At 41.6% G+C, this 57671-nt stretch carries 49 protein-coding genes and 1 other annotated feature (2 of these 50 cut by a window edge); of the genes, 11 read left to right on the top strand and 38 right to left on the bottom strand.

From position 1 onward, the window contains the following. From F0342_RS17590 to F0342_RS17575, 4 genes are all read right to left on the bottom strand, one after another. A protein-coding gene (locus tag F0342_RS17590) for a hypothetical protein (RefSeq protein ID WP_149157150.1) crosses the window boundary here: on the bottom strand, positions 1–469 show its 5' portion. 59 nt of this gene lie to the left of the window's left edge; only the first 469 of its 528 coding nucleotides appear in the window; the start codon lies at positions 467–469; the stop codon falls past the left edge of the window. Then, complete coding sequence (locus F0342_RS17585) at positions 462–947, bottom strand: hypothetical protein (RefSeq protein WP_149157149.1); 486 nt, start codon at positions 945–947, stop codon at positions 462–464. The genes F0342_RS17590 and F0342_RS17585 overlap by 8 nt, the downstream gene beginning before the upstream one ends. 152 nt (positions 948–1099) lie before the next feature. Next, on the bottom strand, positions 1100–1930 hold the full coding sequence (locus tag F0342_RS17580) for a sugar nucleotide-binding protein (protein WP_149157148.1): 831 nt from the start codon (positions 1928–1930) through the stop codon (positions 1100–1102). Between the two features lie 554 nt (positions 1931–2484). Continuing rightward, a complete protein-coding gene (locus F0342_RS17575; protein ID WP_149157147.1) occupies positions 2485–3156 on the bottom strand; it encodes an HAD family hydrolase in 672 nt (223 codons plus the stop codon). Between the two features lie 178 nt (positions 3157–3334). Between F0342_RS17575 and F0342_RS17570 the strand changes: the two genes are divergently transcribed. Then, complete coding sequence (locus F0342_RS17570; RefSeq protein ID WP_149157146.1) at positions 3335–3691, top strand: hypothetical protein; 357 nt, start codon at positions 3335–3337, stop codon at positions 3689–3691. 348 nt (positions 3692–4039) lie between these two features. Here F0342_RS17570 and F0342_RS17565 read toward each other — a convergent pair whose 3' ends face one another. From F0342_RS17565 to F0342_RS17545, 5 genes are all read right to left on the bottom strand, one after another. Further along, on the bottom strand, positions 4040–4630 hold the full coding sequence (locus tag F0342_RS17565; protein ID WP_149157145.1) for a YdeI/OmpD-associated family protein: 591 nt from the start codon (positions 4628–4630) through the stop codon (positions 4040–4042). Between the two features lie 38 nt (positions 4631–4668). Further along, a complete protein-coding gene (locus F0342_RS17560) occupies positions 4669–5040 on the bottom strand; it encodes an iron chaperone (protein WP_149157144.1) in 372 nt (123 codons plus the stop codon). Positions 5041–5139: 99 nt separating this feature from the next. Beyond that, positions 5140–5679 carry a GNAT family N-acetyltransferase gene (locus tag F0342_RS17555; RefSeq protein ID WP_149157143.1) on the bottom strand — a complete coding sequence of 180 codons (540 nt, stop codon included), beginning with the start codon at positions 5677–5679 and terminating at the stop codon, positions 5140–5142. A gap of 210 nt (positions 5680–5889) precedes the next feature. Further along, complete coding sequence (locus F0342_RS17550) at positions 5890–7680, bottom strand: YhgE/Pip domain-containing protein (RefSeq protein ID WP_316252624.1); 1791 nt, start codon at positions 7678–7680, stop codon at positions 5890–5892. Between the two features lie 2 nt (positions 7681–7682). Next, positions 7683–9740: an efflux RND transporter permease subunit gene (locus F0342_RS17545; protein ID WP_149157141.1), complete on the bottom strand. Its 2058-nt coding sequence runs from the start codon at positions 9738–9740 to the stop codon at positions 7683–7685. Positions 9741–9911: 171 nt separating this feature from the next. On the opposite strand from F0342_RS17545, the gene F0342_RS17540 reads away from it, so the two are divergent. Then, positions 9912–10466, top strand: a complete 555-nt coding sequence (locus F0342_RS17540) for a TetR/AcrR family transcriptional regulator (protein ID WP_262481788.1) — start codon at positions 9912–9914, stop codon at positions 10464–10466. 276 nt (positions 10467–10742) lie between these two features. Here F0342_RS17540 and F0342_RS17535 read toward each other — a convergent pair whose 3' ends face one another. The 7 genes from F0342_RS17535 to F0342_RS24990 all read right to left on the bottom strand — a co-directional run bounded on the left by F0342_RS17535 (position 10743) and on the right by F0342_RS24990 (position 20200). Continuing rightward, positions 10743–11714 carry an agmatinase family protein gene (locus F0342_RS17535; RefSeq protein WP_149157139.1) on the bottom strand — a complete coding sequence of 324 codons (972 nt, stop codon included), beginning with the start codon at positions 11712–11714 and terminating at the stop codon, positions 10743–10745. Positions 11715–11717: 3 nt separating this feature from the next. Beyond that, positions 11718–12977, bottom strand: a complete 1260-nt coding sequence (hutI, locus tag F0342_RS17530) for an imidazolonepropionase (RefSeq protein ID WP_149157138.1) — start codon at positions 12975–12977, stop codon at positions 11718–11720. A gap of 1 nt (position 12978) precedes the next feature. Beyond that, entirely contained in the window at positions 12979–14652 is a 1674-nt protein-coding gene (gene hutU / locus F0342_RS17525; protein WP_149157137.1) for a urocanate hydratase, read from the bottom strand. 54 nt (positions 14653–14706) lie between these two features. Next, entirely contained in the window at positions 14707–16242 is a 1536-nt protein-coding gene (locus tag F0342_RS17520) for an HAL/PAL/TAL family ammonia-lyase (RefSeq protein ID WP_223145728.1), read from the bottom strand. A gap of 26 nt (positions 16243–16268) precedes the next feature. Then, positions 16269–17846, bottom strand: coding sequence for a BCCT family transporter (locus F0342_RS17515; protein ID WP_262481787.1), 1578 nt, complete (start codon positions 17844–17846; stop codon positions 16269–16271). A gap of 273 nt (positions 17847–18119) precedes the next feature. Beyond that, a complete protein-coding gene (locus F0342_RS17510; protein WP_149157135.1) occupies positions 18120–19610 on the bottom strand; it encodes a helix-turn-helix domain-containing protein in 1491 nt (496 codons plus the stop codon). Between the two features lie 440 nt (positions 19611–20050). After that, positions 20051–20200, bottom strand: a complete 150-nt coding sequence (locus F0342_RS24990; RefSeq protein WP_188048589.1) for a hypothetical protein — start codon at positions 20198–20200, stop codon at positions 20051–20053. A 108-nt stretch (positions 20201–20308) separates the two neighbouring features. Here F0342_RS24990 and F0342_RS17505 point away from each other — a divergent pair, with 108 nt between their 5' ends. Continuing rightward, positions 20309–20761 (top strand): universal stress protein, encoded by a 453-nt coding sequence (locus F0342_RS17505; RefSeq protein WP_149157134.1) that lies wholly within the window; start codon positions 20309–20311, stop codon positions 20759–20761. A 174-nt stretch (positions 20762–20935) separates the two neighbouring features. On the opposite strand, the gene argH is transcribed toward F0342_RS17505, so the two are convergent. Next, positions 20936–22330, bottom strand: a complete 1395-nt coding sequence (gene argH / locus F0342_RS17500; protein ID WP_149157133.1) for an argininosuccinate lyase — start codon at positions 22328–22330, stop codon at positions 20936–20938. After that, on the bottom strand, positions 22327–23538 hold the full coding sequence (locus tag F0342_RS17495) for an argininosuccinate synthase (protein ID WP_149157132.1): 1212 nt from the start codon (positions 23536–23538) through the stop codon (positions 22327–22329). Before F0342_RS17495 ends, argH begins: the two co-directional genes overlap by 4 nt. Positions 23539–23748: 210 nt before the next feature. Here F0342_RS17495 and F0342_RS17490 point away from each other — a divergent pair, with 210 nt between their 5' ends. Continuing rightward, positions 23749–24066: a hypothetical protein gene (locus tag F0342_RS17490; protein ID WP_149157131.1), complete on the top strand. Its 318-nt coding sequence runs from the start codon at positions 23749–23751 to the stop codon at positions 24064–24066. Between the two features lie 26 nt (positions 24067–24092). Here the strand turns inward: F0342_RS17490 and F0342_RS17485 are convergent, their stop codons facing one another. The 8 genes from F0342_RS17485 to sppA form a co-directional block, all read right to left on the bottom strand. Next, positions 24093–24932 (bottom strand): EcsC family protein, encoded by an 840-nt coding sequence (locus F0342_RS17485; protein ID WP_149157130.1) that lies wholly within the window; start codon positions 24930–24932, stop codon positions 24093–24095. Between the two features lie 451 nt (positions 24933–25383). Next, positions 25384–26577, bottom strand: coding sequence for an acetate kinase (locus tag F0342_RS17480; RefSeq protein ID WP_149157129.1), 1194 nt, complete (start codon positions 26575–26577; stop codon positions 25384–25386). A 410-nt stretch (positions 26578–26987) separates the two neighbouring features. After that, positions 26988–27974, bottom strand: coding sequence for a class I SAM-dependent methyltransferase (locus tag F0342_RS17475; RefSeq protein WP_149157249.1), 987 nt, complete (start codon positions 27972–27974; stop codon positions 26988–26990). 132 nt (positions 27975–28106) lie between these two features. Next, the gene (tpx, locus tag F0342_RS17470) at positions 28107–28607 is read right to left on the bottom strand and encodes a thiol peroxidase (protein WP_149157128.1); all 501 of its coding nucleotides are present in this window, start codon (positions 28605–28607) and stop codon (positions 28107–28109) included. Between the two features lie 128 nt (positions 28608–28735). Then, positions 28736–29203 carry a GerW family sporulation protein gene (gene ytfJ / locus F0342_RS17465; RefSeq protein WP_149157127.1) on the bottom strand — a complete coding sequence of 156 codons (468 nt, stop codon included), beginning with the start codon at positions 29201–29203 and terminating at the stop codon, positions 28736–28738. Between the two features lie 15 nt (positions 29204–29218). Beyond that, positions 29219–29929: a DUF2953 domain-containing protein gene (locus F0342_RS17460; RefSeq protein WP_149157126.1), complete on the bottom strand. Its 711-nt coding sequence runs from the start codon at positions 29927–29929 to the stop codon at positions 29219–29221. A 348-nt stretch (positions 29930–30277) separates the two neighbouring features. After that, positions 30278–30730, bottom strand: a complete 453-nt coding sequence (locus F0342_RS17455; protein ID WP_149157248.1) for an RDD family protein — start codon at positions 30728–30730, stop codon at positions 30278–30280. A gap of 104 nt (positions 30731–30834) precedes the next feature. Then, positions 30835–31845, bottom strand: coding sequence for a signal peptide peptidase SppA (gene sppA / locus F0342_RS17450; RefSeq protein WP_149157125.1), 1011 nt, complete (start codon positions 31843–31845; stop codon positions 30835–30837). A gap of 156 nt (positions 31846–32001) precedes the next feature. Here sppA and F0342_RS17445 point away from each other — a divergent pair, with 156 nt between their 5' ends. Next, the gene (locus F0342_RS17445; RefSeq protein ID WP_149157124.1) at positions 32002–32802 is read left to right on the top strand and encodes an NAD kinase; all 801 of its coding nucleotides are present in this window, start codon (positions 32002–32004) and stop codon (positions 32800–32802) included. Between the two features lie 200 nt (positions 32803–33002). Here F0342_RS17445 and rarD read toward each other — a convergent pair whose 3' ends face one another. The 3 genes from rarD to mbcS all read right to left on the bottom strand — a co-directional run bounded on the left by rarD (position 33003) and on the right by mbcS (position 38011). Then, positions 33003–33920: an EamA family transporter RarD gene (gene rarD / locus F0342_RS17440; protein ID WP_149157123.1), complete on the bottom strand. Its 918-nt coding sequence runs from the start codon at positions 33918–33920 to the stop codon at positions 33003–33005. A 73-nt stretch (positions 33921–33993) separates the two neighbouring features. Then, a complete protein-coding gene (locus F0342_RS17435; RefSeq protein ID WP_149157122.1) occupies positions 33994–35595 on the bottom strand; it encodes an amidohydrolase in 1602 nt (533 codons plus the stop codon). An 832-nt stretch (positions 35596–36427) separates the two neighbouring features. Then, the gene (gene mbcS / locus F0342_RS17430; RefSeq protein WP_149157121.1) at positions 36428–38011 is read right to left on the bottom strand and encodes an acyl-CoA synthetase MbcS; all 1584 of its coding nucleotides are present in this window, start codon (positions 38009–38011) and stop codon (positions 36428–36430) included. An 863-nt stretch (positions 38012–38874) separates the two neighbouring features. Here mbcS and F0342_RS25500 point away from each other — a divergent pair. Next, on the top strand, positions 38875–39081 hold the full coding sequence (locus F0342_RS25500; RefSeq protein ID WP_149157247.1) for a hypothetical protein: 207 nt from the start codon (positions 38875–38877) through the stop codon (positions 39079–39081). 73 nt (positions 39082–39154) lie between these two features. Here the strand turns inward: F0342_RS25500 and F0342_RS17420 are convergent, their stop codons facing one another. The 3 genes from F0342_RS17420 to F0342_RS17410 form a co-directional block, all read right to left on the bottom strand. Further along, the gene (locus tag F0342_RS17420; RefSeq protein WP_149157120.1) at positions 39155–39358 is read right to left on the bottom strand and encodes an alpha/beta-type small acid-soluble spore protein; all 204 of its coding nucleotides are present in this window, start codon (positions 39356–39358) and stop codon (positions 39155–39157) included. 85 nt (positions 39359–39443) lie between these two features. After that, a complete protein-coding gene (thiI, locus tag F0342_RS17415) occupies positions 39444–40655 on the bottom strand; it encodes a tRNA uracil 4-sulfurtransferase ThiI (protein WP_149157119.1) in 1212 nt (403 codons plus the stop codon). Next, positions 40652–41803, bottom strand: coding sequence for a cysteine desulfurase family protein (locus F0342_RS17410; protein ID WP_149157118.1), 1152 nt, complete (start codon positions 41801–41803; stop codon positions 40652–40654). Before F0342_RS17410 ends, thiI begins: the two co-directional genes overlap by 4 nt. Positions 41804–42144: 341 nt before the next feature. Between F0342_RS17410 and brnQ the strand changes: the two genes are divergently transcribed. Then, a complete protein-coding gene (gene brnQ, locus F0342_RS17405) occupies positions 42145–43485 on the top strand; it encodes a branched-chain amino acid transport system II carrier protein (protein ID WP_149157117.1) in 1341 nt (446 codons plus the stop codon). Between the two features lie 65 nt (positions 43486–43550). On the opposite strand, the gene ezrA is transcribed toward brnQ, so the two are convergent. Then, positions 43551–45245: a septation ring formation regulator EzrA gene (ezrA, locus tag F0342_RS17400; protein ID WP_149157116.1), complete on the bottom strand. Its 1695-nt coding sequence runs from the start codon at positions 45243–45245 to the stop codon at positions 43551–43553. 213 nt (positions 45246–45458) lie between these two features. On the opposite strand from ezrA, the gene hisJ reads away from it, so the two are divergent. Beyond that, positions 45459–46250 (top strand): histidinol-phosphatase HisJ, encoded by a 792-nt coding sequence (gene hisJ, locus F0342_RS17395; RefSeq protein WP_149157115.1) that lies wholly within the window; start codon positions 45459–45461, stop codon positions 46248–46250. Between the two features lie 57 nt (positions 46251–46307). Here hisJ and refZ read toward each other — a convergent pair whose 3' ends face one another. Next, positions 46308–46961, bottom strand: coding sequence for a forespore capture DNA-binding protein RefZ (gene refZ, locus F0342_RS17390; RefSeq protein WP_149157114.1), 654 nt, complete (start codon positions 46959–46961; stop codon positions 46308–46310). Positions 46962–47245: 284 nt separating this feature from the next. Between refZ and F0342_RS17385 the strand changes: the two genes are divergently transcribed. Then, positions 47246–47731: a GAF domain-containing protein gene (locus F0342_RS17385; RefSeq protein WP_149157113.1), complete on the top strand. Its 486-nt coding sequence runs from the start codon at positions 47246–47248 to the stop codon at positions 47729–47731. 233 nt (positions 47732–47964) lie between these two features. On the opposite strand, the gene megL is transcribed toward F0342_RS17385, so the two are convergent. The 3 genes from megL to F0342_RS17370 form a co-directional block, all read right to left on the bottom strand. Continuing rightward, complete coding sequence (gene megL / locus F0342_RS17380; RefSeq protein WP_149157112.1) at positions 47965–49146, bottom strand: methionine gamma-lyase; 1182 nt, start codon at positions 49144–49146, stop codon at positions 47965–47967. A gap of 167 nt (positions 49147–49313) precedes the next feature. Further along, complete coding sequence (locus F0342_RS17375; RefSeq protein WP_149157111.1) at positions 49314–51146, bottom strand: sensor domain-containing diguanylate cyclase; 1833 nt, start codon at positions 51144–51146, stop codon at positions 49314–49316. Between the two features lie 41 nt (positions 51147–51187). After that, complete coding sequence (locus F0342_RS17370; RefSeq protein ID WP_149157110.1) at positions 51188–51796, bottom strand: hypothetical protein; 609 nt, start codon at positions 51794–51796, stop codon at positions 51188–51190. Between the two features lie 347 nt (positions 51797–52143). On the opposite strand from F0342_RS17370, the gene rpsD reads away from it, so the two are divergent. Beyond that, complete coding sequence (rpsD, locus tag F0342_RS17365) at positions 52144–52746, top strand: 30S ribosomal protein S4 (protein WP_034765742.1); 603 nt, start codon at positions 52144–52146, stop codon at positions 52744–52746. A 296-nt stretch (positions 52747–53042) separates the two neighbouring features. Here rpsD and tyrS read toward each other — a convergent pair whose 3' ends face one another. Continuing rightward, complete coding sequence (tyrS, locus tag F0342_RS17360; RefSeq protein ID WP_149157109.1) at positions 53043–54305, bottom strand: tyrosine--tRNA ligase; 1263 nt, start codon at positions 54303–54305, stop codon at positions 53043–53045. Positions 54306–54358: 53 nt separating this feature from the next. Beyond that, positions 54359–54567: a binding site (T-box leader), on the bottom strand. 187 nt (positions 54568–54754) lie between these two features. Between tyrS and F0342_RS17355 the strand changes: the two genes are divergently transcribed. After that, positions 54755–57671, top strand: the 5' portion of a protein-coding gene (locus tag F0342_RS17355) for a transglycosylase domain-containing protein (protein ID WP_149157108.1). The gene runs 14 nt beyond the window's last position; only the first 2917 of its 2931 coding nucleotides appear in the window; it begins with the start codon at positions 54755–54757; its stop codon lies beyond the right edge, outside the window.

Genomic DNA, 57671 nt, shown 5'->3' with positions numbered 1-57671 from the left:
TTAAGACACAACAATAGAAAACATAAGAATAGGATGTCTTCCACGTTTTAAATTGAAAAACGTCAAAGTACTTAGCTGAAATCCATTCGAGCACAACAAGAAAGAAGCCATACAATATAATATAAACAACCTTACTCGGCTTCCATTTTCGATAGAAGTGAATGAAAAGGATGATCGGGATGGGGTATACCACTATTTGCAGTATGGAGTCAAAAAATTCCCCATGCCCATAATCGAGTGTGTCGTAAAAATCCAGTGGTGGTTCTGCCAGGATTCGATCTCCTATTGTACCAAGTAAAATGTTAAAAACAAACAAAGCAATGATTTCTGTTTGGAGTAGGTGTGGCTCCAGATGATGGACCAATACCAAACTACACACGCATAGGACAACAATAATAAGGACAAAAATCTCATTTTTATCGAACGTTTTAGGTGTCAGAGGCTCTAGAATCTTCAGTATATTAGTCAACAAAAACGAGCTCCTTTTTTAAGATAAAGGCAAAACGAACCATAAAAATATAAGCAACTAGAAGAATTCCAGCTGTGATACATACATCTACTATTGGATACCATCCAGCAGTCTCAGATTTTAACACCCCTATTTGTAATAAAAAATATTTTGATCCAATATCGATCCCCATCCAGACCATGGCAATCATAAGTTTAAAAAACGTTGGTATCTTTGAACGAAAGAAATACAATACCCACATTAATAAGAGCGGTAGTAATAACCCATAATGAAGATAACTTACTACTCTGGGAATGATCTCTTCTTTAACGGAAAGTCGATCAAATGAAGAAAAGATTTTGAAATTGATGTGTTGGCATAAAGAGGAATTAACTAAACTGAGGATTAATACTTCGATCGCCCTGAATCTTTTGAATAAACCCTTTAGAGAGTACAACAATACGAGTGAAAATAATGCCGTGAATAAGATCAGTATCATCTTCCTGCTCACCCCTTCACGTATTATACTTCCCGCTTTTTTTGCTTTTTATTGTTGTGAATGTGATTCTCTATCAACTAAAAAAAGAGGGAGAATAACGAAGAGATCACCTCTGATCTTTTCAGTTATTTCCCTTCCTGTATAAGACTTCTTCATGATGAACCATCTGGATTAACTAATTCGGCTATCATTTCTTTATTCGTCTTCAACAAGCTCTCCGGAAGATCGTTTCGAATGCTCTTCAATCCAAAATAATATGTATCGGGTGTATCTTGAAGCAAACGGTAATGAAACTTTATATCTTTGCCCGAAAGGCTGCTGACTAATTCTTCAATAAAACGAGATTTTGTCATCATATCGACAGCACCAAGGTGAAAAACTCCTTTAAGTTTATGGAGGATGATGTATTTCAGCTGTTTTGCGAGTATTTCATCCGTTAGATGATTACACTCTAGATTGCTGTATACATCGATCGAATTATTCTCAATTCCACTTCTGATTTGATCCAATCTCGGTGACTTCTTCCCCCAAATTTGCGGTATTCGTATCATAACCGCACGTTCCTTTAAAACTTCCTGCAACATATTTTCACACTCAATTTTGAACTGTCCATAAGGTGATGCAGCGTTAGGAATGTCTTCTTCTGAATGATGCTTCGTGAAATCCCCATCGAACACATTGGCCGTTGAAAAATAATAGAGTACGCTTTCTGTGTTTTCGATTTCCAATGCCAGCTCTTTATGAAATTCAACCTGTTGATCGAAATCACCTCTTAGACATGAAATGATGCTATCGGGTTTGATGGACTGAACGATTTCTTTCATCTTATCCATATCGCTGATCTCTAATTGAAATTGCTTTTCTTCAGGAAGATCTACTGGTCTGGTTGCATACGTCCCATATACATCAAAGGAATCTTTGCACTCTTCCACCAACGCTTTCCCCACTAATCCGCTTGCGCCGAACAGGAGTAGTTTCCTCATGTAACATCCCTCCATTCACAGAAATTCTATTCTCACTTTGATTCTTATTCTACTAAACTCCTGTGAAAACCCTTTAAATGCCCAATAAAAAAACGCAATCTTCTTAATTGCGTTTTCCGTGAGGACCATCACCTTTTAAAATATAGGAACATAATAAGGAAAATAATTAAACCAATAAATAAAAGATAACCCATCCCCATGCTGTATACGAAATAAACCTTAACGTGAAGGATGATCCGGATGATATGAAAGATAAGGATGCAAAAGAGCAATAAAATGACGATATTCACATTTCTATCTCTATTTCGATACATAGAATCAGCCCCAATCCAGAGCTTAGTACAAAATGGAACTTGTACCAACAGTCTTTCTATATACCTATTTTGCCTTCGACCTTATTATTCATGGAATCTCCTTTTTCACTTCCTTTGTTCGTTAACTTTCTCATTATTTCCTACAATCCAAGCCATTGCCAATACGGCCCCTGCCACTCACTTCTATAGCTAATTTGTAATTCAAATCCAAAAAGGATTATTCCGTTAACCAATCATAGGTTAGCAAATGTTTTCATTTTTCATCTTAGACACTATCTTCTTCAGTTCCACCAGATCATCTATGATGTAATCCGCCTGAGCAAGTTCTGCTTCCTGGGCAAAATCGAAGCGGCATCCGATTGAAATCAGATGATTGTCTTTAGCGGCATTGATATCCGAGAGACGGTCTCCCACCACTGCGCCGTTCGTTATGTCATATTTGTCGATAATCGTTTTCACGAGATCACCTTTATCCAGCGTTGGAATCTGTTGGATACTGAATGTTTCGGTGACCCAACGATCTAATTGATAATAGTTCACAATAGCCTGCAAATATTCTGTTAAGCCATTACTTGCTATGTAAATCGAAATATCATTCTCTTTTAAATAACTGAAAACCCCTATTACGTTTGGGTACAAAGCACCCCTGCCCTTCTCAATGTTATGGATTAGACTTTCAAGAAAATAAGTATCTGTTTGTTCCCTCATCTTTAGAGAATGATCAGGCAGTAAGGCTTCCCATACTTTCGGGAGGGGAACACCCATTATGTCGCGGTATTGATCTATTGGCGTCAGAGTATCCCATAAATTTCGGGATCGTAAATGGTCAAATGTATCTTCCAGTGATAATTCCAAAATTCTGTCTGTTTGAAATAGAGTCCCATCCATGTCGAAAATGATTGTTTGTACCATTGTCTTCTCTCCTTGTTTCTCTTATCACTACCAATTATTTCAAATCACAACCACTTTCACAAGAAACATTTTCAAAAAAAGAAACTAAGTCCCATTCGTTTTTCTTGATTTTATACTATTGGTACATCAAATTAATTGTTAGTATTAAAAGGTATCGTTTTATTCAGGGGAGAGCTTTATGAGGAATAAAAAAAGGATAATCACTCTAACCGTTATGTTGATAATTGTCGTCTTATTTATCTTAAATAATGTGGTTGCTACAAGTTCAACAACAGCTATCGTTACAGTATTGAAGAAGAATTATGTAGAAGAACAAGAAGAAGCTTTTATGATAGTAATTCCTCCTTTTGGGGATCAGTCCAGCGAGTTTTGGAAGGACACAAAAACTAAAATACATATAAAAGATCCTATGGTATGGAATTTAATTGAAGAAGATCAAACTTACCTGGTGCACTATGATAACAAAAAGAGTGGGGTGAGTACCTTAACTCACATAGAAAATATTGATGATAAACATGCGATACAACTTCAATAATATCGTAATTTCTTAGACTGAAGGATTCGTAGTTTGTTAATGGCAGGTGCACGAATGCTAAACAAGGCAATAGCCCGGCTATTGCCTTGTTCGTTCAATAACATAGTATTTCATTTTCCACGTGATTTTAGTTTTGCTATATCTTCAACCCATAAAAATATAAGGAAAATGGCAAACAAAACAATCAAAGAGATATTATTTAAATCATAAAAATAATTAATAGTAAAAACAACCAACAAATAAATCGTTGCAATTAATTTCCTTATCATTAAGACACCTCAGAAAATAAACAGTTTCTTATCCCAAAAGTAGTAAGATACAGCTATATTAGACTTCAACCAGCATATTCTAATCATTCAATCCCTTACCATCAAGAATATGCTCCATATATTTTTCAATCCTCGACTCGCGGGTTTTGGATTGTTTGGCTTTAGAGAAATAAAGAATGTAGGCTCGTTGCCTTCCTGGCGTCAATTCTTCAAAAGCCGTCTTCAAGGCAGGGACTTCGTCGAATTTAGTTTGAAGTTCTTCAGGGATGGTGTATTCTTCCGTCTTTTTTAATTCCACTTGCAAACCGGCTTTTTCCACTTCAATGGCTTCCTGGATATACGCTTTCAAGATTGGCTTCATTTCTATGATTTCTTGAACATTCGTGAACCGGATCTGGCGCGCTGCCTGCACATTCTCCGTTTGTTGGATGAGAATCCCGTGGGGGTCCTTCAACAGAGCCCCTTTGTGAAACAGAAGCGCACAATAGTCTTTAAATCCATGCATTAACACGATGTTTTTACCTTCTAGCGTGTAACAAGGATGCATCCACTTGATTTCTTCGTCCAGCTCCTCAAAGCCAAGAAGGATGCTTCTCAACCTCTCAAATTCTTCCTTCCACGTCTTGGTTTTTTTTATAAATCCATCCACCTTACGATTCGGCTTTATCATCATGGAACACTCCTTCTTATATGAACTCTAAGTGTTATCTACTTCCGCCAAAAGCCCGTGTATTCTGCTTTATCCTGAATATTATATGTAATCATATCCTCAAGCAATTTGTAATCCACAGGGTCTTTCCACTTAATTCGAAACAAGCCCTTGGTTGCACTGTAGCCGGATTGTTCAATCCTTTCGGCAAACTCTGTCATGGTTACCGCCTCAGGTGCAACGCTTACATGATGCTTCGCTGCGTCAATACCGATGATAAATGTGCCGTGATCGGTAAACATAGGGGTATTCCATTTCATCACTGGTTCCATTTGCGGGAATTTCTCCATAACCCACGTCAGGATTTCTTCCAATCGATTGCGATGGTCGGGATTATCGATACTTGCTAAATATGGTGCAAAAACGTCCATCTTGTTCCCTCCTACTTTAAAATGATGCCGTTCAAGATAAACCTTATCTGATTTCAACTATATAATTTCCAGCGGGGATAGTCAAAAACTCCCCTAACCTCAGCGTTGACTTCGTAAAACCGTGATAAAGCCGTCCAGGATATCATGAGAAATCGAGAACCCTTTCCGCTGATAGAATTTCAACGCCTCTTGATTCCCATTCGATGTAAACACAAAATAATCCTCCACATCCTCATAGGTTTTCAACCAATCCATAGACATGTTAAAAAGCCTGGATCCCACACCGAATTGCCGATATCCCTCTTTAATATAAAATTGAGATAGACAACCTACGTTCTCTTTCTTAACTGATGAAAGATCGAAAAACGTGGCAAAATCATTCGAATACGATTCTTTCGGTGAAATGTTGGTATACACATACGCGACAATTTCGTCATGTTTATGAGGATCCTTCACCACCACTATGTAATTATGTAAAGCACTTTGGATCGATGGCAGCATCCTGGTATCAAAATTCATACTGTCAAACCGTTCCGGCGTAATGGTAGCCTTTGATTGTTGAAAGTCCATCAGTTCATTGCACAGGTCACGACAGTATTCTGCCTTTTCTTCTGGAATCCCTTCATATAGTAGATTCATCAATACGTCCCCCATTTAATCAATGACTGTCCCGCTGACTCTGGTCTGGAAACAATTCATGGTTCTCCATTACATTTTAGCTTGAACTTAGATTGTAAGGAAAGCTATTACAAAATAAAAACTTACAAATTGACACACAAAAAATGACACAAAAGTAAGATCGGATACTATAACCAACCACTTTTGTGTCATTCATCAAATACTTTCAGGTTACTTAAACAAATCCATCAGCAGATCCCAAAACCCTTTTTCTTTCTTCGGCTCTGCTTTCTTCGTTTCTTGTTCCTCTTTTTCGATGCTTTCTGTCTTGATCACAAATTGCACGGAAGATACTTTTTCGTTCTTGGAGGAAACGAAGGATACAGGCTTGAAATCGGACTTATCGTATTCAGCCATCATCTTATTGATTTCCTCTTGCATTTTGTCAGGCAGGTTTTTCGTTTCCTTATGCAATTCGCTCGTTCCTTTGTGAAGGTCTGAGACCCCACCCTCTAATTCGTTTGTTCCGCCAGTCAGTTCAGCGATGCCGGAATGAAGCTTCCCGTAAGAAGTGGATAACTGACCCACGCCTTCTGTATAGCGAACCAGTCCGGAATGGAAGTCGCCGTAGTTGGCGGACAGTTCACCCAGTCCTTTTTGCAGCTGAGCAAACCCGCTCATATCCGTTTCTTTCAATGATGCAGACAGATTATTCGAGATGGAAGTCAGTTGTCCGCTCATCTCGTTGACGGAACCACTCACCTGATTCAAGGTCGGTTCCACGGCAGCGAAGGCTTCCTTGACGCTTGCATAGGTCCCTTTCACTTTTTGCGCAGCTTGATGGGACTCCACCAGTTTATCCACTACCTGCTGGTCCGCTCCGCTTTCATATAATGCGGCAATCTCTTCTTCCGAAAGCTCGGAAGAAGGGATTCCCGCCATCGCACCGTCCAATGCAGCATAGGCCCGAGAATAGTTCTTCTGCAGGGTCGATAACTCATTCGCAGCTTGTGTCAGGCCATCTGCCAATTGCGTCAAACCAGCCGGCAGCTCATTCAAAGCTGATAAATCCATTTCAGCAGGATTTGCTGCCAGTGACTGATTGATGGTTCGCAGTGCATCGCCGATAGAATTCGAGACTCCGACAATTTGAGACGAAGAACCGTTCAATTCACTGATGCCATTTTTATATTGAGCCGAACCGTCGCGCAGGCTCGATGCCCCGTCGTTTAATTGGGACACACCATTTTTCAAGTCGGCCACCCCGGTATTTAACTTCCCGATGGCACCTGATAGCTCCGACATGTCATCCGTCATACCTTCTGTTCCCGTCGTATCGATTGGGAGTGTGGAAGGTACCGCCGCGATTTGAACACCCTCGAACTCAAAGTCCGCTACATCCGCTTCCACGCTTAGCTTTTTCTCTTTTCCAGGCATGACAGTAAAGGTGATTTGCTTATTCTTCCCAGCATTCGCCACCATTCCGTCTGCCGCTTCGATGTTCTCATACGTATTCGGCAGGTTCAGGGAAACCTGTAATAAATAATTCTCATAGAATACAGTACCTGCATTCTTATTTTCAGCAGTATCGATGTTGATTTCGAGGTGTCCGCTTTTCCCTGCAAGTTGTGATGGATCGATTTTCTTCCCATCCAAGCTATACGATACCGTCACATCCCATGGTAACTTTGTATCTTCTTTCATGTTTCCTTGATACGTGAACTTTCCTTCTGGAGCATCCATTTCAATCTTGTGCCCCTCCAGCTCAAGCTTCTTCAGATCCGTCAGATTCTTGACGCTGCTGAATTCCCCGTAATCGAGAATCTTTCCGGCACGAGCTACCTCGAAGGTATTCACGACATAGATAGAATCCAGGTCTCCAGCTGCGTCCAATGTCGCGTACACGACTTCATCCTTCGACGTGACCTTTCCTTCCGTTGCCGCTTGGGCTGGTACACTAAGAAATGAAGGCAAGAATAGCATCAATGCGAGTGCAGAATAACGTAATTGTTTTTTTCTCATCATCATTTCTCCTCATAATAATTTGCTTTATAGGTTGTTTTCTTAATGACTTTATCGAATACCAGGAGCATCGCCGGCAGGACAAAGAGGACCATGATAAAGGCTAGCAGCGCCCCCCTGCCCATCAATAGACCGATGGATCCAACAATCGGATTGGAGGAGGTGATCCACAGAATAAAGCCGACACTCGAAAGGATCGCTGCCGAAATCGAAATAGAGAATGTCTTCTCATCCAGGGTTCTCACCATTGCTTCTTTAGCAGGCATTTCCTTGCGATAATGTGTATAGGCCTCTGTGAATAAAATCCCATAATCGACCGTCGCGGCAAGCTGTACCGTACTGATGATCAAGTACCCGACAAACACGAGGGGAGTATTCGTGAAGTATGGAATCGATAGATTGATCCAGACGGCGGCTTCAATAGTGATGAGCAGCACCACCGGAATCGTAATCGATTTAAAGCTGAACAGAAGCACAAGGGCAATCGTCACGACCGTCAGCACATTCACGACCACATTATCCTTATTGACGGTATTCTTAATATCATAAAGCGTCACGCTCTCCCCAAGTGCCAATGCTTCATCTCCGTAATAATCCGCCGCCGCTTTTTCCACCTTCTCAACTATGGAAAAAGGGACCTCTCCTTCCGTACCCTGATTCGTGTTAATGACGATCCGGCTATAGTTTTCAGAGTAAAATTCATCCGTAATCGATTTCTCCAAATACTCAGGCGGGATCTCAGAACCAACCTGGTTCACATACGCCATGACTCCTGTCACATAATCAAGGGACTCGATATCCTCCACGAGCTCCTTTTCTTTTACCGTATCTCCTTTTGGAACTAAGAGAACGATGGGCGTCGTTTCACCAAATGACTCTTCCACCTTCTTGAAGTCACTCCCGACACGGGTGTTTTCCGGCTGCTCACCCGTCCCGTAAATGAATGAAGTATTCGTTTGCCCCAGGAAGGCAGGAACCAGAATGGCAAATACAAAGATCAGGCTCGGAACCTTCAGTTTCAGTACCTTGTTCCCGATACCCGTGAAGCTCGGGACAAAGCTCTTATGCTTCGTCTTATCCATCCATTTATAGAAAACAAGCGTCAGTGCAGGCAGGAACACCATCACACTGATAAAGCTCAGGACGATCCCCTTCACCAGGTTCAGCCCGAGATCCGAACCGATTTGAAACTCCATGAACGTAAGGGCGATAAACCCGAAGAACGTCGTTGCCGCACTTGCCGTGATCGCAGGAAAACTCTTCTTCATCGCTAGCTTCATCGCTTCTTCAGGATCATCAATCACTTTCCGGTAATCGGAAAAGCTATGAAGCAGGAACACCGCGTAATCCAGCGACACCGCCAACTGCAGGATCGGGGCAACTGACTGGGTGACGAAGGAAACCTCCCCAAGGAAGATATTCGTTCCCAGGTTGATCAGCACCGACACCCCGATAGCTGTCAGGAAGAACAGCGGTTCTACCCACGAAGTCGTTGAGACGACAAGAATCAATATAATGAGGGGGACCAGTAACATCCCGGCATACATCGATTCACTTCCGGCCATTTTCTGAGAACTTGCCGTATTGGCCGCGTCACCAGCAATCGCACCATCGCTACCAACCAGCTCATAGATTTCATCGGTGATCCGGACCTCATCCCCGGTAGCGACACTGATGGAAAAAAGCGCATTCTGATCTTTATAGTAATTCTCGACCGTCTCCTTGTCCGCCACTTCTAAAGGCGTCTTCAGGTCGACCATATCATCCAGCCACATCACATCCGTTACGCCGTCTATGGCTTCCAGCTTTTCTTTAAAGTCGAGTGCCTCTTGAATCGTCACACCCGTCACCATGACCCGCGTATCGGGAACAGCACCCGTGAACTCCTTTTCCATGATGTCCATCGCCTGTGTAGACTGGGCATCATCGGGCAAATAATCGACCATATTATAATTGACCTTCACAAAAAACTGCGCCGCCGTTGACAGCACCGTCACCAGTATAAACGCAACCAGAACAGCTTTCTTATGCTTTATGATCCAAGATGCAATATTTATCATCTTTCATCCTCTCTTGTCTCTTTCACATTTTCACATTATCATTATAATAAACAGCGTGTTGGATATTCAACGGACAGTTGCATAAGGAATGTTCAATACTCAACACATCTTTCGCGTATGTTGGATAACTCAGAAAAAGCAGGAAAGGAACGCTGATCTTTGAACTCAAAAATGGACCGACGAAAAAAATATACACGCATGGTTTTAAAAGACAGCCTGTTGAAACTATTGCAGGATAAATCAATCTCAAGCATCACCATCAAAGAAATCTGTGAAACTGCAGACATCAACCGATCCACCTATTATGCCCACTACTCAAACCAATACGAATTGCTCGAAGCAATCGAAGAAGAATTCATCGAGGACCTGACCGTCACACTGGGTAAGTACAACTTCTCAAAAGAAGAAGAAGCCCTCCAAATGACGGAAAAGCTATTCGAATACATCGCCGACAAAAGCGACATCTGCGAGGCCCTTCTCAGCGAGAACACCGATATGTACTTTCTAAAAAAAGGCATGATCATCACTCACGAATTCATCTTCAAAAACTGGATCACCGAAAGCCGGATCGATCAAGAAACCTATGAATACATCAATATGTTTATGGTAAGCGGAAGTATTCATGTCATAAAAAATTGGGTGGAAAATGGCATGGATAAGACGCCTGAAGAGATGGCGGTGATATTGCACCGCTTTATTAATCGGGGGTTGTCGGGGGTGAGGTAGTTTTTTTGCAGAAAAAAGATACCTCCCCATACACGTTACCGAATAACGCCTAATGGGGAGGCACCTGTGTTCAATACTGCTACATCTAATTATAACCATGTCAGGCATAAGTTTATAAACAAAATTTCCCGTACTCAATTGGGGTTGAATAGTGAGCCCAGATAGAATCTCGTAGTAGAAAAGCATCTATCTGAAGAGATTACCAACCATTAAGAATCGACCATAAAAAATCAGTGTCCGATATCGTTTTACCATTAATGAAATTTATTAGGGAATTTATCTTGATCTACAAACAACACCCGTAACAAATTGCAGCCATGCATATACACCGGTTTTAACGGTTTCTGACACCGCAGAATCCTTACTCGGGTCCAAGCATACAAAATCAATATGTCGGACAAAAGGGTGCTTCCCAATCTCGAGTAGGGAATTGAATAGCTCAGCTGTGGACAAACCTCCTGGTGTGGAAGCTGGTACTCCAGGTGCAACTGATATATCGAGTACATCCATGTCAACCGTTACATACACCCGGTCAACGTTTTGAGATAGCTGCTTCAGTGCCTTCTGAACAGTATGGACAAAGCCGACTTTGCGAGCATTCTTTAATGTCACCATTTGAATTGAATGATGTTTAGCATAGGTGATCAGTGGTTTAGCATTGAAATAACCGTGCAAACCAATGTTTATGATATCCTCTCCCCTAACTGTAGATCCCTCGATTAACTGCCTGATTGGGGTACCGTTTGCCGGTCCCAATTCAGCCGGGTCCCGCACATCAAGATGGGTATCTAGTTGCAAAATCCCGATTCTGTCATTTGGAAAGGCTTCCTTTATCCCTCGTACTGCACATGCGGTCGTTGAATGGTCACCACCAATCATCGACGTAATTGTTTCAGAGTATTTCGAAGCTAAAAAAGTTGTCGCCTCTTCAATACGTTTATGGGACAAGGAAATATCTGTAGTATGCATCACGACATCTCCAGCATCCCCAACAATCAAATCAACTAAATCGACATCTTCATCTAAATTGTAGGTGGCAAATCCCTTCCACATTCGCCGAAATTCGGTCGGATATAACGATGCACCTGAGACACTAATGGAAGAACGGGAAATCGGTGCACCATATAATACAAGCTCCGGTTCTCCTTTGATCTCTTTTAGATGCCTAATCCAATGGTGAACATAAGTTGGGGCGTCTGTATTCACATTCCACAACCATTCCGGTTGTTGAAGCCACTGCTCACTCATGTGTTACCCGACCACCTTTACGCCTTTTTTCCAAACAGCTTTCGTGTGATTTACCCCAAACAAATACTGTAGCTCTTGATAGCTTTTTACGTCCCATAACACCACATCGGCTTGCTTTCCAACCTCTAGTGATCCGATTCGATCTTGACGATTAATTGCGCAAGCGGCATTGAATGTCGCTGCGGTCAATGCTTCTGCAGGTGTCATTCGCATCGAGATGCAAGCCAGATTCATGACAAGTGGCATCGATGTTGTTGGCGAAGACCCAGGGTTACAATCTGTCGAAATAGCTACAGCTACACCTTCATCAATCATTTTTCTTCCATCGGCTGCTTCCTCGCGTAAATAAAGAGCCGTTGCAGGAAGTAAGCAGGCGATCGTTCCTGCTTCCGCCATTTCTTTGATTCCTTCGTCTGATGCTTTCAATAAGTGTTCAGCTGAAATCGCGCCTACCTTAGCCGCTAATTCAGCGCCACCGTAAGCAACAATTTCATCAGCATGGATTTTCGGGATCAAGCCGTATTTCTTTCCTGCTTCCAAAATTCTCTCTGATTGTTCCGGGGTGAAAACATCCTTTTCACAAAAAACATCATTGAACTCCGCTAACTTTTCTTCAGCGACAACAGGTAGCATATCATTTATTAGATGATCGATAAATTCTTCCTCTCTGCCCTTGTAATCAGGTGGAACAGCATGTGCTCCCATGAAGGTTGGCACAAGTTCAATCAGATGTGTTTCCTGTAGTTTTTTCATTACCCTTAGCTGCTTCAACTCGGTTTCAAGATTCATTCCATATCCACTTTTTCCTTCAACAGTTGTCACACCATGCTGTAAAAAGGAATCAAGCCGCTTCGTTGTTTGGCTAATGATCTCTTCTTCAGTAGACTCACGGGTCATACGCGTAGTCGCATGAATCCCTCCACCCGCATTCATAATATCCATATATGCTACACCTTCAAGACGCATTTCAAATTCACGTTCCCGGCTGCCACCAAAAGCAACATGTGTATGAGGATCGATTAACCCTGGCGTAACTAAGTGACCCGCAGCATCCACAATTTCAGCTTCCTCAATTCTTGCTGAATACCGCTGTTCTAGTTCAATTGTGGACCCTACCGCCTTTATGATTCCATCTTCAACCCATAAGCTTCCATCTTCAATAATGCCTAAATTAGACATCGCTTCTCTTGAACGAGGACCTACCTCTTTGGATGCAAGAGTTGCCAATTGATGAATATTTTTGATCCAAACCGGTTTTGTCATCTTATTCAGTCTCCATTTCTAACATTGGAATGTTTACTCCTCTATCACGCGCCGTTTTCTTCGCTAATTCATAACCGGCATCAACATGGCGCACAACGCCCATTCCTGGATCTGTTGTAAGTACACGTTCAATTCGTGCCTCTGCTTCTTTCGTTCCATCTGCCACAATAACAATTCCTGAGTGCATCGAATATCCCATCCCAACTCCACCACCATGGTGTAAGGATACCCATGTAGCACCTCCAACTGCATTAATCATAGCATTTAAAATTGGCCAATCGGCTACGACGTCAGACCCATCCTTCATCGATTCTGTTTCACGGTTCGGTGACGCAACAGAACCTGAGTCGAGATGATCCCGTCCAATGACGATCGGAGCCTTAAGCTCTCCTTTTGCAACCATTTCATTAATGATTTTACCGAAGCGTGCCCGCTCTCCATAACCAAGCCAACAAATCCGAGATGGCAGCCCTTGAAATTGAATCTTTTCTTTCGCCATGCGAATCCAGTTACATAAATGGTCATTATCATTAAATTCACGTAAAATCACTTCGTCTAGTTTATAGATATCTTCTGGATCACCTGAGAGTGCTACCCATCTAAATGGTCCTTTTCCTTCACAAAATTGAGGACGAATATAGGCTGGTACAAACCCTGGGAAGGCAAAGGCATTTTCAACCCCTTCATCCTTGGCAACCTGACGGATATTGTTTCCGTAATCAAATGTAATGGCGCCTTTTTCCATCAAATCGAGCATTGCTTGCACATGCTGAGCCATTGATGCTTTTGATTTCCTAACATATTCTTCTGCATTTCCCGCTCGTAATTTTTCAGCCTCACTAAGTGACATCTTAGACGGAACATAGCCGTTGAGTGGATCATGTGCAGATGTTTGATCTGTCACAATATCTGGGATAAACCCTTTAGCAATCATCTCCGGTAGAATATCAGCTGCATTTCCAATCAATCCAATGGAAAGTGCTTCACCTGCAAGCTTTGCCGTTGTAGCCATTTCGATTGCTATGTCTAAGGAATCTGTTTTCACATCCGTATAACGAGTTTCAATGCGACGATCGATTCTGCTTTCGTCAACATCAATACCAATACAAACGCCACCATTCATCGTTACAGCAAGTGGCTGAGCTCCACCCATCCCGCCTAGACCAGCCGTTACCGTGATAGTATTTTTGAGTGAACCGGCAAAATGCTGCTTTGCAAGCTCTGCAAACGTTTCATACGTTCCTTGCACAATCCCTTGCGAACCGATATAGATCCAGCTTCCAGCAGTCATTTGTCCATACATCATTAAACCTTTTTTGTCTAGCTCATGGAACGTTTCCCAATTTGCATAGGCAGGGACGATATTTGAATTCGCAATTAGTACTCGCGGTGCATCAGCGTGTGATTTAAAAATCGCAACTGGTTTCCCTGATTGAACCAATAATGTCTCATCATTCTCTAATTCCTTTAGTGACTTGACGATCGCATCAAAGCAGTCCCAGTTTCGTGCCGCTTTCCCGATTCCACCATACACAACGAGATCTTCCGGTCTTTCCGCAACCTCAGGATCTAAATTATTCATTAACATCCTAAGTGCAGCTTCCTGCAACCAACCTTTTGTATTTAATTCTGTCCCTCGATAGCGAATGACTTTTTCCGTTTTTGTATGTTCCATAGTGATTGCCTCCTATACAATTTTATTTAATGAAAATTTTTTTATAAAATACACTTACAGTAGCTTACCAAGTTTCTCTTCTACGACTGAGATGATCTCACCTGTATGAATAAAATCCTTTAATTGTTCTATATAAGGGTAAAGATACGTGTCTTCGGTCATCTTTGGTATTGATTTTTCAATGCGTTCCAGCACCGTCGTTGATGCAGAGCCAGGTTTCAGCTCACTGTCCACAAATTTATGAGCATTATAAATGGACAACAGCTCAATTGATAATACATACTCAAGCTTTTGTGCTACTTCCCGTGCCTTTTTCGCTGAATTGTACCCCATCGCTACATAATCCTCTTGATCGGCACAGGTCGGTATACCGTCAACTGTTGCAGGATGAGATAATAGTTTCATATCATTTAAAAGTCCGGCTTGTGAATACTGTGGAATCATTAGCCCTGAATTAAGTCCGGCGTTCTGGACAAGGAAAGCAGGGTAATCTGAAAGATGAGAATGGATAAGACGATTGTTTCGTCGTTCAGACATTTTCGCAATGGCCGTCACCCCGATGCATGCGGAGTCTAATTCAATGCCGACGTACGATGAGTCACAATTACTTCCTGAAATCGCACCGCCATCTTCACCAGGCCATAAAATCGGATTGTCACTGCATGCATTCATTTCGACCTCAAAGGTGGCTAACGCATCAAGAAGCGTCTTCTTCGCAGCCCCATGCAATTGAGGAATTGCCCGCAACGACAAGGCATCCTGCAAGCGATGATCAACCGACTGTTTAGCAATCATCGAGTCTTCTAAAATTTTTCTCAAATTGGCTGCTGTATTTCGTTGTTGTTCATGCGGACGGGCTGTCATCAGCCTGTCATCAAAGGCACGTGTTGTTCCTCGCAAGACCTCTAATGCCATCGCACCGATAATGTCGGCGGCTTTTGCTGCTTGTAGCATATCCGATAATGCTAGCGCTCCAATTGCGGTTGGACTCGTTGTTCCACTAATTAACGCCAAGCCCTCTTTTGCAGAGAGGCCAATCGGCTCAAGCCCTGCTTTACGGAGAGCTTCCTTCGCTGGCAAGAGCTCCCCATTCACATAAGCTTTCCCTTCCCCAATCATCACCAAAGCGATATGAGCTTCAACACTTAAATATCCAACCGAACCTTCACGAGGCGCAAACGGGATAACACCACAATTTAAACATTGGCGATACATCTCCAATGTGGATATCCGGACACCAGAATACCCTTGCCCCAAGTTTTGCAGCACCATGAGCATAATGGCCCTTACGCATTCTTCATCTAATGGCTCACCAACTGATGTTGCATGGGATAAAAGAATATTCTTTTGTAACAGTGCTGTCTGATCTCGGGAGATTATTTGTGTTGATAGGGCACCAAAGCCAGTGTTTACCCCGTACATGATTCTTCCTTCATCAATCCACTTGTTTACTAGCTGACATGACCTCTCAACTCGCTGGCGGTAATCATCTGAAAAATCAACATGAGCACCATAACGCGCGATGGAGACCAACATCTCTAATGTGATTGCATTTCCTAGGGCTACTTTTTTCATCCCTTGATCCGCCATGTTTAACCCTCTTTTCTTACGTAAGATCATTTTTCAACTTTATCAATAAAGAACATTTTCACTGCTGAACAAACCTGTAAGACAAAGACGAAGAGAACCGCTGAGCCACCTAATGCAGCTAGATATTTCACACCATCAACGCCTTGTACTCCGCCTGCGAAAGCTACCATCACGAAGGCAATGATCGCAATGGAAACCGCCCAAATCAGCATTTTCCATTTCGCTGGTTCTTCATCATAATGAATATTAACGGTACATAACATTGCGATTGCACGAACCATCGAGTCTGCTGCTGTGGCAAATGAAAGGATTAACGCAATCATTACGATAGGAATAATGATGATAGCCAATGGTAAATTAGCTAAGAAAGCCCATAATCCTGCAACTGCTCCACTTTCATTAATTGTTGACACTAAGTCAACGGAATTGTTTTGTTGCCAATGTAGGGCTGTTCCACCAAAAACACCGAACCAGACAATACTGAAAACAGCTGGTAAAATCCAGTTGATTAACATAAACTGGCGAATCGTTCGACCATAAGAGATAATCGCAAGGAAGATACCCATTAAAGGAGCATAGGCAATCCAGATCGCCCAGTCATACAACGTCCACCACATTACTAGAGCTTCCCCGCCTACTATTCCTGGATCAAGCCCCCAGCCCCAGAAGTTTTGTAGCCAATGAGCCATTCCTGCTGTTGACGATTCCAAAATATATAAAGTAGGACCAATAATAATCAGGGCTAGTAGCAGGATATAAAACACTTTTGCATTAATATCTGACATGCGACGAATCCCTTTATCCAACCCTTTTAAAGCTGATATAGTAAACAATCCAGTAATTACAACAACTAGGACGAACCACACCATCGGTCCTTGCTGAATGCCATAAAACGTCTCGACCCCCGATCCGACCAATGCTAAACCTGCTCCTAGTGAAGAAGCTAAGCCAAGCGCGATTGCTAACACCGCTAATGTGTCGATAATTCCAGGCCAAACACCCTTTGTAATTTTGATACCGAACAACGGTATTAATGTTCCTGTTACAGACAATGGTGCTTTACGATTAAAATACATATAGGCAACGATGAGACCACTCAATGAATACATCGCGTAAGGAATGAATGACCAATTGTAAAAAGAGCGTCCCATTGCGTAGATCGCAGCCATTGAAGTACCAGGTTCTACACCTGTATTGGCCATTTCTCCATAAATGTTCCCAAAGTAAATGATCGGTTCGTTTACTCCATATGTAATGACTCCCGTGGCAATCCCCCCCGTTAAAGCCATCGCAAACCAAGCAAGAAACGGATATTTAGGCTTTGCCTCTGTACCTCCCAAACGAATGTTACCTATTTTCGAAAACGTTACCAAAAATACAATGACGAGTGCCACAATTGAGATGATTTGATAAAGCCACCCAAGTCCACGTAAAGAACCTATAAAACCCTTCATCGAAATATCTGTCAACAATTGATTGTTCACAATTCCTAAAATAGCTCCGCCTCCAACTACTAGAAAAGCCGGTAAAAATACGGATAAACGCGTTTGTTGCTTTTTATCTACGACTACCTCAGGAGCCTTTTTCTCTATTTCCAATGACACCATAGATTCCCCCTTTAATTAGTTTCTTTCGTAAAAATAAAGTATTCGAGTCTCTATAAGGGACAAAATTGGTTTTTGTTACCCTTATAGATAGATTCGCCTTATCTGAATATACTGATAATTATAGAGAAAATTTTAGGTTAAAAATAGATGATTAATTTTAGAAATTCGATACTTTTTCTCGAAAAGACTTGTCTCATTTATGCTATTCCACTTAAAATCTTATAATTATTTACGATTCTTATACTTATTTACGATTTTTAATATAAACATCTAAAGCTCCTCCATGCCCTCTCTCATGTGCAAACGATAGTCACGAGGCGGCATCGTTGTCAATTCTTTAAAAAGTCTAGTAAAATAACTAGGATTACGGAACCCTACTTGATCAGCAATTTCTTTAATTGAGAGCTGGCTCGAGTTTAAGAGTCGTTTTGCTTCGTTAATACGTTTATTCGCTAAAAGCTGTCGAAACGACATTCCCTGCTTTTTCATTAATAAATGACTATAATAGGCTGTACTTCGTCCTACTGCTTCTGCCACATTTTCTAATGTTAAATCAGGATTAAAATAATTTTTTTCTATATAAAGAATCCCTCTTTCAACCACATCTTTTTTCGCAAAGACGTCACCAACCTTAGAACGATCAAGTAATTCATATAAAAATAAAAGCATTTCTTGGACAATTCGGTATAACACTCGATTGTACAAAATCTCTGAAAATATTTTCATATAATATTCTTCCATTTCACCATGTTCAAGTTGGTAGGTTTTCATAAACCGCCTTACTTGAGCTAGAATGCTTGTGAGTCTTGTTCTTAACTTCTCCGGATTAGGAAAGGGCGTTTCCATATGTAAAAATTCCTGATGCATCCATTCTTTTATTTTCTGTTTATGAAAACTATTTAACATATCTACCCACTCCCGCTGTTCAGCCGAGGTTAAAAACGGATCCATTTCATACCAAGATTCGTATTCTTCTTTCGGTAAAATGACTTGACGGTAACCGATAAAAAATGTCATTTCTAATAGTCTTCTAGCTTCTAAATACATCTCATGTACAGTTTTCATTTCAGTATTTGGTGGGATAATAACCGCGGCAAGAGGCTCAATATTAAATGCTTCCCATTCCCTCAAAATTTTCCATGCTTCTTCTCTTATATGCTGGGTTGGATTTTTGAATAGACAAGCAACCATATCTGTTAACGGCAGTATCGTCGGATGTTCGCGAAATGGAAAATACGTTAAAAATTGTTGCAAATCTGCCAGTTTTTTATTATTTTCCGTATGCAAAAGCATCAAGGCGGTATCCCCATTATTTTGCTCCTGATCTAAAAATATTGATTGATATGAATACCCCTCATCCTTCTGAGAGGAAAAGACATCCATTGTATCTCTTTGTACAACGAGTGACAATGCCATTCTAAGACATTGTTTAATTTTGAGTGGATCTAGTGGTTTAACAAGTAAATCCACTCCACCTAGTTCAATTGCCTGTTTTGCTCGATCAAATGTCGCTTCTGCTGTAACAGTAATAATTTTGGGTGAAAATGTATTAACATATCTTGTAATTAACGACCAATGTTCGGCTGGGATCATATCTAATTCTAAATAGAGAATTTCAGGAAGTTCTTTCTCGAGAACAGCCATTGTTTCCTTAATTGTTTTCGTTACAAAAACATTGTTAATGGGTATTGAATAGGTCGAAATCAGCCACTCTATCGCCACTCTTTCATGATTATCCCGTTCGGCAATTACGATTTTCATATTTTCCTAAAACCTTTTGTATATACTGTTTTCAATTGTACTTCCACTGTAATTCCTCCCTTGCTTTTAGAAAAATATAGAATAGTACGTTTACTCCCAGAGCAACATAATAAATAAAGTATACTATCAACTATTTACAAGTGTAAGTTAGGAAAGGTAATTAAATAACTTGGAAATGGCAAACAATAAGGATATATCAAAAACACCACCATGGTTTCTGTGGTCTATATGTTGGGAATGTCATCAGATTAATGATGACAGCTGTATTAAGGAGTTGGAATGCAAACTAAGCTGTTCGTAGCAGCCATTCATTTAACTCTATTCGAATTTCCCTACTTGGTCATACCGGCACTTATTCACTAAATTAAGCACTTCCCACTCGAGATGGAAAAGTAAAAAAGAGATTGAACCCAAAGGACTCAATCTCTTTAATATATTACCTACTTTTCATACTCTTGATTATCATGTGAATAATGACCATTCTCGGTATCAATGACACCACTCGTATAAGAATCCATGATTTGCTGGCTCACTTGCTCATTCGCCTGCTCGTCATACGAAAACTGCTCTTTCGGATCCCTCTTCTTCATGTCGATTCCCCCTTATAAATAAGTTATCTATTCCCTTTTAGTGTTCGGAAATTTGCTACAGATATGAGTGGAAAAATATAGTATGATAAGGGTAAGGAGGGGATAACAATGAGTTTAAAATATCAGAACATATTAGTAGCTGTTGATGGCTCCAAAGAAGCGGAATGGGCATTCAAAAAAGGGATTGCCATAGCAAAACGGAATGATGCAATTCTTTCACTGATACACGTAATCGATACCCGTTCCTTCGCGGCAATCGAATCCTATGATCGGACGGTAGGAGAAAGAGCTATCAAGTATGCTGAAGAATTGTTAGAAGAGTACAAAGCAGAAGCTGCAGTAGCAGGGTTAACAAAAGTGAAAACCTATGTCGAGTACGGCTCCCCGAAAGTGATCATCCCAAGAGAAGCAACAAAGAACGTAGGAGCAGACCTTGTCATATGCGGTGCAACCGGACTCAACGCAGTCGAACGATTCCTTATCGGAAGTGTCTCCGAACATATTACACGAGCTGCCCATTGTGATGTTCTTGTTGTTCGGACGGAAGAAGTCGAAGAATGAATCTAAAGAAAAAAAGCCGTTGTACGTAGAAATCTACGAAGAACGGCTTTTTTTGTGACACTATTAAGAACTACGCTTATGAAAAAGAAGAAAAAGCAAAACCCCGATAAGTTGATTGGAGCGGAAATCAACTAATACTCGCTTATGGCAGAAAGTTTTAATAGCAGCCTTCTTCTACACAGATTGACTTATATAGGTTTTCAAATGCGTTTTCCCCTTCTCAATCTGCTCTTTCACTTGCTCAAATCCCGTACCTCCATAAGACTTTCTTCTTTCAACCGCCGAATACGGAGTCAAAATCGAATAAATATCTTCTTCAATCAATGAAGAAAATTCACCGTACTCCTCCAAAGAAACATCCTTCAGATAGCAGCCTTTTTCAATACAATAAAGCACCAGCTTTCCGACGATTTCATGGGCTTGTCTGAACGGAATCCCTTTCGTCGCCAAATAGTCGGCAAGTTCCGTCGCATTGGAGAAATCATTCCCTACCGCTTCCTCCATTTGTTTCGTGTTCACTTTCATCGTAGAGATCATTCCCGTGAAGATCTTCAGGGATCCGACTACCGTTTTAACAGTATCAAACATACCTTCCTTGTCTTCCTGCATATCCTTGTTGTATGCAAGAGGCAAGCCTTTTAAAACGGTAAGAAGGGAAATGAGATTCCCATTCACTCTTCCTGTTTTCCCTCTGACAAGCTCCGCCATATCCGGGTTTTTCTTTTGTGGCATGATGCTGCTGCCTGTCGTGAAGCTGTCATCGAGCTCGATAAATTTAAACTCTTCCGTGGACCATAGAATCATTTCTTCCGCTAAGCGGGATAGATGGGTCATCATAATCGAACTGTTGCTCAGGAATTCCAGGATGAAATCACGATCACTTACGGCATCGAGACTGTTTTCATAGTAAGACCCGAAGCCGAGCAGCTCTGCTGAATATTCCCGGTCAATCGGGAATGTCGTACCAGCCAGTGCCCCGGCGCCCAATGGGGATATGTCGATTCTTTTAAGAGAGTCAACAAGTCGTTCCTTATCCCGATTGATCATCCAGAAATAACACATAAGATGATGGGCGAAAGAAATTGGTTGAGCACGCTGAAGATGAGTATATCCAGGTATGATCGTTTCAACATTTTCTTCGGCCTGAACAATGATTGCCTGCTGAAAATCCTCAACAAGTGTAACGATTTCCTTCACTCGTCTCTTGAGAAACAGATGCATGTCGGTCGCTATCTGGTCATTTCGGCTTCTGCCTGTATGAAGTTTACCGCCCACCTCACCGATTAAATCAATCAGCTGCTTCTCCAAGTTCAAGTGAATATCTTCATATTCGACGGAAAACTGAAGTTCATTCTTTTCTGCCTTCCCATACAGCACATGAAGTCCGTCAAGGATTTGACTTGCTTCACTGACAGTCAAAATCCCGCATTTTTTTAACATCGTTACATGAGCGATGCTTCCTTCAATATCCTCTAGAACGAGTTCTTGATCAAAGGAGATGGATGCGTTGAATTCATCCACCCACTCTTCCGGTTTCTTTGTGAAACGTCCTCCCCAGAGCTTACTCATAGAGTCACTTTCTCCTTCTTTTCAGCGTTGACCATTGCTGAAACCTTTGTCGGCAGACCCCATAATTGAATGAATCCAACGGCAGCATCATGATCGAATTCATCCGCTTTTGTATAGGTCGCAAGTTTTTCATCATATAAGGAATTAGGCGATTTTCTTCCTTCCACAATGGCGTGCCCCTTGAATAATTTCACACGTACGACACCATTCACATACACCTGTGTTTGATCAAGGAATGCTTTCAGTGCTTGATTCAGTGGTGAAAACCATAATCCTTCATAAATCAATTCCGTCATTTTCTTCTCGATCACAGGTTTGTAATGAGCTAGCTCTTTCACTAGCGTGAGGTCTTCCAGTTCCTTATGAGCCTTTAACAGCGTGACGGCAGCTGGACATTCATACACTTCACGTGACTTGATCCCGACCAGACGATTCTCCACGTGATCGATACGGCCGACCCCGTGCTTCCCACCGATGACATTAAGCTTTGAAATGATCTCATGCAGTGGATATGCAACGTGATCCAATTCAACAGGTACACCATTTGAGAACGTAATTTCGACCACATCAGCCGAGTCCGGTGATTCTTCAATGCTGGATGTTAAATCGTATGCATCTTCTGGAGGAGCAGCCCACGGATCTTCAAGAACCCCACACTCATTGCTTCTTCCCCATAAATTCTGGTCGATGCTATAAGGAGAATCAAGATTGATCGGAATAGGAATACCTTTGTCCTTCGCATATTCAATCTCTTCTTCACGTGACCATTTCCATTCACGAACCGGTGCAATCACTTCTAAAGAAGGATTCAATGCGGCGATGGAGACTTCAAATCTCACCTGATCATTTCCTTTTCCTGTACATCCATGTGCGACCGCTGTTGCATTTTCCTGTTCAGCGATTTCCACAAGTTTTTTGGCGATCAAAGGTCTTGATAAAGCAGATACCAGAGGATATTTCCCTTCGTACATGGCGTGACTTTGTAATGCAAGAAGGGCATATTCACTCGCAAATTCTTCCTTTGCATCAATCACAAAGCTTTTTGAAGCTCCAACTTTCAGCGCCTTTGCTTGAACAAAATCTAAATCCTTTCCTTCCCCTACATCCAGACAACATGCAATTACTTCATAACTTTTTTCCTTTAACCATTGAACTGCAACCGACGTATCTAAACCACCTGAATAGGCTAATACCACTTTTTTATTCATCCGTATCTCCTCCTGTTGATTTTATATATAATGAATATTTATTCTTTAAGATGAATTTATATTAGCAGTTAATGAGAGATACATCAATACTTATTCATAAATTTGTATAAATATTTTATTGGTGGACTGTGAGATTGCCTTTGTACTGGGCTTGTCGGTAAATTTATTGTAGGATGTAATAAGAAAGAAACGTAAGGAGCATCCATATAGATGAAGAGCGAATTTTTCTCATATAATTCAAGGCTCGGAATCCATCTTCCCCGACTCTCGAAGGATTGGCCGTCTTATTCTTCTTTAGAACAGGAAAAGGTTCTTCTTGAATGGGAGCGGGTGAGAGGGACGATTCCTGACCGGATCCAGGAAATTGAAGTGGAAATTGAGAGATTGCAGGCGGAATTGGCTCAGGAAGAAAATTTCGACAGATCCTGCATGATCAATGGAGAGATTTCCGAGAGAGCTTCAGAGATCAATGATTTATGGATTTGGTACCGGACCAATCCGGAAAAAACACAAAGGGGAATGATGTGATTGCATCATTCCCCTTCGTTAATCGTTTATTGGTCATTTTTCTTTTCACGCAAATAGCGGTACTGATAATATTTTTCGGCAAAATCGGTGATTTTTCTGGATAGCTGATAATTGGACCCTGCTCCGATGGCGATGCTGACAAGGGGAAGACCGGACCACTTCTTCCCTTTGAACATGGTGATGGCCATTGCTTTAAGCGCCTGTTTCATGGATCCTTCCAGCCACGTATAGTCTGTCAGCTGCTCCGATCCATCATAAAAGTAATTGGAATCCTTCTTATTTAAATCCTCCATCAGATCTTCCCAGGCAAGGGCACGGAGCCTTGCCGGAAGGGTAGCTGCATGAAACACCTTCAGTGACGTCATCATTTCAAATGGGGTCTGAACATCAAATCCATAGGTGATGGCAATGAGCTGCACCGAACGAAGATTGATGACGAGCATGGCAGGCAGATCCGAACCGATCGCCACCAGACCGCCAGTCCCCGTCACCCCTCCTTGTAACAGAGAGTAGATGCGATGTCGTCCCGCATGCTGTTCCGCTATGTAATGAAGCTGATCAATCGTTAAATAATGAAGATCCTCGACCGTCTGAATGTCTTGATTAAAGGCTCGTGCCGTCACAAGGATGCGCTCACGGGCGTCATTTTGCATCTGTGAACCTTGAATAAGAGAGTGCATGTGGAACAACCAGCCATCCAGGCGCTGGAAAAATTGGGCCTGAACATCTTCAGGGATGGATTCAAATGCGTAATCCAACCATTTCACATATGTATGCTCCAAATCATTCGCTTCGTATTCATATAATTCTTCTCTCCACGTTTTGATCGACTGCCATACCTGCTTATCTCGTTCTGACCAATTCACTTCTCCCACTCCTTTTACATTCCTTAAATTACGTATAGTATACCATATATGGGTGGACAATCCTTTTGTTAAGGGGAAGTGTTTGGAATAGTCAGTAAAGCCCGTTGCTGAATGAAATGCATGTCAGACGGTGCAAAGAAAATACGACATCGCGGCACGATTATTTAAAATGGCGCATGATAAATCAAAATGGCGCATGAAAAACCGATTACCCGCACGATAATCGTTAATCTGGCATGATGGCCATCATATCTCGCATGATTTTTTCTCGAAGATGATCCAAACAAAGGAATCTTCTACCTTGTCCGCCATAATCCCCCTATCACAGAAGCAATCCTGAAAAAAATGTTTCCTTTTGTCGAAAAATAACGTTTTCTACAACTAGAAACTAAAGTATTTACTAAATAAAAAACAGGACCACCATCAATTAAATGGCGATCCTGTAAATTTATTAGATATTCCCTTTTTCCACTACATCACGTGCAATCATGACTTCTTCGTTTGTTGGAATGATCATGACTTTTACAGGTGAATGCGGGTAGTTAACGAATGCTTCTTTACCGCGTACCTTGTTGCGTGCTGGATCCCAGTATACGCCCATGAATTCCAAGCCTTGAAGGACTCTTTCACGGATAAGCGTACTGTTTTCACCGATACCTGCTGTGAAGACAATTGCGTCTACACCGTACATGCGGGATGCATAGGAACCGATATATTTATGGATACGGTTGGCGAACACTTCAAGAGCCAGTTCCGCGCGTTCGTTACCTTCTGAAGCCTGTTGCTCGATATCACGAAGGTCACTTGAGAATCCGGATACACCAAGCATACCGGATTTCTTATTCAGGATGTTCAATACTTCATCAGCCGTTGATCCTGTTTTCTCCATTATGAACGGGATAAGGGCCGGGTCGATATTACCTGAACGAGTTCCCATGGCAACACCTGCTAAAGGAGTGAAGCCCATTGACGTATCGATGGATTTACCGCCTTCGATCGCTGCGATACTTGCACCATTACCAAGGTGACAAGAAATTAAGCGAACTTGCTCTTTCGGACGGCCAAGCATTTCCGCAGCACGTTCAGACACATACTTATGGGAAGTACCGTGGAAACCATACTTACGGATTCCGTAATCTTCATAGTACTCATAAGGAAGGCTGTATAAGAACGAGCTTTCCGGCATGGATTGGTGGAATGCTGTATCAAAGACAGCAACCGCAGGTACATTAGGCAATACATTGTGGAATGCCTTGATACCCGTCAGGTTTGCCGGGTTATGAAGTGGAGCCAGATCAGAAAGTTCTTCAATCTTAGACACAACTTCGTCCGTGATCAGAACGGATTCATTAAAGACCTCGCCACCATGTACGACACGATGTCCGATCCCGTCGATTTCATCAAGTGAATCGATGATGCCATAGCCTGTCAGCTTTTCAAGCAACATCTTTACCGCTACTTCATGGTTCGGAATATCTGTCACTTCTTCACGTTTCTCATCGTTCACCGTTATATTAAATACCGCATCATTCAGTCCGATACGTTCAATAAGACCTTTTGTAATAACCGTTTCTTCAGGCATATCAAAAAGCTGAAACTTTAAAGAAGAGCTTCCAGCATTAATTGCAATCACTTTTTTTGCCACGTTGTATCGCTCCTTTTGTTTTCGATCTCTTGTCACTTATTTATTCTGTTCATTGAATCATTTTTTATCTCTCAATTCCCCATTAAATCACTGACTCCCCTCTATTTCAAGAAAAAGCTTGAAATGACATCGTTTTCATGTTAAATTAAATATTTTCGCAAAAAACAGAATTCGTAGTGATAAGAGATAGTAGAGTGGAAGTGGGAGCTTGGAGGTCGCCGCGAATTTTGTCGGATCGTATAGAACGGTCGATATTTCTAGATAAAGGTTGATAAATCCGAAGAACAGTTAAAAAAAACCAATTAATGGTCGATATCCAAAAATCGAATGCCTTGTTTCCTTCATACCCGTAACACCAGGAGTGTAAAACACAAAAAAAACAAGACCGCCATTGGCAGTCCTGTAATAAATTATTGTTTATTCTGTGCAAGCCACTGATCGATCTTAGACATGATGTCCTGCAGGGCTCGTTGATTCGATAGGCTTGGCAGCTGTGCAAGCAATACTTCTTTAGGTGGCTTCAGGCCATCTTTTTTCTTTTGAAGGATCAGGATGCTTTTCGCTGAGTTTTTGTTTTTGAATAGGGAAAGAGGCAGCTGTAAGAAGCCTTGGATGTCTGCCTTTTCTTTCAAATACGTTTGCAGCTGTGTGCTGTATGGAGATTCGAAAAGTCCATTTGGCACGATGAAGAAAAGGTATCCGCCTTCTTTCGTGTGCTTCAGGCTTTGTTCAATAAACAGATGATGGGCATATGAATGGCCTTCTTCTGCTTTCAACTCATAATCCTGTGCTCTCAAATCGTTCGGGTAATAACCGATAGGCAGGTCACATAACACAAGTTCTACAGGATCGATAAACAGTGGTTCGATGGAATCCTGATTAAAGAGCTGTAATGGGTGTTTTTGAAGATCGGCCCCCACGTAAGCGAGTTTGATTAATACTTCATCAATTTCGACCCCGATGGATTGTGTTTCTTTTCCTGGCATTTGATTTAGAACCGTTGTCAGGAGGTTTCCTGTTCCGATCGCCGGGTCCAGGATCGTTAGTTTGTCCATTCCACGAGTGAACTTATTGACTAAGTAGCTGATAAATAACCCAAGAGAGTCCGGTGTCATTTGATGGTTGGGCTGTACGTTTTCTTTCATTCCTTTTAGTATCGCGAATTGAAAGGCTTTACGAATATTTTCATTCTCCAGCTGAGAGAGGCTCACTTCATCGTACTTTTTATTAAGGCGTTTCTTCGTCAGTTCACTAACTTCTTCTTGGAGGACATCACCCTGAAAAAGATTTTCTCCCGTTTCGGCAACGGCTTCTAAATAACTGCATGCTAATTCCTCTTGCAGCAGTGTAGCAGTTTCATCGATTATTCCAAATAATGATTCGACTGGCGAATTAATCATCGGCATTCATTCCTTTTTCACAATTTCATTCATCTATTTTACCTTTGTCCATAACGATTGTAAAAAAAACAATGCTGACCATCTGAAAATCAGGTCAGCATGTCTAAGCATTGTTCAGTTGGTACGGAATTATTTAGCGTTCTTCACTGCTTCAACGGCAGCGTCATAATCCGGGTGGTTTGTTGCTTCACTTACATATTCCACATACGTTACTTCATCGTTGCTGTCGATCACGAATACGGCACGGGCAAGCAGACGCAGTTCTTGAATGTGCACGCCGAATGCTTCACCGAAAGAAAGATCGCGGTGATCGGAAAGCGTTTGAACATTCTCAATACCGTTTGCTCCACACCAGCGCTTTTGAGCGAATGGAAGATCCACAGATATCGTCAATACTTCTACATTATCAAACTTGGTTGCTTCTTCATTGAATTTTCTTGTTTGTGCATCACAAACACCTGTATCGATGGAAGGAACGACACTGATCAAACGCACCTTGCCTTTGGAATCATTCAGTGTGACTTCCGATAAATCATTAGCTAATACTGTGAAGTTAGGAGCTTTGTCTCCCACTTTTACCTCATTACCTAATAGAGTGACAGGGTTATTCTTAAATGTAATGTTTGCCATTATTTGTTCCTCCTCCATAATAATATGTACATGTTTATAGTACAGAAAAACGATACAGTAAAGCAAATCATAGGGGTTCTTTTCAAAAAAAAGATGAGCTCACTCATACTCGAGTAAGCTCTTATCTTTTACAGATCAAGTTTTTGATTGTGATTACCCTGACTGTTCTCGTCCTTTTTCATCATACCCTGAATCTTTTCGATGGCACCGGGAGCAAGATCCAGCAGGCGATCGATCAGATGAGTGCTTTCATCTAAATGGAGCATCTTGATTCCTTTTGAACTAACGATCAAAAAAGCGATTGGCGTAATAGAGACGCCACCCCCACTACCTCCACCAAATGGCTGCTGTTTAGGAGATGACTTTTCACTACCTCCGTCTCCGCCTTTTCCACCGCCATCATCTTTTCCTTTACCACCATCAATGATAAATTCACTTCCGCCTGCAGCAAATCCAAAGCCAACCTTTGATACAGTCAGGATGACACTTCCATCGGGTGTTTCAACGGGATCACCGATAATCGTATTCACATCGATCATTTCTTTTAAATTTTCCATTGCCGTGGTCATTAGACCTTCAATAGGATGTTCTGACATGTAAAGACCTCCTTATTAAACTGAATGTTTTTCTCCAGAAAGTGTGGAAAGGGGCTTTGTCTTGAACTTAGCCATACCGCCTCTCCAATACCGAAGAATCTTGAAACCTACTAGGATAGCATTCCCTATGCGAAACTGGATAATACATGAAAATTGCGTTTGGATCATAGCATGCTGGAACGTCGGAGTCACCTCTATGACGGGCATGGATTGAAGGCGCATATAACCGCTCAGAATCCCGATGATACTTCCTTTCATTCCCCAGATTGTTCCTGTTAACGTCCCTGTTGAAGCTGCATCGCCAGTGCCGAATAACGTTTTCCATTGCACATCATCCAATTTGACTTTCTTAAGAAACGACCTGATGATTCTGTGAAGTGACTGGACATGTATGATGATCTGCTTCGTATCATTCAAACTATCTATAAAATCATTTGGAGTGATTTTCTTTTTAGAAACCTTTTTATTTGATGGATTGCTTTCATTGCCTTTTTTCTTCTCTTCCTCAAATACGACATTCGGACCATCGTCATCGAGTTTGACCAACGGGATATCGATTGTATATTTTAGCAAGCCAAACCATGCTCTAAGCTTCACCTTGAAATGGTCATTATCATTTCCGTGGTACAGCGAGAGAGTTACGGTAAGCTTCGTTATAATCAGAAGAAATAAGATCAACAAGATAAGTGCCATAGCGATTAATAATGCCCAAATCCACCAGCTCATATTTTCACACCCTTCAACCTCTTATTATGGCCTTTACCTGGGAAAATAAACTAGGGAAGAGAGATTTTATATGGGGATCGGGCTTGTATTATGGGGAAAAGTGAAATATTTGATGGTCAAGGAGGAATATTGCGGCACTTGAGGGCTATCTGAACGTCTGCTTTTTAATTATTGCGTCGTTTCCCATTGGAATTGCGTCGTATTTTCAATTATTGCGTTTATTCTACCGTTATTGCGTCGTTTTTCAATAATTTGCGCCATTTTACATTTAATGTAAATAACCAATACTTCTCTCAATAAAAAAAACCAAACCCATCTAAACAGGTTTGGTTTTCAAACAACAATGATTTAAAGTGCAGGCTTAAACTCCAGCTGCTTCTTTTCCTGAACCACCGCCGTATCGGCGAACAAATCATGTATTCCTTGTTTTTTATTCGTAAAGGCTACAACCACGTAGAGAATAAAGATCGTGGTAGAGATAAATCGACCGATCAGCTCTCTAAATATAATCGTTCCCCACGATGGCTTTCTTCCTTTTAAATCGATTACCTTAATGCCGAACACCATTTTACCGATCGTTTGGCTGAAGTATTTGGTCATCAAGACGAAGTATCCATAAAAGACGATACTCGTTAATATCGAAATCGGCGCAAACATGGAGCCTTCTGAAAGTGAAATATCCAATAGTTTAAAGACTGGATTCACTACTAATCGTGTAATGCTGCCAATTACGATAAGGTCAACTAAGTATGCCCAAAATCTTATCCAAAATCCTGCTAAGTAATATCCATCGTGGTTCATGAGCCTTGATTGATCAGGAGAAGGGGAATCGATTTCGATCCGCTCCTGCTCTTCATCATGTAGTACAGAACGATCTTGTGTGTCACTCACTTCATTCACCTTCCTTATTCAGAGTAAAGATACATTAATCGTGGAGAATTTGGTTTAGATAGCAGCTTCATTAATGCCGCTGCTTCCATGTCCTGCCCTATCATTTTCTTTGCACCCATACTGAAGAATTCTGAGAAAGGATCGCCTGCAGTATATTCAAATACTTGAGCATCTTTTAACTTATAATCTTTTTTCATAGCATCAATGGTGTCCTCTTCATAGCCGAATTCGTCAATTAGATTGACTTCTTTGGCCTGGATTCCATCATATACTCTTCCGTCTGCAATTTTCTTGACCTCTGCTTCTGACAAATCTCGGCCACTAGCAATAACATCGACGAAGCCTTCATAGGAATTATCGATCATGGATTGAAGAATCTTTCTCTCTTCTTCCGTCATTTCACGTGTTGGGCTCATGATGTCTTTGTATGGTCCGCTCTTGATAGTCACGAAATCGACTCCATACTTTTCCGCTAATTCTGAGTAGTTGATGCTTTGCATGATCACACCCAGTGAACCGGTCAGTGTTTCTTTGCTGGCGAATATTTTTGTAGCCGGTGCAGATATGTAGTAACCTCCTGAAGCTGCAGTGCCCCCCATTGATACATAAATCGGCTTCTTCGCTTTATCCATGATTTCTACAAGCTTTGAATGGATCTGAGCACTCTCCACTACGCCGCCACCTGGGGAATTCACTTTTAAAATAATCCCTTTGACAGATTTATCTTTTTGAACCGCATCCAGCTTATCCATAAAGAGTTCATGGTTGTATCCCGGGCTTTCAAATAGAGAATTAGCGCCGCCAGTATCCTGAATAACACCCTCTACTTCTAAAACAGCGATTCGTTTCTGGGCATTCCCCTCATCAATCACTTCTTCTGAAAAAGGATTATCTGTTGCGCCAAGCATGTCTTCAAATGCTTTATTAAAGTCACCCGTCGCTGCAGATGTAGCGAAATTGACTACGACAGAAACAAAGAATAACCCAACAGCAATACCTAATGCCGTCCATCTTTTTGCATTCATCTTGTATATTCCTCCCTTGTTTACCCTATCTTATGTAAGGATATGAATATCATTCTCATGTGAAAACATGATAGAATATTCACTAAGTTAGATTCTAGCAAAAATTCATGGAAATGGGAAAAATTATCTTATTTTTTATTTCAGGAGGTACATACGATGAATAACCGTCGAAATATTTATTTCTATGCCTTACATGAAGAAGGGATGCAGGCAAAGCTGGACCGATTATACGAGCTTGCCAACCGTTATGATTTCAACATTGTTGATTCTCCAAAGACAGCGAATATCATCGTCAGTATCGGAGGGGATGGAACGTTTCTTCAAGCCGTGCGCCAAACCGGCTTCAGACAGGATTGCTTGTATGCAGGTGTTTCAACAGGTGGTACTCTGAGTATGTATTGTGACTTTCATATTGATGACACATCCAAAATGATTGAAGCGATGACAACCGAGCAAATCGAGGTACGCAAATATCCGGCCATTGAAATTACAGTCGATAACCAAACCTCCTTCCATTGCCTGAATGAATTCAGCATCCGCTCCGGCATCATCAAAACCTTCGTCATGGACGTATTCATCGATGATAATCATTTCGAAACGTTCCGGGGAGATGGGATGATCATTGCGACGCCTACAGGAAGTACCGCTTATAATAAATCGGTCAGCGGAGCAGTCGTGGATCCGATGCTGCCTTGTATTCAAGTAAGTGAGATGGCGTCCTTGAATAATAACCGCTACCGTACGCTTGGGTCTTCCTTCATTCTAAGCGGTAAGCGCAGCTTGGTTCTTAAAATTGTTCAGGACGGTAATGACTACCCTGCAATGGGGATGGACAATGAGGCTCTAAGTATTCAACACGTAAAAAAAGTCGAAGCGAAGTTAAGCGATAACATCATTAAAACGGTAAAATTAAAGGATAATTCGTTCTGGGAGAAAGTGAAGCGATCGTTTTTATAAAATAATGGGGTTTTGAATGGGATCAGAACACCTCTGTTGTGCCAAAACCAGGCTAACTTGTGCCACTTACGGGTAAACTTGCGCCACTTTCAACCAAACTTGTGCCACTTTCACCGTTTGTTGCGCCAAATTGTGAACAAAACCAAGGTCCGTCCCTATACAAAAACGCTCCAGCACATGCTGGAGCGTTTCGCATTTTATCAAGCGGACAATCTCGCTTCCCGTCTTCGCTTTCTGGCATACTGCACTCTTGAAGCTGTGAAAATCGTTAATGCGAGCCATATGAACATAAACGAGATGAGATGGGTGAATGAGAATGATTCGTTATAGACCCATATGCCGAGTATCAACGTGAGGGTCGGTGCAATGTATTGCAGGAATCCGACCATATAAAGCGGGATTTGTTGAGCACCCTTTGAAAAGAACAATAATGGTATGGCGGTTACTGCCCCGGCACCCATCAATAAGAGGTCCGTCCCTGACGATACATGGAATAAAGACAGGGAACCTTCATTGTACATATAGCCCAGGTAGAGCAGTGATAGCGGTGCGATGGTCATGGTTTCCAGGGTCAGGCCGATGGATGATTCGACTTGGATGAGCTTTTTGGCTAATCCGTATAACCCGAAAGAGAATGCAAGACCGATAGCGATCCATGGGAAGTCACCGTAGGAAATCGTTAAAATCAGAACCCCGACCGCCGCCAATCCAAATGAGACCATTTGAGCTTTTGACAAGCTTTCCTTCAGGATAAATACCCCTAACAATACGCTCACCAGGGGATTAATATAATACCCAAGGCTCGCTTCCACCATTTGATTTGTATTCACGGCCCATATATAAATAAACCAGTTCGTACTGATCAATAAAGAAGCAAGTAGTAATGCAAACAGCTGCTTCTTTTTCGTTAAAGATGTTTTTAAATATACGTGAAAGTCCTTCCAGCGTTTACTTACGAATAAAAATAAGAGCATAAACCAAAAGGACCAAAAAATGCGGTTAGCGAGAATCTCATAAGCGGAAACATGATTTAACCATTTCCAATAGATCGGGAGAATCCCCCATAAAAAATATGAAAAAGCTGTGTAGATGATTCCAGCTTGATCATTCTGCTTCATAAAAACACCCCCAAAACTATTTCTATTTCCGAAATATCTCCATTATATCCATGAAAAGTTTTGGGGGCAATGATTATTTATTTTTTTTATAAACGACGGTTTCGTCTACAACCGTCATATCTACTACTTTGTTTAACAATTGATCGGCATCCACTTTGAACGGATCGATGTCTAAAACGGTAAAGTCCGCCGTATATCCTTCACGTATCTGCCCTCTATCACTTTCATGGTGACAGGCATAGGCACTTCCCTTTGTAAATAGGGAGAGGGCTTCATACATCGAAAGTTTTTCTTTGGGACGATACTCTGTTTTGTCAGGATCCAATGGATTCGTTCTCGTAACCGCCGCATGAATCCCCCAAAGCGGATTAATCGGCTCGATTGGCGCATCAGATCCACCCGCACATGGAATGCCTTCTTCCAGCAGTGTTTTCCACGCATAGTTATACTGCATGTTTTCCTCTCCAAGTCTCTCAACTACCCAAGGAAAATCTGACGCAACAAACCTTGGTTGAATATCAAGAATTAACGGAAGATCCTTTATCTTCTCGATCAGCTCTTTACGCAGGATTTGGGCATGAATGAGTCGATCCCGTCTTCCATAGTGAGATGGCACTTTCATGATGCTATCGAGTACATTTTCAAAAGCCTGATCACCAATCGTATGAACGGCAATCGGAAGATCATACTTTCTAGCCTTCTTCACAAGTTCAAGAAGTTTTTCGTTTGTATGGATGCTGACTCCGGTCGTGCTTGGATCATCGGCATATGGATAGCTTAATAGAGCAGTCCTTCCGCCTAAAGCCCCATCAGCAAAGATCTTCATTGCACCGAATTCAATAAATGGATTGCCGCTGAGGAAATAGTGACCATCTGCCTTCCAATCTTCAATCACTTCATGATGAACCAATAGATGAGCCCTGAATTTTTTCTTGCCTTCGGTGATCGTTTTTACAAATGCATCATACGTTCTCTTAAAGTTTCCATAGTAGCTTAAATCTTCAGTATGACCACCAACCAGTCCGTGCTCCCAGCAGCTTTCGATTCCTTTTGTCAGGGCACCTACCAGATACTCTGAGGAGATGGCCGGTAATGCATCGATCATCAGATCCTGAGCCTTATCCTTTAACAATCCGTTTAATGCACCAGCCTCATCCCTCTCAATCAATCCTCCAGAAGGGTGGGGAGTCCCCTCATCGATGCCTGCATTTTTTAAAGCGAGGGAATTAACCACCATGGCATGACGGCAAATGCGTTTCAGGAGTACAGGATGATCCGGTACGACTTCATCAATTTCCCGCTTGGTTAAAACCGCCGCATCACTCCAGAGGTTTTCGTTCCAGCCTTCGCCAATAACCCATTCACCTTTCTCAAGGCCCTTTGCTTTTTCTTTTATTGCCTCTAATACTTCCTGCTTACTATTCATACTAGAAAGGTCGAGCCTCATTAACGTTTCTCCATGACCGATCAGGTGCATGTGACTATCGACAAATCCGGGAAACATCACTTTTTGCTGAAGATCTACTTCAGACTCTATCGTGAATTGATCATTCTTCACGAGGTCGTCAGATGAGCCGATCCCTTTGATGACCCCATCTTCCGTGTAGACCGCTTCAACGTGATGTCCTTCCTCTTGCATTGTGTAAATGATTCCGTTTTTCCATAAAGTGCCCATGATGTTTATCCCTTCTTTATAAAAAAATTCTGTTTTTCAAATGTACCATATTATAGGAGGAATCTGAAAGAGAAAGCTTTTTCATGGCTCTTTTCGTAAACATTGTGGCTTTGCATAACTTCCCAAAAGTGAATTTCTGCTTTAGATGAGTGGTAGTGTGAAAACATGGACCGTTCCTTTCCGCTCCAAGCACAAGATTCCCTGGGGAAGAAGTCGAGCCTCCTCGAGCTTTGCCCTGTGGGGTCTCGACCTTTCCTCTATTTCCCGCAGGAGTCAAGTGCCTTCCGCTACAATCCACTCTGTGCTTCATATTCTTACTGCCTAATGACGGATAAACAAACACCAAAAGCTCCTATTGTAAATATGTTGAGCGTTTGTATCATTTAACTCAAAGGGTAATCCGAGACAGGTATCCTTACTATGATGGTATAGTTGAAAACGAAATCTACCAAAAGCGTGTTGTTCATTCTTAGTCATATTCACCTCTATTTCAATCGGATTTGGGCTGAGTTTACGACTGTTTTAAATTAAAAACCAAAAAGTTAAATTATTTAGTTTGTCTTTCTTATGACCTTTAAACTCTGTCACAATTTTTTTATATGGTGATGAGAACTTCGTAGACTCCTGCGGAAGTATGGTTGTGCCGAGCCCCGTTCGGCTTCGGCTAAGCTGAAGAGGCTTGGCCGAACGCTAGCTTAGCGGAGCAGTTCCCCTCACCATCTAACACATACTGATTGACAGAGCTCAAGCAGACCTTATGTTAATAGACAACACTCTTTGCTAAATGAGCTCTTCATAAAAATAGAGAGCCCTAACGGCTCCCTATCCCTGATTAGTTTTTAACTGAATTCATTTCTTTTTGTCTCAGCTCGATTCTTCTAATCTTTCCTGAAGTTGTTTTCGGTAATTCTTTCACAAATTCAATCTTACGCGGGTATTTGTATGGTGCCGTTAAGTCTTTAACATGCTGCTGAAGGGCAGGAATCAATTCGGGATCCTCTTGATTCACATCATTTCGAAGTACGACAAAGGCTTTCACGATCAGTCCCCTTACTTCATCAGGACTTCCTACAACGGCACATTCTTGTACCGATGGGTGCTTGACTAAGGCATCTTCCACTTCGAATGGCCCGATGGTATATCCGGAGCTGATGATGATATCGTCTCCACGCCCTTCAAACCAGAAGTAGCCATCATCATCCTTTTTCGCTTTATCACCTGTAATGTAGTAATCCCCTCTGAATTGCATCGCCGTACGCTCGGGATCTTTATAATAATTTTTGAATAGAGCAGGTGTTTCTACATGAACCGCGATATCCCCAACTTCTCCGACTTCACTTGGATACCCTTCCTCGTTGATGATCTCGACTCTGTTGCCGGGAGTCGGTTTCCCCATTGAGCCCGGTTTCAGCTCCATGCCTTTCATGATGCCGACGAGGAGCGTGTTTTCCGTTTGGCCATACCCATCACGGACTTCTATATTAAAATGTCTTTTAAAAGCATCGATGACTTCCCTGTTTAAAGGCTCTCCCGCCGATACTGCACTATGTAGTTGATTTAGTTTATAGGATCCCAGATTATCCACTTTGGCCATCAGGCGATACTCTGTTGGTGTGCAACACAGAACGTTGACTTCATTGTCCTGAAGCAATTGAAGATATTTATTAGGGTCGAATTTACCTTGATACACAAGTCCAGTGGCTCCTGATCCCAGTACAGACAGGAAAGGACTCCATATCCACTTCTGCCACCCCGGCCCTGCAGTAGCCCAAACCGTGTCTCCCTCATTAATGGATAGCCATTCACGTGCTGCCGTTTTTAAGTGAGCGTATGCCCAGCCATGGGTATGGACCACTCCTTTAGGGTTTCCAGTCGTACCTGACGTATAAGAAAGGAACGCCATATCATCACGCATTGTATCAGCGAATGATAATTCTTCAGAAGCTGTTTTCATCTCTTCCTCTAACGCAATCCATCCTTCTTGTTTGTCTCCCACAACGAACTTTTGGAGATTTTCCATTCCTCTTACGTTTTCAAACTGCTCAACAAATGGAGAGTAAGCTACAATTCCTTTCACGTCACCGTGGTCGATTCTGTATTCAAGATCCTTCGTTCTAAGCATTTCTGAGCTCGGGATCACCACGAGCCCGGATTTAAGAGCAGCAAGGTACACAGCGTACGCTTCAATTAAACGGGGAACCATCACAAGAATGACATCGCCTTTTTCCAGGTTCGAACCCAAGAAAACGTTTCCAATTCTATTTACATTGTTCAATAATTTCCGGTAGGTGATTTCGTCTTTCGTTCCCTCTTCATTTTCCCATTTAATTGCAAGTTTCTGTTGATCACTTGCGTACTTCTCTACTTCCTCTACTAAATTGTACTTTTCTGGTGCAATAAGTTCTTCCCTCTTCATTCTGACTCCCCCTTGTGTGTCGATTCTTCTCTATTATACAAAATAATTAAAATTTTTAAAATTATTCGTTTATATTTTTCTTCAATACAAATTATGAGGAATTTCGACATAGGGGACAAAAATCAGGGATGATTTACAAAATCCGATCAAAAAATAACATCATCTTGCAAAGAAAAAGGCTCTTTTCTTAAAGTTTGTAGCTATCTTAGAGAAGAAAGTTATAGTTGATTTCCGCTACAGGACCAGGAAGCACGCTTTCCGTGGTGTTGGCGGTGAGCCTCCGGGGACTCACCTACCGGCTTTACAAAACTTAATGTATCTTTTGAATGAGTTGTAGTGCGAAACCATGGACCGTTCCTTTCCGCTCCAGGCACAAGTTTTCCCCGGGGAGGAAGTCGAGCCTCCTCGACGTTCCGTCTGTGGGGTCTCGACCTTTCCTCTATCGCCCGCAGGAGTCAAGTGCCTTCCGCTACAATCCACTCTGTGCTTCTTATTCCGGCTACCTAATTACGTTTTGAAAAACACCAGAAAGCTCCTATTTTAGATGTGTTGACAGTTTTCCCCAGAAACAAATTTAACGGCATTTAATCGATAAAACCAACCTTTATAATATTGAATATGAATTAATGGTAATTCTACACCCGTTATCAATTACATTGTGATTCACGGAAAATCATCAGAGAACAATAAAAGCATTAAAAATTATTTCATTATTGAGGACGTTAGTTGAATAACACCATATAGAGGCTGGGATAAAAGTGTTTTAGTCTAAGAAAAACACGAACAGATCTGCTTGCTATCAGGCATATTTATTCGGACTATTATTTATTTTCGATACATTGAATTTTAGCTATTTCCAGCGGTTGATTGGAGTGCAAGACGAAGACTCCTGCGGGAAAAGTAGCTTATGTGAGACCCCGCAGGCTTGCCGAGGAGGCTCACGAGCTACCCGCGGAAAGCGTAGTCTTGCACGGAAATCATTAGCGGTATTAAGAACCTACCTATTGTTCGTCTTTATATCGTGGTTTTTTAGTTCCAGCCTCTTTCATCATAGTAAAAAACAACATTAGACTTTAATAGAACCAAAAAGAAAAAATTAAAAAGGAGCGAGAGAATCTCGCTCCTTGTAGCCATTATATTTAATTATTTTGCGTATCCGCCACCGATTTGTTGTTCAGCCATTTGAACTAAACGTTTAGTGATTTCACCACCTACAGAACCGTTAGCGCGTGCTGTTGCATCTGGACCAAGTTGAACTCCGAATTCTGAAGCGATTTCGTATTTCATTTGGTCGATTGCTTGTTGAGCTCCTGGAGCTACTAATTGATTTGAACTGTTGTTTGCCATGTGTTTTCACCTCCTTGTGAGTATAGATTGTGTAAAAACACATGGCTTCATGCAAGGAAAATGGTTGGTAAATAATCCTAAATTTTTAGAGTAGTTCGTCAAAGGTTTTTTCTACATCTGAACCTGTTGATCCATCAATCGTAATGGTTTCTGTTCCATCGACGGCTTCTTTAATAAGAGTATCAAAATCGACAAAGCTTTCATAATACGCCACTTTATCTTTTTTAGGTCTTGTTTTTGGTGCAGGAGGCGTGAAAATGGTACAGCAGTCTTCATATGGAAGAATCGAGATATCATGTGTATCGATCTTTTGAGCGATATCAATGATTTCAAGCTTATCCATGGCGATGAGCGGTCGCAGTACGGGTGTATTCGTCACATCGTTAATGGCCTGCATGCTTTCTAACGTTTGACTAGCTACCTGTCCAAGACTTTCCCCGGTCACCAGGGCCAATCCTTCATTCTTTTCACGAATCTCGTCAGCAATCCGGAGCATCATCCGTCTCGTTGAAGTCATCGTGTAATTTTCAGGAACCTGATCATGAATGGTTTGCTGAATCTTCGTGAACGGTACGATATGCAATTTCACCTTTCCACTGAATGCAGACAGTTTCTTAGAAAGGTCGATCACCTTTTGCTTTGCCCGCTCACTTGTAAAAGGTGGGCTGTGGAAATGAACCGCCTCTACCTCGACGCCTCTTTTCATCGTTAAATAACCGGCTACCGGACTATCGATGCCTCCTGATAGCATGAGCATCGCTTTCCCGCTTGCACCAACCGGCATCCCCGTTGAGCCTTGATAGATTTCCGAGGAAAGATAGACACCCTCTTTTCTTACTTCTACATTAAGGTTTATATCTGGATTTTTCACATCCACTTTTAATCCATCCATATTTCGGAGGATATAGGACCCCACTTCGTAATTCAATTCATTTGTATCCATGGTGAACTTTTTATCCGCTCTGCGGGCAGACACCTTGAATGTTTTCCCCGGTGTGAAACTCTTTTGTACGAGAGCCAATCCTGCTTGGTTAATCTCCTCGATATCCTGAGCCACTTTTACAACTGGACTGAAGGACTGGATTCCAAAGATTTTCTCCAATCTTGGAATAATCTCTTCCCCGTTCTCTTCCCCTAACTGGATATGCAGTCGATCCCGGCTTGCTGAAACTGAAATCGTCGGGAAATCTTTCAATGCTTGCAAAATATTTTCCCGTAGCTTCGCCGTGAACATCTTTCGGTTTCTACCTTTTGTTGAAATTTCACCGTATCTGACTAGTATGCGATTATAATTCATCGTGATCTCCTCATTGTCTTTTGTAATAGTTCTATTTCCTTTTTTAGTAACTGTATGAACTGCCGACACTCTTCCATCGTATTGTGAAAAGATAGACTGATTCGAATGGAGCTGTTCGCCTGGCTTTTTGAAACACCCATCGATAGAAGGGTTCGACTTGGCTTACTCTGCTTTGATGAACATGCACTTGTTGTGGACACGAACACCTCATGTCGGTCCAATGCGTGAACGACGACCTCACCTTTGAAATCTTCTATAGAAAAGTTAAGGATGTGAGGAGCATGGTGCTCCACTGGTGTATGAACGGTCACACCTTCCATTTTTTCCAGTTCTTCTCTTAAATATCGCTGGTTTTCCTCCATTTTAGGAAGCTGTTGTTTACTTTCGATAAGATGCATCCTTAATGCCTTTGCAAATGACACGATCCCTCCTGTATTTTCCGTACCGCTTCTGAGATTCCCTTCTTGCTCTCCCCCTGAAATGATAGGAGAAAGCTCAAGTCCGTCCCTCACGAATAGCATTCCTGTTCCTTTAATGCCATGAATTTTATGAGCGGAAATGCTGCATAAATCAATAAGCTTTTCGCGGAGAATAAGGGGGACCTTCCCGCAAGCCTGAACAGCATCGACGTGAAAAAGGATCTTTGGATAGTCCCCCAGCAGCATTCCTATCTCCCGGATAGGCTGGACACTCCCGATTTCGTTGTTTACCTGCATGACAGAGACGAGAATAGTGTCTTCCTTAATGGCGTCTTTTACTTGTTCAGGTTGAATCCTGCCTTGCGCATCAACATCAAGATAGGTCACTGAATACCCAAATATCTCTAATTGTTTAACGGCACTCCGGACGGAAGGGTGCTCGATTTTCGTCGTAATAATATGCTTTCCTCTGTGCCCGTATTGTATAGCCGTCCCCTTTATCGCCAGGTTATTCGATTCAGTTCCGCCAGAGGTAAAGAATACCTCTTTCTGCTTTATATCTAATAAAGAAGCTACTTGTTCCCTGGATTGTTGAATTAATTTCTCAATTTGCCCTCCAAAGGAATGAATCGATGAAGGATTTGCATAAAAGCTTTCATTCACTTTAAGAAATGTATCCAGTACTTCCTTATATGGCTTGGTTGTTGCACTATTATCTAAATAAATCAAGACTTCACCTTCTTTTGCTATGGTGACCTGCAGATTTCACAGTATTATATTCAATCATTAATCTTACCATAAATCATCCTGAACCCAAATCTTATTCAACATACGGGGCAAGATATTATTGTAGCAATACTAATTTTCTAAGATCATCCGATAATTTTAAGCAATTTCCAAAAATAATCATTGAAAAATGACAGAATTTTTGCGAGAATCATAAAGGAAATAATCGGAAAAGTTATTTAAATATACTAAATTGTAAGACTATTTAGTTTTTCGACATTTTTCTACATTCTTATGATAAGATAATTTTGCTTATGATAACGATTACAAACGGAGGGGTATATATGAATGAGAAAGCGCTGTCATTCAGCCAAATCTTTACGATAGGATTAATGCTCTTTGCTCTTTTCCTCGGAGCAGGTAATATGATTTTCCCGCCCTTTTTAGGTCAGCAGGCCGGGGAACATGTCTGGACCGGTATTATCGGTTTTCTCATTACAGGAGTAGGACTTCCTTTATTGGGTGTTATCGCCATCGCCAAATCTGGTGGAGATCTTCAGACACTTGCAAACCGTGTTCATCCTTTATATGGATTAGTATTTACGATTGTTATGTACTTGGCCATTGGGCCATTTTTCGGGATTCCGAGAACCGGTACGGTTGCTTATGAAATCGGAGTGATCCCATTTTTACCCGAAGGTGTCGCAAAATACGGAACTCCTTTATTCATTTATACAATCATCTTTTTTGGATTAACCGCATGGCTTGCGATGAATCCTTCAAAGCTCGTAGACAGAATCGGAAAGATTTTAACACCTTCCCTGATTCTGATTCTTTCGATCTTAGTGGTCAAGAGTATTGTAACTCCTATGGGAGATTTCGGAGCACCGAACCCCGCTTATCAAGATGGAGCGCTGTTCAAGGGATTCATTGAGGGATATTTAACGATGGATACAATCGCCGCTTTAGTATTCGGGATTGTGGTCATTAATTCCATTAAAGACCGTGGTGTGACGAGTAAAGCGAACCTGACGCGCATTACGATCATTGCAGGAGTCATCGCTGCAATCGGTTTAGCACTTGTTTATTTATCCTTAAGTTACATTGGAGCTACAAGTACAAATTCCATTGGTACTCAAGCTAACGGTGGTGCCATTCTTACAGCGGCAGCGAGTCATTTATTCGGCTCATCAGGGACAATCATACTGGGACTGGCGATTACGTTTGCATGTATCACTACTTCAGTCGGACTTGTTTCTGCATGTTCGCAATATTTCGCAAAGATTCTTCCTGTATCTTATCCGAAGTTAGTGATCATCATGTCTGTATTTAGTATGATTATTGCCAATATTGGGTTGACTCAGCTGATTGCTGTATCATTACCGGTACTCATCTTCATCTACCCATTGGCCATCGTATTGATCTTACTGTCGTTCATGCATAACGGATTTAACGGCTATTCACTCGTCTACGTGGGAGCCCTGATTCCAACGGGCTTGATCAGTTTAATTGATGGGATTAAAACCGCCGGGATTGACGTGACCGCCATCAGTCAATCACTTGAATTCCTTCCTTTCTATACTCAAGGGATCGGCTGGTTAGTGCCGGCTATGATCGGTGCAATCATTGGATTCGTTATTGCCGCACTTGCGGGACAGACAAAGCGGACGATTGAAGCCAGTTGATTACATGAAAAAAGGACTGATTTAGAAGTTCATTCTAAATCAGTCCTTTTTATTTGTGATGAATATTATTTTTCCTCAAGATCCATCATTTTCTCGATTTTCTTAAGAGCACCCGGCTCTACTTTTTCAATCGTTGTTGCGGCTTCTTCCAATGCTTTGCGGTAATCATATTGACGGAAGGATTCTTCAGCAGACTGAAGACCATCCTTGACTGAACTATACTTACTACGGTAGCGATTTCCGTATTGAATGATTTTCTCGGATAGAAGTACGTTTTCGATCAAATCTCCCGTCTTCGTGTAAAAATGATCGACAGTGTCTTCTGCTCCAAGTAGAGTTTCTTGAACAAACTTCATGTTTAAAGGCTTCTCGGTTAAACTTGCATTCACTTGCTCAATCTTCCGATGGACCTCATCAAGAAGATCCTTGTAATCAACAGGTAAGCCAGGTACATTACTCTTTGAAATCATGCGGCTCGCTTCAGCCACCTTCTTCTTAAGCTCCTGGATTTTTTCGCGGGTTGCCAGCTCATCCTTACGCAAGTTTTGTAAGTAGATGGAAAACTCACTCTGTTCCCGATTCAGTTCTTCCAGACCGTTTCGGATTTCTTTCAGCTCATCACTTAGTGAGGAGAACGCAGTTTCATTCGATTCTTCTTTATTCATCAACATTTCGTGCCGCTTTGAAAGCTGAATGATTTTCGTTTCAATTTCGTACGGTGTATCAAGGTCCGCATCTTGAAGATGGTAGCCTTGTTTCACAAGTGTTACTTCAGATTGAATATCTTCATTATCTTCCTTGGCCTTGATCAATCCTTCAGTCGTTTGATCTTTATACTGTTGGACAAAATGTTTGGCATGTACTTCTTTTTCCAGCAAATCATAAAGGTTCTCGACCTTTACTTTAATTTCCTGAATTCCTTCTTCTACCTCTTCTACCTTCAGCTCTTCAAGATTTTTATTAAAGTGGAGCAGGGTATCCTTCAGGGATGCAACCTCTTTCTCTACTTCAATATGATCAAGCATATATCCTTGCCCCTTCATCTCCACGTATCCCGCTTCAAGCTCGGACAATTGTGTAGGCAAAAGGTTTTCGCAATCGGTGATCAGCTTCGGAACCGTCTCCATTTTGTAGGAAACATCCTTCATTTCCTGTGCCAGACTAAGGACTATTTCTCTTGCATCCAGATAATTCCCCTGCTCTGTTAAGTCATTGAATTGATCCATTTGTTCAGAGAGCTTATCTAAAATGTTCTCTATGTACTTAGCGGCTTGACCATATGTATGACGATACGCAAGTAACTGCTTTTTACTGTTTCGATAGTCTTCTTGAAGAGATTGGATTTCTTCACGGTTCTTCTCTTCACTGCCGATCAGCTCATTTAACTCTGTCAGAATTTCCTCGATTTTCTGTTCCGTTTCAGTCAGAACCTTGTCGATACGGGATAGTATCTCTTTTGTTCTAGTAAATCGAAATTTATCGGTGTACTCTTCTGCATCAAATAAAAGTTCTTCAACATCAGGAAGCTGTACAGCAACAATCTCATCCCATCCTTGTCTCCAAGCGTCAAACAATTCTTCTGTCTGCCCCGTCATATTCAGTTGCTTCACTTTGGAGAGTTCATCTGAAACCGGCTTGTTCATAATATCTATCTTCCAAGCTTCATAGCGATCAATTTCAGCGTAATATTTTTTTCTCGAGATAAATCCGATAAGGAATACGATTAAGATTAGTATTATTCCAGCGATGACGTATTGCATCTTAAGCCCCCTGTTCAACTATTCAGTAGACATCTATATCAATTTGAATGTTTCATTAATAAATTCTCATTGCTATAATGATACCATGTTAACGACAATTTTTGACTATTAATTTCTAATTTTTCAGTGATAAAAAGTCATTTTCAGCAAATTCAAGGAAAAATAGACTTTTTTCTTTCGAAATAATCACTATTTACAAGGAAGTGAAGACTTTTGGTAAAAGTGGACGGACATATTCATACCCCTTTTTGTCCCCATGGAAGTGACGATACATTTGAAATGTATATTGAAAAAGCGCTCTCTTTAAACTATTCTGCTATAACATTTACGGAGCATGCGCCACTTCCCAAGGGTTTTGAAGATACAACACCCGACAAGGATAGCGGAATGGATCCATTGCATCTTTTGGAATACTTTCAAACTCTGGATTTCGTTAAGGAGAAATATAAAGATAAAATCACGATTCGTTCAGGGTTAGAGATAGATTACATTGCAGGCTTCGAAAGAGAAACAACTGAATTCTTAAATACATACGGACCCCGATTGGATGATAGCATTCTTTCTGTCCATTTTTTGCAGCACGATGGAAAATGGGATTGCCTGGACTTCAGTCCTGATGTATTTAAATCTATGATTGATTATTACGGATCCGTCGATGCGATTTACGAACGTTATTATGACACGGTAATAAAGTCGATCAGAGCTGACTTGGGACCTAATAAGCCTAAGCGGATCGGCCATATGACCCTCGTAAAGAAATTTCAACGGCTATATCCCGCCTCACATTCTTTTTCTGATAAAACCTCTTTGATTTTAAAAGAAATGGCATCGAGGAATTTGGAGTTGGACTATAATGGGTCCGGCCTGGTTAAACCCTACTGTGGTGAGCCTTATCCGCCAACTGATATCATTCAACAAGCTCTTTCCTTAAGAATCAAAACCGTTTACGGGTCCGATGCCCATACAGCTGCAGGTGTCGGTCAAGGTAGAGCAGAGATGCAATGATAAAAACAAAGAACTCTTCAATTAACTGAGAAGAGTTCTTTTGTCACTTTTCCATGCTTAGATAATTAGTTCTTTCTTCATGACTTCCTTCGCTTCGGAGACGAGTAGTAAATCGATCCATTGATCAATATTCTTGTAGTATTGATCAATAAAATAATATTCCTGCGGGAACATTTGCCATACTTCCCTTAGTTGCTGGCTATTGAGAAACGGCATTGTCAGCATGGACTTGAGCTGAATCACCAGAAAGCTGACAGGCTGTTTCTTCAAGGCATGATCTTTCATCCCTTGTTCAAACAATCTCTTCATATAATGTCTTTCCTTCATTAAATAGGAAGCAATGATTTCACGAACAACCTGCGAATCTATCGAAACTTCCCTCCAGATAAACCTGGATAATTGATGATGGTCACTTTGGAATTTCAAGATTTTGTACACTGCTCGCTTTAAGCATAAATCCGCACTTACATAATTCAAGGCTTCCACTTCTTCCTGAAGAAAGCGCAGATACTGTTCAAAGAAATGAGTGAAGCACGCTTCCAGCACACCCTGCTTCCCTTTAAAATAATAGGAGATGGTAGCAGGATTAACATTCGCTCTTTTTGCTATATCCCGGACAGAGGTTCCATCAAAGCCATGATCATAAAACAAATACACGGCCGCTTGAAAAATGGCGTCTTTCGTCGGTATGGAGGTATCTAGTTTTTTCATATTTCCCCTTCTTTCAAATATGATAGGCGTATGAAAAAAACAGTGACAAGAATTCAATATATTAAAAATCTTTTGATGAAAAAATCTAAATCATTGAAGGTTTCGATGAATTATGCTAAAAATGGTTCAATAGATGTTTCTATTATAGTTTGTTTACTCAAATAATTCGTGTTTTCATGTGGATTTCCTTTAAGTATTTCTCGACAGGATTTGTTGTATAGTGGGCTTGAGGGAACAAACGGACATGAAATAGCGCACATTTTGTAGAATTGGGGGAGCTGTTGGTGTTTAAAGCAGAAAAATATCAAGGTACAAAGGAACAGGGCTTTGGTCTTGTTACGAAACAACTGAAAGCTTTATTAGAAGGCGAACCGAATCGAATTGCTAATTTAAGCAATGCTTCTGCCCTCTTAAATCAATTTATGGACCGTATTAACTGGGTAGGATTCTATTTATATGAAGAAGAAAGCAATCAACTGGTGTTAGGACCATTCCAGGGACTGCCTGCATGCGTAAGGATCCCATTGGGCCGAGGCGTTTGCGGTACATCTGCAAGTGAACAAAAAACACTTTTGATTGATGATGTTCATCAATTCCCCGGGCATATCGCATGTGATGCAGCCTCTCAATCAGAAATCGTCGTTCCCCTTGTGAAAGAGGGAAAACTGATCGGCGTACTGGATATAGATAGTCCGGAAAAAGCCAGATTTGATGAAGAGGACCAGAAGTACTTGGAGATTTTTGTGGAAGAGCTAATGCGCCACCTTTAAAATCCATTCTGACAGACCTTGCCGACAGGGTCTGTCTTATTTTTTTGGATGGGGATGGTCCAATTCGAGGGGGTGTTGTGCCACTTTGCCCGGTTGTTGTGCCACTTTGGCCGGTTGTTGTGCCACTTTCAGCGTTTGTTGCGCCAAATTGTGAACCAGCTGCTCACTAATCACGATTACAACACATCACTAAAAGGGAAGGAACCAGCCAGCCCGGGTTCCTTCCTTTTTACTTATGCCTTATTCAACGCTTGAGCTAAATCATCCCAAATATCCTCCGACGCTTCCAATCCTACCGAAAGTCTTAGGAGCGTGTCACTGATTCCCATGTTTTTTCTTGACTCTTCAGGTACGACTGCATGAGTCATGGTAGCCGGATGCTGGATTAATGTTTCTGCATCCCCCAGACTCACGGCAATCTTGATCATCTCCAGATCATCCATCAGCTTCTGGGCCTCTTCCTTCGATCCTTTTATAGTAAAGGATATCATTCCTCCGGCTTTCTTCATTTGTTTCTTCATGACCTCATGTTGAGGATGGTTGGAATGTCCAGGGTAGATGACGGTTTCTACCGCAGGGTGTTCGGCTAACAGACGTGCAATCTTCTCTGCACTTTCACAGTGACGGTCCATTCGCACAGCCAACGTTTTTAACCCACGCAATAATAACCATGCGTCAAAAGGAGAAATGATTCCTCCTATATCCTTCTGAGTCGTCATGCGAATTTCTGCCATCTTCTCCTGTGATCCCACAACCAGCCCCGCGACCACATCTCCATGACCACCGATGTACTTCGTCGCACTGTGAATGACAATATCGCATCCCAGTTCCAACGGTCGTTGTAAATAAGGAGAACAGAATGTATTATCAACCACTACAGGAATCCCTTTTTCACGGGCGACCTTCACGACAAGCTCAAGATCAATTAATTGCATGGTCGGATTGATTGGTGTTTCTACATATATACAGCTCGTATGCTCTGTGATTTTCTCCCGGATTTCTTCTTCTGTACTCATGGCAGAGAAATCATGTTGAATGGAGAATTTCTCTTGGAGTAACTGAAGTAAACCGAACGTACAGCCATAGACGCCTTGAGAGCATAGGATATGATCTCCTGATTTGGTTAAGGAGAATAATACGGCGGACACAGCTGCCATACCGGAACCAAAGGCAAGGGCAGCCCCGCCGCCTTCCAATGATGCCATTCTGTCTTCCAGAATCGATACTGTCGGGTTACCCAGTCTTGAATATATATATCCTTCCTCTTCACCGGCAAATCGATTTTCCCCTTGTTTCGCATTTGCAAAGGTATAAGTAGAAGTTTGATATAAAGGCGGCGCTAAACTATCAAAGTGCTGAGATGATGCATACCCCTCATGAATCACCCTTGTTTCAAAACGCTTCTCTTCTTTCATAAAGTATTCCTCCCAGTATTCCCTTTAAGTCTAAGTAACTACTATTCTAGAATATGATAACCACGACAAAAAAGAAAGCGGTTACACTAAAGTGATAAAGAGGAATGGCCAAAAAAGAAGAACCCGTAAGAGACATGTCGACTCATTTCACGGGTTCCCGAACATTCTTATTCCAGGATGATTCCATCACAATCTTTCACAACCTGATTCTTGCCATTATTTTTCGCATGATAGAGTGCTTCATCTGCTTTCTTTACTAATTCCTTTACAGACTTAGGGCACTGGTCATCCTTTACTCTCCATGTGGATAAGCCACAGGACAGAGTCACTGAAGGATCTGTATTCACTGGAACCTCCTCGACAATGCGTTGAGCAATGTCAGATCCAGCCACATGATCAAGAGAAGGAAGATAGACCGCTAATTCTTCTCCACCCCATCTGGCAACAAATCCATGATGACTTACGATTCCTTTAATCAGGTTCGCCACCCCGATAATGACTTCATCCCCAATTTGATGGCCGTAATTATCATTAATCGCCTTGAAATCGTCAATATCGATCAACAGCAAGGTTCCCACTGAATCTTTATTCATCGAAGATTCCATTTCATCATCGAGATAATTCCGTGCGAATAATTTGGTCATATGATCGGTAATGACCATATGCTCAAGTTTCTCACGAAGGGTTGCATTGGTTATCGCCAGGGTTGAGTGATGGATAAATGACTGAAGCAGCTTGTACATATCAAATGAAAACATGTACGGTTCTTTATGTAACACTATGCAAAACCCTAGCAGGGCTTCATTTTGAATCATCGGGACGGCCATAACGGAAGGAAAGACCACTCCCATATCGAATCGATCGCTTACATCACCTAAAAAGATGGCATCCCGTTCCTTCTCGATTCTCCCCTTTACATAAGAGATATACTTTTCACCTTCTAGTTCAAAAAAAACAGGAGAGCTTTCTTCCAGGATTCTATACTCCCCTTTTTGAAGGAGAACAAATCCGATGGCTGATGCCTGAAAGGATCGTTTAATCTGTTTTTTTAAAAATAAGACCGTATCCGTTAATCGTAAATTCAAATTTAACTGATGAGAGGTTTCATTAATAAGCTGCAAATCGGTAATGAGCCTTTTAGACTGTTCATAAAGTTTAGCATTTTCAAGGGCATTCCCTGCCGTATAGGCAAGTAAGCGAATGAACTCGATCTTCTGTTCCGTAAAGGTGAAATGGGCCTTTGACTTCACTTCGAGAACGCCATAGATTCCCTGTTTCCCTTTTAAAGGTGCATACAGGATATCCTGTTCCCTCACTTCGATACTCCCATTTACAAATGCCTGCATGGCAGACTCATTGGCACGATCAAAGTCAAAATTTTTAATGGGGAGTGTCCCGAATTCATACCGGTCGTTAGACAATAACAAGTGGAATTCATCGATTGGAAACACCTGCTTCAACGTTTCAATGATCTGCACGAGAAGCGTATGAACATCCCTTGTTGAGTGAAAAATCTCCGTTACTTTAAATAATTCCCTGTACCGTTTTTCATCTTCGAGTACGGTCTGGATTCCACCTGTATGCTGTAAAAATTGATTGCTGGCTTCCCAAAAGGAATGGAGCCAGCTATCGTCTGCCACTTCTTTACGTTCATCCCTCTTTACTAAAAGCATCGCCAGGGGACTGCCATCTTTATTCGTAAAGTGAAAACGGATGTTGAAATTATCCTCTTCCTCAACCATTACAGGACGAAAAACGTATTTCTCCTTCGTTTCAGCAAGCGTGAGGGGAACTTCGTCATTGTCACTGGGGTGATATAAGAGATAGGCAGACTCGCTATAAAAATATAAAAATGCCCGATCAATATCAAGGCAGTCTTTAATAATTGTCAGCCACTTTTGCAAATGAGCAGAATGCCCCAATTCAACTGACATTTCTTCATAGATTAAATCAAACAGCTTTGACTTATATTCAAGCAATGAATTATGAACAACGTACATTTTTCTCACCCACACCTAAAAGGTTTGTGAAACTATTAACATCATTGACCTTGAGCCAGCACCAGATCTTCTTGTAATACCACGAGCCATATAGGCTGATCTACCGATAAGGAATGGACTTCCGCGGGTTCAGCTTTCTGATCTGACAAATCCAGTTGAATCGGGTCTTTGTCCTCTCTAAAGGAAATGTCTATCAATTGATGATGCTCATCATATTTAAAGGGTTGTTTACTGGAAATCACTGATGAAGGAACATCTTTCTTCTCTTGTAAAACCTCTAAAGATCTTGAAAATAACACCCATTGTTTCTTATCTAATTGGACCCAAATTCCATCTTTATCTTTTGTGAGTCCTATCTTTTTCACTCTTTTCTGTAACGACACACTATGTAATACCTTAAAATAATACTGATTGCTTCTATCAAGTTCATATATAATAAGAACAGGCTGATCTTGAGCCATCTTTGCTACAGCGATGACGGGGTTCTGCTCTCTATTTCCTGCAGTTAATACCTCCGCATGGATCGATTGCCCGGACTCATCTACTTGTAATGAGGAATTGGAAGAATAAATAAACCCTCCGAAAACAACCAGGACGCACAGACCGATCAATACAAATCTAAGGGTCTTTTCTCTTTTTGATTCTTTCAACAACATTCACCTATTCAACATATTTTCCAACTTTTATTATATCACAAAAAATGACTTTTGGACTATTTTGTTTAGAGAACAACACTCGCAAGAATCTATGAAACCTGTTCATCTTAAAATACTTCCTTGACTTCTATGCTCTCCCGTCATATAATATTCTTTGTGTAAAATAATGCAGCTTCAGTGAAGTCCTTTATGATCGTATTTTGTTCCTCTACATCTTGAGGTGTATCTTGTAACCCTCTGCTGCTAGGGCGAAGGTACATGAAAACAAAATGCACATAATTGTTTATTCACAGGTGTTTTTATTTTACAACAAAATAAAAACAATAAAGGAGGAGTCATTCATGGCTCGATATACTGGCCCAAGCTGGAAATTATCTCGTCGTCTTGGAATCTCTCTAAGCGGAACGGGTAAAGAATTAGAAAAGCGTCCTTACGCTCCTGGACAACATGGTCCTAACCAACGTAAAAAAATCTCTGAGTACGGTTTACAACTTCAAGAGAAGCAAAAACTTCGTCACATGTACGGAGTAACTGAGCGTCAATTCCGTAACCTATTTGACCAAGCTGGCAAATTACAAGGTAAACACGGTGAAAACTTCATGGCGTTACTTGAGTGCCGCCTAGATAACGTTGTTTATCGTTTAGGTTTAGCTCGTACTCGTCGTCAAGCACGTCAACTTGTTAACCACGGTCACGTAACAGTGAACGGATCTCGCGTAGATATCCCTTCATTCCGCGTACTTCCTGGTCAAACAATCTCAGTTCGTGAAAAATCACGTAACCTTGACATCATCAAAGAAGCGATGGAAGTGAACAGCTTTGTTCCTGAATTCCTAACTTTCGATGCTGACAAATTAGAAGGTACTTTCACACGCGTTCCTGAACGTTCTGAATTACCGGCTGAAATTAACGAAGCTCTTATCGTTGAGTTCTACTCTCGTTAATCTTTGTACAAAAGACACTGTCCATTTTATGGGCAGTGTTTTTTTGTGCCTAATAAAATTAGATTGAGTCAGCATTTGGACATTTTGTAAAATATATAAGAATTCATTACAATTCAGGACGGGTTTCGGTACTGAATGTAATCATTAGAAGCATTTCTTTTCAACCTTCAACTTTTCAGCTATATTTTCAACTCCGGCCCTTTTATTTTCAACTTCTTCTTCCACACTAATAAAAAGCACGGTACCCGCTTCACAAAAGAGAAACGGATACCGTACTGACAGATTCAATAATAGTATTATACGTACTGAATTCTAAAATATTTCTTTTTTCCGCGGCGAATGATGGTAAACTGTCCTTCAATCATATCTTTCTCATCAATCACATGCTGAAGGTCTGTTACACGTTCACCGTTAAGGTATACTGCACCATTCCCGACATCTTCACGCGCTTGTCGCTTAGATGGTGAGATTTTCGCATTTACGAGAAGGTCGATCAATCCGATCGCTTCTCCTTTAGGCTGTTCGAATGAAGGAACATCTTTAAACCCTTCAAGAATTTCAGAAGCCGATAAAGATTTGATCTCACCACTGAATAATGCTTGTGTGATGCGGATGGCTTGATCTAGCGCTTCTTCACCATGAATCAGTTTGGTCATTTCTTCAGCCAGTGCTTTTTGCGCCTTGCGAAGGTGGGGTTCCGTTTCAACAGACTGTGCCAAAGCATCGATCTCTTCGTGTGAAAGGAATGTAAAGTATTTCAAGTATTTCACGACATCCGCATCGGCCGCATTGATCCAGAACTGGTAGAATTCGTAAGGAGATGTTTTCTTCGGATCCAACCAAATCGCTCCACTTTCCGTTTTACCGAATTTACTTCCATCTGCTTTCGTGACAAGTGGAATCGTGAAACCAAACGCCTTCGTTTCTTCTTCGTGGGTACGTCTGATCAGTTCAAGTCCAGTCGTGATATTCCCCCACTGATCACTGCCGCCGATTTGAAGCTTACAATTGTAGTTGTCGTATAGATGATTGAAGTCCAGTGCTTGCAGAATGGTATAAGTAAATTCAGTGAACGAAATACCTGACTCCAAGCGTGACGCAATCGTATCTTTCGCGAGCATGTAATTTACACCCACATGCTTACCGAAATCACGAAGGAAGGTGACAACATCCATCGCTCCGATCCAGTCATAGTTATTCACCATCACTGCCCCATTTTCCCCTTCGAAATCAAAGATGCTTTCAAGCTGTACTTTAATGCTCGCTACATTCCCCTGAATCGCTTCAATTGTCTGCAGTTTACGCTCTTCATTTTTACCACTCGGGTCACCGATCAATCCGGTTGCCCCTCCCACCAATACAAGAGGACGGTGCCCTTGATTCTGGAATCGTCTTAATGTTAAAAATGGGAGCAGATGCCCGATATGCATACTGTCTGCTGTTGGATCGATCCCGCAGTAGATGGAGATGCTTTCTTTATTCAACAGGGCCTTCAACCCTTCAGCATCCGTTTGTTGATACGTGATTCCACGCCATTCCAAGTCCTTTATCAAATCCATGTTTTTTCCTCCTTTTTTGTAAAACAAGACAACAAAAAAAGTCCCTGCATAAATGCAGGGACGCTGTCGCGCGGTACCACCCAAATTAAGGAATTACATCCTTCACTCATTAAAGATAACGGCTTTAACCGTTTGCTGCTACTAAGGTTCACAGCAAAAGCTCCAGGATGTAATTCATCGGCCATTTGTGTCAGTTCACAGCAACCACTGACTCTCTTTATAACAGGGAAGGCAGACTACTTATTCCTCTCATTGCGATCACACGTTCATTTTTTTGTAAGTAAATCCGACTGTGTGCCGGATCGTCATTCATTTCGCTATATAAGGTTTTTACCATATTCTAAAATATTAGTCAACTAAACGCATGATAAAAGACCATTTTATTTGACTTTTTACGACAGCCTTCCTGTAAATATGCTATAATGGGAATGTTCTGGGGGGAATGATATATGAAGGAAAAATGGAACAAATCACTCGAAAAATTAGACCCTGCAATCAGGTTCTTTTCAAATACTGGAGTTCAAAAACGAGCAAGAATTACATACGGAGTATTCTGGAATCTGTCGTTGATCCTGGTCGTGATCTTTGTACTGGGTTTCGCATTTGCAGGAGGAGTCGGAGCGGGATATTTCGCTTCTCTCGTCAAGGAAGAACCGATCCGTCCTTATGACCAAATGAAAAAGGACATTTACAACTACGAAGAAACGTCGCAGCTATACTTTGCCAATGATGTATATTTGGGGAAACTCCGAACAGACTTAGAGCGGGAAGAAGTGAAGCTCGAAGATGTTTCTGAAGATCTGCGAAATGCTGTTATTGCCACGGAAGATGAATACTTCAAAGAACATAACGGTGTCGTACCGAAAGCGATCATGCGTGCCGTACTACAGGAATTCACCAATTCCTCCACTCAATCAGGTGGAAGTACACTCACACAACAGCTAATCAAAAACCAAATATTGACGAATGAAGTATCATTTGAAAGAAAAGCAAAAGAAATACTCCTCGCCCTTCGCTTGGAACGCTTCTTTGAAAAGGACGAAATTCTGGAAGCGTACCTGAATGTAGCGACACTTGGACGTAATTCTTCCGGTCGGAATATCGCCGGGGTCCAATCTGCTGCCCAAGGGATATTCGGAGTCGATGCCAAGGACTTAACCTTGCCTCAATCGGCGTTCATTGCAGGACTTCCTCAAGCTCCATTCTCTTACACACCATTTACGAATAGTGGAGAAATGAAAGAGAATCTGGAAGCTGGAATAAGCCGAAAAAATACTGTACTCTACAGAATGCACCGAGAAGGTTATATAACGAAAAAAGAGTACGATGATGCTGTTGCCTATGACCTGTCGAAAGATTTCATCAAGGCTAAAGCATCACCGAGTGAACAGTATCCTTGGCTGATTGCCGAACTTGAAAGCAGAGCAGTGGACATCATGACGGATGTGCTTGCAGAAAAAGACGGCTATTCAAAACAGGATCTTGAAAATAATGATGAACTTGAAGAAAAATACCGAACGCTCGCTGACCGCAATGTTCGTCAAAGCGGTTATCAGATTCACTCAACTATCGATAAAAAAATCTATGATCAAATGCAAAAGACGAAAGATGCCTACGAAATGTATGGACCTCCAAAATATGTAACGGCAACTGACCCTGAAACAGGAGAAGAAGTGGAAGTGCAGGAGCCGGTTCAGGTCGGAGCGATCATGATTGAAAATAAAACAGGACGCATCATCAGTTTCATTGGCGGCCGTGATTTTAAAACGGAACAAATCAACCACGCCACCCAGTCACTGAGATCGAACGGGTCTACCATGAAGCCTTTACTTGCTTATGCCCCGGCACTGGAATACGGATACATTTCACCTGGATCCCCTATTCCTGACGTTGGTGTGAACATCAATGGCTGGACGCCTGAAAACTACTCGCTTAATGAACGAGGACTTTTCCCTGCAAGATATGCACTTGCAGAATCATTGAACTTACCTGTTGTAAGAACTTATGCCAATATTTATAACCGAAATCCATTTAAAGAATTCCTTCTGAAAATGGGCTTTTCATCACTAAACAGCAGATATGATAACAACCTGTCACTTGCACTGGGGGCCACCACAAGTGGTGTAACAGTAGAAGAAAATGTAAATGCCTATACTACTTTTGCAAATGGCGGGAAATTCATAGATGCCTACATGATAGATAAAATTGTCGATCAAGATGGCAACGTGGTGTTCGAACATAAAGTAGAACCGGTGGATGTATTCAGTCCACAAACAGCTTACCTTGCCATCGATATGATGAGGGATACCCTGGATCATTCACTTGGGACAGGTCGCTATGCGAAGAAATTCCTGAACTTTGGTTCTGACTGGGCCGGGAAATCCGGAACGAGTCAGGAATACAAGGATCACTGGTTTGTCGCATCCAATCCGAGCATTACATTTGGAACCTGGTTCGGGTATGATACACCTTCATCATTAAATACAGCAGCATCGAGAGCACAATATGGACATTATGGATTGCGAAATATCCGCTTATGGTCATACCTATTAAATGATACAAGAGACCTGGCTCCTGAACTGATTGATCCCGAAGGTTCGTTCACAGCACCGGAAGGCATTGTAAGAAGATCCTTCTGTTCCATTTCCGGATTGCTGCCATCAGAAGCATGCAGTCAGGCCGGGTTAGTGAAAAGTGACTTATTCAACGCTAAATATGTACCAACCAAAACAGATGACAGCTTACTCATGAGCCGTTATGTCATGGTAAACGGAAAGAAATATTTAGCTCTGCCTAATACGCCGGAAGAATTTTCACAACCGGGAGTGATCTTGAATCCTGACTTTGTGAAGAATGTATTTGGTTCTGTACCTGGAAATCCAAACAAACTCATTCCGGAAGGTGACAATCGATTCAAAAATGTTCTGATTGCAGAAAACAAAATTTCTGACGACGGAGTTGCTCCAGGGACGGTAAAAACGAGTGCTAATGGTAATACCATCACTTGGACCCCTTCTGCAAGCGGAGATGTCGTCGGATATCGTGTATATAGTAAATCTGGCGGCAAGGTCGGCAGTGTCAAGTCTGACGGGAATTATTCAGTTTCCGTTGGAAATGGTGATTTCTATGTGGTTGCTGTTGATGTAGCAGGAAAACAATCTACACCTTCCAACACTGTGCAAATCGGAAAACCAGAGCCAAAACCGGAACCGAAGCCTGAGAAGCCGGCAACGGATCCGAAACCGCCTGGTGATAAACCGGCTGATCCTCCTCCTCCTAAACCAGACAAGCCTGAGCCACCTCCAGCTGATGATGGCGGCGGTGACAATGGAGGAACCGAGCCACCAGCTGAACCTGAACCACCTG

It is taken from the genome of Bacillus sp. CH30_1T (assembly GCF_008364765.1).
Classification (GTDB): Bacteria; Bacillota; Bacilli; order Bacillales; family Bacillaceae_B; genus Rossellomorea.
Note: the sequence above shows the minus strand (reverse complement) of the source record. Positions and strands in the feature narration are given on the sequence as shown.

Bases quoted from the DNA above. Each gene is read 5' to 3' on its own strand.
- F0342_RS17560 (WP_149157144.1), bottom strand. From the start codon at position 5,040: ATGGACGTTTTTGCACCATATTTAGCAAGTATCGATAATCCCGACCAT.
- argH (WP_149157133.1), bottom strand. From the start codon at position 22,330: ATGAGTAAGCTCTGGGGAGGACGTTTCACAAAGAAACCGGAAGAGTGG.
- F0342_RS17495 (WP_149157132.1), bottom strand. From the start codon at position 23,538: ATGAATAAAAAAGTGGTATTAGCCTATTCAGGTGGTTTAGATACGTCG.
- ezrA (WP_149157116.1), bottom strand. From the start codon at position 45,245: ATGCAATACGTCATCGCTGGAATAATACTAATCTTAATCGTATTCCTT.
- tyrS (WP_149157109.1), bottom strand. From the start codon at position 54,305: ATGGATTTGATAAAGGACTTGGAATGGCGTGGAATCACGTATCAACAA.
- tpx (WP_149157128.1), bottom strand. From the start codon at position 28,607: ATGGCAAACATTACATTTAAGAATAACCCTGTCACTCTATTAGGTAAT.
- F0342_RS17585 (WP_149157149.1), bottom strand. From the start codon at position 947: ATGATACTGATCTTATTCACGGCATTATTTTCACTCGTATTGTTGTAC.
- F0342_RS17565 (WP_149157145.1), bottom strand. From the start codon at position 4,630: ATGATAAAGCCGAATCGTAAGGTGGATGGATTTATAAAAAAAACCAAG.
- hutI (WP_149157138.1), bottom strand. From the start codon at position 12,977: ATGACAAAACCGGTTTGGATCAAAAATATTCATCAATTGGCAACTCTT.
- F0342_RS17490 (WP_149157131.1), top strand. From the start codon at position 23,749: ATGAAGAGCGAATTTTTCTCATATAATTCAAGGCTCGGAATCCATCTT.
- F0342_RS17455 (WP_149157248.1), bottom strand. From the start codon at position 30,730: ATGAACCACGATGGATATTACTTAGCAGGATTTTGGATAAGATTTTGG.
- F0342_RS17460 (WP_149157126.1), bottom strand. From the start codon at position 29,929: ATGAGCTGGTGGATTTGGGCATTATTAATCGCTATGGCACTTATCTTG.
- F0342_RS17575 (WP_149157147.1), bottom strand. From the start codon at position 3,156: ATGGTACAAACAATCATTTTCGACATGGATGGGACTCTATTTCAAACA.
- F0342_RS17445 (WP_149157124.1), top strand. From the start codon at position 32,002: ATGAATAACCGTCGAAATATTTATTTCTATGCCTTACATGAAGAAGGG.
- refZ (WP_149157114.1), bottom strand. From the start codon at position 46,961: ATGAAAAAACTAGATACCTCCATACCGACGAAAGACGCCATTTTTCAA.
- F0342_RS17420 (WP_149157120.1), bottom strand. From the start codon at position 39,358: ATGGCAAACAACAGTTCAAATCAATTAGTAGCTCCAGGAGCTCAACAA.
- F0342_RS17545 (WP_149157141.1), bottom strand. From the start codon at position 9,740: ATGATAAATATTGCATCTTGGATCATAAAGCATAAGAAAGCTGTTCTG.
- rpsD (WP_034765742.1), top strand. From the start codon at position 52,144: ATGGCTCGATATACTGGCCCAAGCTGGAAATTATCTCGTCGTCTTGGA.
- F0342_RS17570 (WP_149157146.1), top strand. From the start codon at position 3,335: ATGAGGAATAAAAAAAGGATAATCACTCTAACCGTTATGTTGATAATT.
- F0342_RS17505 (WP_149157134.1), top strand. From the start codon at position 20,309: ATGAGTTTAAAATATCAGAACATATTAGTAGCTGTTGATGGCTCCAAA.
- F0342_RS17550 (WP_316252624.1), bottom strand. From the start codon at position 7,680: ATGAGAAAAAAACAATTACGTTATTCTGCACTCGCATTGATGCTATTC.
- megL (WP_149157112.1), bottom strand. From the start codon at position 49,146: ATGAAAGAAGAGAAGCGTTTTGAAACAAGGGTGATTCATGAGGGGTAT.
- thiI (WP_149157119.1), bottom strand. From the start codon at position 40,655: ATGAATTATAATCGCATACTAGTCAGATACGGTGAAATTTCAACAAAA.
- brnQ (WP_149157117.1), top strand. From the start codon at position 42,145: ATGAATGAGAAAGCGCTGTCATTCAGCCAAATCTTTACGATAGGATTA.
- F0342_RS17540 (WP_262481788.1), top strand. From the start codon at position 9,912: ATGGACCGACGAAAAAAATATACACGCATGGTTTTAAAAGACAGCCTG.
- mbcS (WP_149157121.1), bottom strand. From the start codon at position 38,011: ATGAAGAGGGAAGAACTTATTGCACCAGAAAAGTACAATTTAGTAGAG.
- F0342_RS17435 (WP_149157122.1), bottom strand. From the start codon at position 35,595: ATGGGCACTTTATGGAAAAACGGAATCATTTACACAATGCAAGAGGAA.
- ytfJ (WP_149157127.1), bottom strand. From the start codon at position 29,203: ATGTCAGAACATCCTATTGAAGGTCTAATGACCACGGCAATGGAAAAT.
- rarD (WP_149157123.1), bottom strand. From the start codon at position 33,920: ATGAAGCAGAATGATCAAGCTGGAATCATCTACACAGCTTTTTCATAT.
- F0342_RS17535 (WP_149157139.1), bottom strand. From the start codon at position 11,714: ATGAGTGAGCAGTGGCTTCAACAACCGGAATGGTTGTGGAATGTGAAT.
- F0342_RS17510 (WP_149157135.1), bottom strand. From the start codon at position 19,610: ATGAAAATCGTAATTGCCGAACGGGATAATCATGAAAGAGTGGCGATA.
- sppA (WP_149157125.1), bottom strand. From the start codon at position 31,845: ATGAATGCAAAAAGATGGACGGCATTAGGTATTGCTGTTGGGTTATTC.
- F0342_RS24990 (WP_188048589.1), bottom strand. From the start codon at position 20,200: ATGAAGAAGAGGGATCCGAAAGAGCAGTTTTCGTATGACGAGCAGGCG.
- hutU (WP_149157137.1), bottom strand. From the start codon at position 14,652: ATGGAACATACAAAAACGGAAAAAGTCATTCGCTATCGAGGGACAGAA.
- F0342_RS17555 (WP_149157143.1), bottom strand. From the start codon at position 5,679: ATGAATCTACTATATGAAGGGATTCCAGAAGAAAAGGCAGAATACTGT.
- F0342_RS17520 (WP_223145728.1), bottom strand. From the start codon at position 16,242: ATGGCGGATCAAGGGATGAAAAAAGTAGCCCTAGGAAATGCAATCACA.
- F0342_RS17375 (WP_149157111.1), bottom strand. From the start codon at position 51,146: ATGTACGTTGTTCATAATTCATTGCTTGAATATAAGTCAAAGCTGTTT.
- F0342_RS17580 (WP_149157148.1), bottom strand. From the start codon at position 1,930: ATGAGGAAACTACTCCTGTTCGGCGCAAGCGGATTAGTGGGGAAAGCG.